Origin of the sequence: Clostridium sp. SGI.024, assembly GCF_050315195.1 — a bacterium.
Lineage (GTDB): Bacteria > Bacillota > Clostridia > Clostridiales > Clostridiaceae > Clostridium.
The window spans coordinates 1-49,738 of sequence record NZ_JBNPON010000019.1; the positions used below are offsets into that span (position 1 = coordinate 1).

The window sequence follows — 49,738 nt, forward strand, 5'->3', positions numbered from 1 at the left end:
TCATAGGTTAGAAAGTAATAGATTTAAATGGCCTACTACTCAAGAAGAAGCTTTAAAAGTAAACAAGGAAGAATTAAAATGGTTGCTTAAAGGATATGAAATAAGAAATAAATCTAAATTTAAGCCAGTTACTGAAAAAAATTATTACTAAAATAAAGATAAAAAACTTAAAATTCTATAGTATAAATTAGCCGTAACCCTTTAGAAATAAAGGGTTTTATGTTATAATATGCATATAGATAGAATATTAAGGAGTAGCTAAAATGGAGTTTGAATTTCTGGAAAATGAACTTGATGAAAAAACAAAATCTTTGATTCAAAAAATGGAAAATGAACTAAAATCTAAAGATAAAGAAATTGAATCTAAGGATAAAAAAATTGATGATTTAAAAAATGAATTAGACTATTTAAAAAGACAATTGCTTAATAAAAATAGAAAGATATTTGGGAAATCCAGTGAACAAGTAGATGTTAACCAAATGTCTCTTTTTGATGAAGCTGAAAAAAATAGTGATCCTAAAGCTCCAAGTACTGCTTTTTATAAAACAATGGCTTCAAATGAATTAATAGCTCATATGCTTATTATGAAATATCAGCATGCAATGCCTTTATATAGACAACAAAATTACTTTTTATTAAATAATATAGATATGGCACAAAGTAAATATTCATTTGTATTAGCTTAATTAAAAGCCTTTCAATATATGTGAATTCCTCTTTTAATATATATTGTTTGTTTTCAAATAAAATCTTTTTATCAAGATTGTGACATAAATTTTTATATCCTCCCATTAATCGTCCTGGATTTAAGTAATGAGTTTCATTTCTTATACTTCTTAAAAAATGGGCATACATATAAGTTATAAGTCTGTACATATATTTATCTTTACTTTCAAATAAAGTCTTAGCAATTTCTTGTTTTGCATAAAATACCTCTATCATATTATCCCAATAACCGTTCCAATACCTCGTCCCTTTACTCAATGTATTCCTATCAGTACGATCATAATGGTAGTATGGATTTGAAATTACATAAAGATAATTAGCCGAATGTAATCCTTGTAAAATAGCAATTTAATCTTCATGTAGATTTATTTTTTCATAAAATTTCATATCTTTTATAAGATTACTTCTAAACATACAGAAGCATGCATATCCAGTTGTAATATATTTATCTGTATGTAAGTCACCATAAAGAGGAAGTATATAATCATTATAAATCTCTTTTATTTCATACTTACCATCATCAACCGGAAAATTTCGGATAATTGCAGTTCCATCTTCTCTATGTCTATATGCAGAAAAAAATATCATATCTGATTTTGTTTGATTTGCAGTATTATACAGATCTTCGCACATATTCATTTCACACCAATCATCGCCATCAACAAAGCAAGTATATTCTCCTTGAGATTCTTTCACACCTTTTTTTCTTGCCAATGAAACACCACAATTTGACTGACTAAATATCTTTATCCTTGAATCATTTTTAGCATATTCTTCAAGCAATTCTAATGTTTTATCTGTTGAACCATCATTTACAACAATAATTTCGATCTCTTTTAAAGTTTGATTAAGTAAAGAATGCAGACATCTTTCTATATAGTCTTCCATATTGAATACTGGAACAATAATACTTATCAATACATTTGAATCTTTCATATTATATTTCTCCTTATTCTCCTCAAATAGACTATTTTTCTAGATGTATTGCTCCAACTTTTCTAATATTTAAATCATAAATATTATCTTTTTTTATTATTTTAGATATAAATTCAATATAATCATTCACATCTTCTTCATTCAATATACACATAATAACCCCTGCGAATCCTCCCCCATGTACTCTACAGCATCCTCTTCCTTTTAATTTTATAAATAACTCTGATAAAGCTAATGCTTTTATAATATTCTGTTTTTTATTCTCATAGTAACAATTCTGTAATAATTTCCATGATGAATTACCCGATTCTTCAATCATATTAAACATATTAATTAAGTTATCATCATCCATATAATTTAATACATTTTCTACTCGTATGTTTTCTTCATAAAAATGTAATGCTCGTAAAATAGCTCTATCATTTTCAACTGTACTGTTTAGTTTACCTAGATTATCTAGAAATTCTTTAAATGTTCTTTCTGACAATTTATTACACCCCATTGCATTAGAAACACTATACATTTCTTTTGGAATACTGCTATATAAATTGCTTAAATCCGCATGATCTCCTTCAGTATTGACAATTACTAACTTATATCCATGCCTTTGTAAATTAAAATCTATTTTCTTATATTTAACTTCATTAGAAAAATCTAAGTAGATTGCCCCACCTGCTGCACAAGCCATTTGATCCATTAAACCAGAGTCCTTTTTCCAATAGACATTTTCCGCATATTGCCCAATTTTTGCATAATCAACAATACTCATTGTATTTTCATTGAAAAAGTAATTTATAATTGAACAAAGCAACATTTCAAATGATGCAGATGAACTAACTCCTGCTGCAGAAATAACTTCTGTTGTAATATAACAATTAAATCCACTTATTTTAAAACCTTGATTAATTGTACCTTCTACAATACCTGCTATTAAAGAAACTGTTCCATTTCCCTTTTTAATAGAATCTAATCTTGTAATATCAACTACAATTTCTTCATAACCTTCACTAATAACTTTAATAAGATTTGAATTATTCAAAGCTGCCGCTCCTATAGTATCCATACTAATACTTGCTGCAATAACCTTTCCTCCATTATGATCAGTATGATTTCCTATAATTTCTGTTCTTCCTGGAGCTGAAAAAAAATCAAAATTATCTTCATTAAAATTCTCTTGAAATTTTTCAGAAAGATATTTATATCTTTCTTTAACTTTTACATCTTCTCCATATACTTCCAATAACTTTTCTTTTTTTGGTAATTTCATTTTTATTCCTCACTTTCATTTTTTAACATTTATATTATTATTTTTAGTTTTTTAAAGTAAAATTTCCATAAAAAAATTGAGAATTTATGGAACTATTTTGATTTTTTTCCTAATATATTGGAGTAAATTGATGTAAAATAGTATTATATTGATAAGGAGGGATGTATTGTGCAAATAGTAACTAACGATGAAAAAAAAGAATTAAAAAAACATGGCAATCACAAATTTCCATTTCTTGTAAGTTTCGAAAGGATATCTCAATATGAAGCAGGGGCATTTCTATGGCATTGGCATCCAGAAATAGAACTTACTATCATCACAAAGGGAGAAATGATATATAAGATAAATCACGAGGTTATACATCTAAAAACTGGCGATGCTTTATTTGGTAACAGTAATACACTTCATGCTGGTAATATGATTAATAAATTAGATTGTGAATATACTTCTATTACTTTTAATCCAAAACTCATCTATGGGTATGACAATAGTATTATATATACTAAATATGTTGTCCCTATAACTCAAAATACCTATATACATGCCTTTGTTTTCCAAAAAAAAATTAAATGGCAAAAAGAAATCATTGATATAATTATGGAACTAATCATTTTAGATAGTACCACTCCTCCTCTTTTTGAGATACAAATCACTATGTTATTACAAAAATTTTGGTATATTTTACTATCAAACATCTCCAGCTTGCCAATATCAAAAAACTATAGTAAGCGTGAATATGATAGAGTATTTAAAATAGTTTCTTATATTGAAGATAACTACTCAAAAAAGATAACTCTTAGCGAGTTATCTAAAATGGTATTTTTATGTGAAAATGAGTGCTGTAGACTTTTTAAAAAACAGATGAAAATGTCTATTTTTCAATTTGTATCACAGTACCGTATAGAAAAAAGTATCGACTACTTAATAAATACTAAAACTTCTATTTCAACTATATCAAATCTAGTAGGATTTTCTGACTCAAATTACTTTACAAAAATGTTTAAGAAATATACTGGTTACACTCCTACACAATATCGTAAAAGGCTTCATAATGATAATAAATCATCTTATACGCGTTGATTTTTACGATTAATAATATCTTATTATTTTTATGTATTAAAAATACACTTTTTGTATAGAAATGCACACCCATAGTAAAATCTTACTAAAAGGTATGCATAAATACTCAAAATGTATAAAAATGGCTAAAGCCTCTATGTAAAAGCACCTAAAAACTTCCTTATAAAAAGAAAAACACAATGGTCAAGCCTTGATTTTACAAGGTTTTACCATTGTATCCTAACTTCAGTTCTTATTTGGTGGAGGCGATACGTGACCTTTAAAATTCACGTAGTGAACTAGCACTAATTCAAACTTGTTGAATAATAAAATTCTCTATATTTAACTTTCTACTTCTATTTCATATATACTTGCACTAATTATTCTTCATATATTTTTATATTTCCTACTAACTTTAACTTCTCATCTAATACATAAACACCACTGCAATGTGGTTGTATATAATTATCATCCCTATGTCTATCTCCAATAATTCTTTTTTCTGCCAACACAGTCCATAATACACTTAAATTATTCTTTTCTAGATAATTCAACAATTTTCCTTTATTAATAAAAAAACCTATATCTTCGTTCATTAATTCTTTACTATCAAAGCAAATAACATTTTCTTCAGAATCATACAATATTGAATTTGCTTTACCATATTTCATACCTAGCTCTTTATATAATTCTTTACATGGTTTATACCAAGACGTAAAAGTATCTGAATCTAATCTATCACCTTTTCGTTCACTATTATATATACATGAAGGCAATAAAACCTTGAAATTATTATAATATTCTTCATAATCATCAAAAAAGTTTATTGTCTCTTCACCACAATAATATGAGTTCTTAAAAAAGTTATATGCACCTGACCAATAGTACTCTCTATTATATAAATAATAGTTCTCATTTGCTTCTGAAGCTCTTCTTCCCATAAAATCTCTATCTTTTAAAACCTCAATTATAGATTTTATTTCATTAGACTTAACTATATAGCTATTAATCTGAATCCACATATCTTTTTGTGGAATTTCATATTTTTTTCTTCCTATTTCATTCTGCTCAGTCCAAGTATACCATCCATTAAGTAAAGCAAATTCTTCTCCTTTATATTTAATATTCACCAATTTATTAATATCGGGTATATCATTAAAAGTACTTAGCCACTCTACATTCGATAACTTAGGTATATTATACAAATCAAGATGTAACTTCTTTTCTGTATCATCTTTGATTTCAAGTGCTATAGCTGTAGGATCTATATTTCTTATATAAGGAATAAATGAACCCTTACAATAATCTTGTACCTTATCTCCACAGCAGTCTGCATTAATTTCCATTTTATAATTATCAGCTACCTGCGCAGCAAGTTCATATAAGGCTATCCATTGATACTTTTTTCCTATTCTTTCACATGCATTATTTTCTTTATAATAACTTGAAAGATCTCTGTCAAATTCACCGTGTTTCTCTACATTATAACCCATGTCAAAAATCTTTTTAATTGCTATATTCTTCAAGTCATTATAATCTAAGCCTTTCCATTCTGAAAAATATCTTTGAAATACATACCTACCAAAATCCCCATATCCTCCTGGAGAGCCTTCTCTATCATATTCAACTTTCATTGAACTTAAAATTGTATTTTGACTCCAATAATAATCCTTAAACCCATTAGCTTTATAATCATATTCGTATTTTTCAATCTCCTCATCACTTGGCACTAAAGGCATATTAGATTTATAAGGAGGTTGTACATCTAATTCCTTTAATTGATTAGAAGGAACCACATGTTTAGCATATTCAACAATATTCATGGCATAATCACGCATTAATATATTAGGATAAACATATTCTTTACTAAATACTTTGTCATATACAAATTTAGCTAACCTATCAATATTATCTACGTTTTCTTCAAAAACAACACATCCGAATGCAACTGCATATACTCTCTCAATAATATATGGATCATCAGCCTCTTCAAATTTATTCATCACTTCCATTAATATATCTATTTTACCTTTTAGTAAGTTCACTAAAGCTTTAGTAGCCCTATCCCTTAATTCATTATTGGAAGAAATTAAAAAAGTAGATACCATTATTGCTGCTAGATATATTGTTTCATCTAGTACATTATCATATACTTTTTTATTAATACACCAATCTAATACTCTATTTAAGGGTGACCCCTCTTCGCTATAAAGATTATTATACATAGGTATAAAAATAGAATCCCTATCTGCCATTTCAAAACTCAAAATATAGTCAACTGTTTTCTTTGCATTAAAAACATGACCTATTTTAGTTGAAAGTAATATAACTGAATTAAAAAAACTATCAAACCCCCAATTACTCTTAATAACGAACTCATTTATATATTTAATAGTTTTCTCTTCAATAGAGTCTGAAGATCTCCACTTTAGAGCACTACAGAATGCATTAATTATTGATTTTTTATTTTTGTTCTCTTCAAATATTTCAAAAATCTCATATTTATTACTTTCTGATAATACAATTGCCAGTACTTCCAATATATCTTCTCTATATTTTAAAGAACTATACTTTCTATAAAATTCTTCAATACCAATTTCGTCTAATTCTTGTACCAAAAGTTTAGCATATAAGTAATCCTCTAATTTTTCATATGTTACATATACATATTCTATATTGTCATATGATATATTCTGAGTAATAATCCCTTCTGAAAATAATTCATCTATTATAGATGATGTTATATTATTTTTCTTTTCAAGCTCTATAACTATATCAGTGAAATCATCTACTGATATAAAATTACTTCCTTTACCTTTGCTATATTTGAATAGAACAATGTCATTAATAATCTTCTCTACCATATTAATACGCTTACTATATTGACACTTATTTGCAATTCTTACATTTATCTCTTTTAAGTAATTTTTATATACTTCTGAGAAAGTAATTCTATTTAAATCAACATCTTTATCTTTAAACCCCTCACATAAAAGTCTTAAAAAAAGTGGATTTCTAAACTCTTGACTTGCAAATGGTATATCAGAAAATTTTATATTATAAAAGTTAAAATACTTTTTAATTGCATTATACTCAACAGTTAAAAAACCTCTATGCTTTACATTTATTAAAGTTTCTCTTAAAATATCATTATCATGTAACAAATGTTCTACATATTCTGTTCTTATAGATAAAACAATCCCCAACCACGAATATGATTTTATCCTATCAACAACTCCCCCTAGGAAGTTACTCCAAATTTCTTTTCCTTTTCCTTCATTTAATGCATCAATAAAAATAATTATTCTTGATTTATCTCTTTTGCCAATTTCATTTAACTCCTTCAAAAAAGTATCAGTTGTCCAATCTAACTCTAACATCTTCACTATAGTACTAATAGGATCTTCTATTTCTTTAAAATGCTGCCCTAAAAAAAACAAAGACTTTTTACCTTCTTTTATTCTCCTATTTACAGTATCAGCTAACAGGTGAGATTTTCCAATGCCTCCTTCTCCACTTAATAATAAAAAAGGATTATTTGCTACTTTCATTTCAGAAGAATTTAAATAATATACATAATTATTGATCTTTTCTATGATATCTTTAATTTTGAAATTATACTCATTTATTTCTCTTTTCACTGATTGAAGCTTTTCCTTTTCTTCTAGTTCTCTGTCCTTCCCTCTTATATTGTCTTCTATTTCTACTATTTTATTTTTATTTTTTGAAATTGTCTTGTCTAAAAATTCCTTAATTTCGTCTAAACTTTCCATAATAGTATCTATATTAATTTCATAATTACTACTTGTATCAATACTATTAATAATGTTAGTTAATTCTTTAATACACCCTTCCAATTCAACCATTTTAATCCTTCTTATATTAACTATAAGATTATCTGTTTCGCGATGAAATTTCGCATAAAATTCTTTATTCCTATTTATGGCGTTAAATATTTCTTTTTCTGCCACGTCTATATTTAACTCCGGTAAATATCTGTTGCCCAAGTTCTTTATTTGAGTAGTATTTTGCTTTATAAACCATTCTTCAGTTAATTCTATCGTTTTACTATAGATATCCTGAACAGATTTTCTTGATGATATACGCCTTATAATCTCTTCAAATATCACCTTCACACATTCATGCTCTCCATAAGGATATAGAATAGATTGTGTTTTCAATTCCCTTTCTAAATTCAATCTTCTTGTTTTTTTCTCATCCTCATTACACTCAACAATAGCATAATTAATCATTCCTGGTTGCATCTTTTCGCACAATAATTGTAATGGCCTATCCTTCTCAAGACTACACCCTAAAAATAGAATACTTTTACTAATATATACTTGAGTTAATGACTCTATTAACTCATAATTACTATAAGCCTTATTATATTGTTCCTTAGTTAATATTACTGTATTAATAGGTTCTTTTATATCACCATGAATTTTAAATAATAACAATTCATCAGCTCTTAGAGCTCCATTTAGTGCTTCAAAGTGTCCTGGATGCGCTACATGTAAAGATTTTTTATGTATTAAAAACATTTTCTCAATAACCCAATCGTAATTTGTAGTAAGTATTAACCCTTTATCAAAAATAATTGGCAGATAATATATTGCTTTATCTATAAACTCATTCTCATCTTTATTTAAATGGCCGATTGCAAAAATTTCTTTTAAATACTCCGAAAAAGTTACATCACCGATTTCATTATATAAAAAATCCGCCTTATCTTCATATTCTAAATTATTAAATTCATCCTTTGAATATTCACTACAAAATTCATCAAAGGTTTTGTATAAAAATCCGCTCCACGATGGATAAATCTCTTTAAATAACATAGACATACCTGCACCAATATAAGGAACAATCTTATTATCAACTATATTTTGTAATAAACTATCAAAATTACGTTTATTATACGGCTTATTATACTCCATAATTTCATCAAAATTCATATTATCCTCCTTATATAACGGCATATCACCACTCTAATCATTTTTACTTAATTTATTCATATATTAATTAAGTTTCTTATTCCTAACTCTACCTATTGTTCATCATGCTTATTATTAAATAAACTTTAACCATTTTAATCCATTGCCTATAATTATTATATTATAAAAACCCATTTATCTGCTATATAATGTTTAATTGTATATAAAAATCTATCAAGTTATTCTAAATAACTAAAAAAACTATATCTATGCTCACTATTAAAAAAAATCAGGACCACCTGTAAACGGGTCTATGTATTCTTTTAAGCTCATTTGCTCATAAGCTAAATCTTCTTGAATTTGATTTTTGATATATTCTTCTATTACTTTTTTTATTTCTTCCCACTGTATCAACATAATATCCTTTACACCAAAACTGCCTATTTCCATATTTATATTTTAAATTTGCATGTCGGTAAAATATCATCAACGAGCTTTTTCCCTTTAATATTCCCATAAACTGCGAAACACTCAATTTTGGTGGTATACTAACAAGAATATGTATATGATCTTTGCATGCATTCGCTTCTATTATTTCTACACCTTTTTGATCACATAGCTTTCTCAATATCGCTCCTATATCAGCTTTTATTTTTCCATAAATTATTTGCCTTCTATACTTTGGTGCGAAAACTATATGATATTTACAATTCCATTTGCTATGTGCTAAACTACTATTATCCATATCGGATACCTCCTTGTATTATAGTTGTGGTCGGCAAACCTACTATAATTTTACAACGGAGGTTTTTTTATTTCTACTCACCGCTAGAAGCTTTCCGGAACCACAGGTCGAACCTGTGGTATTCTAAATACAACAAAAATCCACGACATTTCTGTCGTGGATTTGTTGGTGGAGGCGAGGCGTTACTGTTAGTACCCTCGACTTAACTATTTAAAAAACTTATTTTACTTCTTATATTGGGTGATACTGTTTCTTCAAACTTATACTTAGGCGCCTGATTTAAATACCTCTCAGGCTCATTAACAAGTCTATCACTTAATGTACTATTGCTTATATCATCAGAGAGAAACAATTTGGACTGCTGTTTTTTTTTTGAAAACATGCTCCTATTTGCTTTCTCAATAAGCTTATAAATTACTATAACATTATCTGTATTTAATGATACTACCTTATCGCAAAAATCACATTCAATTGGATTCTCATTATGATGTATAATAAAATCTAAAGCATCTTCAATCGTATCACTAAACCTTAAAACCTGTCCACATGAACACTTTATAGCATATCTTTCATTCAAAATATTCATTGTAGTCAATTCATTAAATAATGCAAAACTAACATCTAATGGTACTTCTTGATTTACTGAAAATAATTCTGGTACTAATCTATCTTTATATGTCCTAGGTATTAATGCCAACCATTGATCCAATGAATCTATAATCATATACAGTTCTTTAAATTTATCTTCTTTCTTTAAATTCTCTAATTTTTGAAAGTACATTTTCAATATCCTCCCTATATACATATTGTTCAAAACAAATTTGAATATATCCTATACTATGAGCATACATCTTCATTCTTATTCTATCAGTACTATTTCTCACAGAATTCCAAAACAAAACATCCTTCCTAATCTGCTCAAGTGCCCCTAAAATACTTCTTATATCCTGATATTCAGGTTTACTTTGCACTGGTTCTCTTGCCGGAGCATTAAATCTAAATTTTGTCATTGTGGCTCCAGCTCCATCTATTCCACTTGATATTGCATATTTACCTTCTTCAAAGATTTTGCTATCATCATACATACCTATTATATTTTTCAATATTACATTTTTTACACCACTAAACATTTCACCTTTATTAAGTTCATCATCTAACACCTCTATTTTTTTTGTTATCTCTTCTATAAATTCAGTAATTTCATCATTAATACTATCTGCAATATTAATAATTTCCTCTGGAAGTTCAGTAATTTCTTTATGAATTTCAAACAGTATACTCTGCAACTCTGATTTCTGAGTTTGACTTATACTATTACTTAATCCTAATTTAGTAATCACCTCTTCTAGAACTTCTTGAGCAACTTTAATATCTTCTATCTTATTTTCAGTATCTCTATATAAATCAGATTTACTTGCAACATTCACATATACCTCTTTTTTATCAATATCTAATACTACTATTACAGGTAATGCTATTTCTATAAACTCATCTTCTCTAATCTTTTTATTTAATTTCTCAATATATAAAAATCGTAATTTAACTATCTTATTGTTTTCTGTATCAAAATCAATCTTCCAAAGCTCTCTGTTACTATCTGGAATTTCAAGCTTATATAAATTCTTTTCTTCTGTTGATCCAAATATTTCTTTAACCCTTTCTTTCGCAACATTGATATCCTCTCCAAGATCTATTTTTTCTTCAAAATATCTATAAAGTATTTTTTTTCTTCCTTGTGCTATCCATTCATTAATAGCTTTTTCTACTTTTATTCTATTATCGCTACTACATTCAGCATATTCATTAATTATCTTAATCATATTTGCTGTATTATATTTGCAATCAGGTACCTTTATTTGATTTTCTCTGATAAACTTAATTAAAACATCATTATTTATATAATGTTCATGTTGCGAATTTATTACCATTTTTTAGCCTCCCTATTTTCCAAGCTAACATTAAGCTCCCCTAAAGTATCAATTAACAAATTTTCTATAACTTTATATTCTTCTCTTTCAAATTCTGAGTATAATGTTGAACATCTAATTTTAAATATCTTTTTAGATAAAGTTTCTTTCAGCTTAACTAAAAAATATATTTGATTTGAATCTAAAAATTGATTAAAATTTATTAATAAATTATCAATATCCTTCTCTAGCTCTTTTCCCACATAATATGTAAAGTCCATTTTGCTTATTTCTAATTCCATAACTTGTCCATCTTCTTCGATTAATGTGTGTTTTACCTTATCTTTAATAAGATCTTGCTTTTGAATTATTCCTTCAATTATTTCTTTGCTTACCTTTACATCGTCTAGCTGTTCTAAATTAATAAACTTAAGAATAATCTCTTTTATATTTTTAGTTATTCTATTAATTCTATCATCTATTAATAATTTAACTTTTTCTTTTTCTTTTTGCTTTTGTGCTAATTCTCTTTCTTTTAATAAAAAATCTATTAACAATATTGATAAAGCAGTAGAAATAATATTAGGTAAAATTTGTTCTCCATAATTAAACTTATCTAATATAAAGTAAGTAATTAATATTACAATAAACACTCCTGTTAATGAAACTGTATGTCTTAAAAATCTAATTGATTTATATTTTATAACATATATAAGACTACCTATTTTTTCTGCAGATAACTTTTTAACAAAAATAAATGTAATAAAACATCCTATTATAAATGATATTATAGCTACATAAATTGTATCTTTCATAATTTCAATCTCCACTTTTTCTCTAATAAGTAAATTTTACCACATTTATCTATTTTAATGTATATTAATTTTCTACATATATTTTCTTTCTAGTTGTTTTTATACTATATCTATTTTCCTTTATATAATTAAAACCCACGTTGAATACTACTTCAACGTGGGCCTTATATACTATAACCTCTTTAACAAAATCTTGTATGAAATTTTTACATTCTGGGATATTCTTAGATACTACATATTCCTTGAAACCAGCTAAAAGTCCTCTTATATCTTCTTCAGTAACTTTAGTAACTGATTGACTTGCTTCTATATCCACTAGCTTACCTTCTAAGTAAGCTTTTCGTTCTTTTAGCTCCTCCATCTTAACCTTAAACTCTTCTTGGATAAATCCATTCGTTATAGCCATTACTATATTACCTATTTGTTTTTCAATGTCTTTAAGTTCTTTTTCTATAATTCCTCTTTTATCTTCATCTCCTTCACTTTGTTTCTTTAGCTCCTCATTAATTCCTTCTACTAACAGTGGAATAGATTTATCATTGAATATTCTTGCTTCAAGTTCTGTTAGAACATATTCTTCAATGTACTCCTTTCTTATTTCCTTATTGCTACATACATTGCTACTTGTACGCTTTCTGCAGCCACATCTATAGGATACATATAGTGGCTTACTTTTAGCTTGTCTACGATTTCCGTACATAGCATAGCCACATTCTCCACATTTAATTATCCCAGATAGTAAATAGCTTTCCTTAGCCTTATTAACTGCTTTTGACTTCTTCCTACTTCTAAGAATTTCTTGAGCTTTTTCGTATAGCTCCTTATCTATAATTTGTGGCATACCTCCTTCAATTCTAATTATTTCACTTGGATCTTTCTGAAGGTGACTATTTCTTCTTCCATATGCATCCTTTTTAGCTGATTTATTAAATATATAAACTCCAGTATATTTTTCATTAGTAAGAACACTATTAATGCTGTTGTGCTTAAAAATGGCTCCTGCTTTAGTTTTAAATCCTCTTGAATTTAATTCGTCTACCATTTGACTTAAAGTATATCTAGCTGTGTACATTTCAAATATTAATCTTACACTTTCAGCTTCTCTTTCATTTATTACATATTTCTTTTCTTCATTTACATCATAGCCTAAAGGTGGAAGCCCTCCTGTATGTTTAGCTTGATATGCAGTTTCCTTCATTCCTTTCATTACTTCTCTAGCAAGATTTTTACTGTAATATTCAGCCATACCTTCAATAACACTTTCAAGTATAACTGACTCTGGACTATCATCTAGATTTTCAGTAACACTAACTAGCTTTACCCCATTTTGCTTTAATTTTCTTTTATATTGAGCACTATCATATTTATCTCTAGAAAACCTATCTAGCTTGTGCACTATTACTACATCAAATATATCATTGGCACTATCCTTAATCATTTGTTGAAAACCTGGTCTTCTATCAGTAGTTGCTGACTTAGCTTTATCCTGATAAACCTTTACTATCTCATATCCCTTAGCATTACCAAATTCCTTTATGGCTCTTATTTGAGCTTCTAAGCTTTCATCCCTCTGATTATCAGAACTATACCTTATATATGCACACGCCCTTTTTATTTCAAGATAATTAGGTTGTCCCATTAAATCAACTCCTTATATTTATACTTCTCCTTTAGGAGAGTCTAAATACATAGAGGCTAATACCTTAACCAAAGAATTGTATTTTATTCTACTATTTGCTTCTTGATCATATTTAATTTTTTCTACACTATCTCTTGTATAATTCCTTTCATATAACTTTTCTCTGCTTATAGTAGTTTTAACACATTCTTTCATTAAATTTTCCTCCTTAGTATTCATTATTATGATATATACTTATTAATCTTATTTATTACACCTAAATTTGAAGTGGTTAGGTGGCTAAGTGGTCAATAATTTTAATCTAAGAAAAACTAAATCAATTAATTATCATGGCTAGAAAAAAATCTTCTCCACCTTAGCCACTTATCCCCTAATTACTAAAGGTATATTTAACTTCTTGCTTCGGTAATTTAGAGTAATCTATTTTAAAGTCTCTTAAATATAAGGTACCTGCAATTTTCTTATAAGTTAACTCATAATTTAAATTAATTTTAGTAGAGTTATTTAAAGCTCTCCAAAATCTTTGTGGTGAATCAGTGCCTCTTGCTGAGATGCCTTCACCCTCTATCCAAGACTTATATGCATCTAGTATAGCTTTCTTGGTTTCACTGCTCCCTTCTTCATACACAAGAACTTCATTTAAGTAAGCTTCTACTGGATTTTGTTCTTCCTTGTAAGCCTTAGTTACTTTTTCTATAGCTTTACTTTCTGTAAAGTTATAATCATTATTGATAAGTCTCTCTGCTCCTTCAAGACACCAATTAAGTACACCGCTTAATTCAGTGCATACCTTTTCTTTTAATTTCTTATCAATATCCTCTGGTTTAAATACTCTATTAAATGGAACTATCAGAATTTTTCTATAATACCCATGAGTATTATCTAAAGTATCTGGTAATGTATTTAATAAAAATATCAACTTAATTGTAGACTTATAATTGATAGCTTGTTTAAATTTTCTTGAAATGTTTATTGTATCTCCACTTATTAATGCTTTAAGATTTTCAGTACTAATAGCTCCTCCAAGTTCATTTTCATTTGCAATATTAAGTGTTTTACTTACTATACCTTCTATTCCAAACCTTTCGGAGAATTTAGATAGTTGTATATTACTAACATTGTTGACTCCAACAATTTCAGTAAGCACCTCTGAACAGAAACTCTTCCCATTAGATCCTACTCCAGTAAAGAAGAATGCCCTTTCAGCCTTAGTATTATTAATTAAAGCATTTCCGAATATTTCTTGAAGACATGATAATAATTCATCATCATTGCATGTTATTTCTTTAATTGCCTTTTTAAATATTGGACAATCTGCATCTTTAAGATAATCTATTGGAGATTTGCTAGTAAACATATACTTTTTATCATGTGGCAATAATTGCTTAGTTACAACATTATAAACTCCATTATTAAAAGCAATTAATGTATCATCTATAATGTTAGTATCAACTCTAGGGACCTCTCTCATTAGCCCATCAATAATGTCCCTTTCATAGACTTTTTTCCAACTATCTGGTATAGCTGTATTCATAAGATACCTTAGTATAGTTCCCATTAATTCATCATTAAGCTCTTGATAAATACCTTCCTTTTGGTTATATATCATTAAAACTCCATGCTTAATAATAAATTCAGCAATCTTTCTTAGATACGAAATACACTTGTTAGTATTTAATCTAAGCTTATTTTTTTCGTCATAGTAAAATCCCAATGCTATTGCCTTACTATTAATAACTATAGTTTTTAACTCATCTACCAATGCATCATCAATTGATATCTCTACTGCTTCTTGAACTTGATCTTTTTTTATATCTATGCCCTTCAAAAATACTTTCATTATAGATGAGAATAAATTCTCATCTACAATATCACAGTGTTGTTTTAGCTTAACATATGCCAACCTATTTCCTGATTGTTTTATTTGCTCTATTAAAGCTAGTACCTTGTATAAGTTATCAGGGCATCCCTTAACTACAATTTCTTCTGTTATAAACTCTTTTACTAATTGTTCTGATGTTTTTATTAACATTTTAATTCCTCCTAAGTTAGTTAAATTTTCTTTCTACTATATTTGCATACACATTACCTTTTTCATCAGTATTATGCTTTATAGTTAATGTACATTTCTTACCTGCTAACTCATCAATGTTTATCTCATTTGGAATATTGCCATTATATACATCCATTAAGAAGTTGAAGCACTTCGACTTTTCTGCTTGAGATACCATTATCTTTTCTTTCTTTTCCTGTTCTGTAACTCCAACACTAATGTTATAAATTACTTCAAGAAAATCTCTAAACCCCCAATCTGTTTTGCAATCTCTTAAGTAAATTATTCTTTTTATTATTGCTTCATACTCACCTTCATTTAAAGTAGCCTTCACCCCAGATGTTCCTAATACTTCTTTGTTATTTCTAAAAATCATTTGTAATCCTCCTCTTATTTACACCAATTATTACTTACTGAACTATCAACAATAATTGGAATATCTTTGACTACAGTTTTCATTCCTTCAACCATACAACTTTCTAAAATATTTTTTGCTTCTTCAGCCTCATCATCTGGTACTTCTAATAGTATTTCATCATGTACCACCGCAACTAATCTCCAAGAATCTTTCATTTTTTCAACAAGTAATGCTAAAGCTTCTTTTAAACCTTCTGCAGCCGAACCTTGAATAGGTAAATTTAATCTTTGAGTCATTGATAAGTTACCACCTTGCCACCTTCTTCCCCCTAATGTCTTTATATAATCTGCTTTTAATAAAGCATCTTGAAGTTCTTTTACCTTTGGATAAACATTAAGAAATTCTATTCTATATTCCTCTGCCTCCTCTAATGATGTATCAACACCACTTTTTCTAAGATTTTTCTGAATACCATAAGCAGTAATTCCATATACTATTCCAAAATTTAAGCTTTTAGCAACTTGTCTTTCCTCTTTAGAAATTTCATCTATTGGTTTCTTAAAGACTAAACTTGCTGTTCCTAAATGAAGATCTATACCATTGTCAAAATAACTCTTCAAAGCCTCATCCTTAGAAATAGTCGCTAGAACTCTAAGTTCAATCTGTGAGTAATCTGATCCCACTAGCTTGTAGCCCTTATCTGCAACAAAAAACTCTCTACTATTTCCTGGCATAGCTTGAAGTGGTGGATTATTACAAGACATTCTTCCTGAACTTGCACCTATTAATCTCCAGTCTGCTCTTATCCTCCCATCATTATTAATGAATGTTTTTAGCTTTTCACCATAGGTTTTAATCTTTGTTTGAAGTCTTCTATACTTCCTAATAAGTTTGATTACTTCGTGTTCATCAGAATATTTTGCTAACTCATCATCTGATGTTGAATGTAGCTTAATCCCATACTCTGCAATAGCTTCAACTAACTGCTTTGGCGAATTAAGATTTAACTCTTTCCTATTAAGTAAGTCTTTAATCCTAATCTCTAATTCAATAGCCAACCTTCTATCATCATCTAATCTAGCATTCCATTTATCAAACTCCATATTAATACCATTACTTTCAAGCATTACTATAGCTGGTAGAGCTCTTCTTTCTCTTTCATAAACAGTTAAAAGATTATTCTCTACAAGCAAATCTAAAAGTTTATAGTATAAAGCCCTAGTGTACTCAACGTCCTTTACTGCATAATCAATATGCTCTTGAGTTATCTCAGTTTCTTGCCAGTTATCACTATGTTGCATGGACTTGTCCATATCAACATCAAGATATTTTTTAGCTAAAGCTTTTAAGCTTAACTTTTCTTCGCCTAATACTTGAGCCATAAGTAGTGTGCAATGATAATTGTTTACTCTATGGCACTTACTCTGAAAGAATCCAACATCAAACTTAGCGTTATGAAACACCTTAATAATATTCTTATCATTCAAAATACTTTTAAGTCTTTCACCTACACTTGTTGTTGTGACCACTTCATTAAGTCCCTTAGAAAAAGCTATTAATTTTATCTTTCCAGTTCTAAAGTCTAACGAATCAGTTTCTGTATCAAAAAAGAATACTTCATTATTCTTCATGTACCTTACCTCCTTAAATGCATGTTATTAACTTTTTAAAGATCATGTTTTATAGCTCGTTTGCTACAGTTAGAGTATATAATTTTTAGTAATTAATTTATCCACCTTAAAACTCTAGATCCAAAATTTAATTTACATTTTTGTAAATTAAAGTATTTTAACAAATAAAAAAAATAGATACTTCTAATTTAAATTAAAGTATCTATATTTGTTATGTATTATATTCTGTTTCTTAATGTGCTTCTTTCTAGTAATATTTCTTTATTATTCTCAATTAAGTATTTTAAATTCTTTAATATTCTTTGTTTCATTTTTTTATCATCATTAAAACCTAAATAATTTACTACATCAACTTTCTTAATTTGATTAGCTATTTCTTCTTTAGACTTTGAGGTTATAGCATTAAAAGCCTCATCCTTTAAATCTATGAAATCTAAAGCCCCTACTTCTAATAAATCATTAACAATTTTATTTTTTAATATTAATAATTCACTAATCTCATTACACAAGCTCTTGTATGTTTCATCTTCTTTACCAAAAGCATATATTAACTTATTAATTTCAAATCTCATTTTAGAAGGGCGATATATAACTAAATCCATCAATGCTAATTTTGAAATCTGCCTTGCCAACTCTTTTTTTGATAAACTAGCATCTTCATATAGATCTATTACTATATTTATATAAAATATCAAATTATATTTACTTTCTATATTGTAAAATTTTATTAGACCATCTATAGAATGTATATCCTTGTTAATTTCATAATACAAATCTACTAATTCATCATAACCTGTTGAAAAATCTGCAAGTGTCATTTCTGATACTTTAGCATAATCCATTTTATCAAAAATAGTTTCTTTTGTTCTATTTCTAGATTTCTTATTAATTGGCATAGTATTAAGCCTAGCATTGAAGTCTGTCTTTATTTCTAACAACATTTTTTCTGTGTAAATTTTAGCTGGCATCTCTGCATGATTTATTTTCTTATTATATACCTTTAAAAAACCTTCTAGAAATGTATCACTATCAAAATCATCTAATTGAGATTTGTCTTTCAGATTTTCTAGACATGTCATCGCTAAAGTAATGTCATCAAAATCTTCTTTATCAAATTCAAGTTTAACATTTTTATTTTTAGCCGATTCCATTATATTAGCAAATACTTTATCTATAATATCTATTGTATCTGTTACAACTTCTTTATTTTCTATAATTTCTTCAGGTATACCAGTTAATAAATTTTCTTTATTTTGACTTTTTACCTTATTACATATCTTATTAAACAAATTTCTATTTTCTTCATTACTTATATCTTCATCTAGTATTTGTGCCTTAGATCTCTTTACTCTTATTTTATTATATGATTCTCCTATCCAAGCCAAAATAATTTCATCTTTAAACTCCTCAAGAGTTATTAATTTATATTTTTCCTTAAACACTCTTTCTAGCTCTTTATACCCATCGCTATTATTCTTATATCCCCATCTATCTGCTACTGAAAAACTTGCTACCAGTGAAACTAATCTATAATTTATTGCATTTTCTAATCTCATAACATCTCCTACTTATATAGTTTTTATATAATTATACTCAAATATTATTACTAAAGAAAGTAGAGTGGTATAGGTGGCAAAGTAGCTATCTATAAACACTTTAGAAGTGCAAAAAAAAAATTATACAAATACTTAAATAATATTTGTATAATTTTTATTAAATTTATAGAAATTTTCTTATAAAGCTCTCCGAAACATTAAACACACTACTAGCTTTACTAACAGCTTCAGATTCACTTAATCCTTTAGCAATTAACTCTAATACCATAGCTACTATTTGTATAATTAATATTACATTCATTATTATATCTCCTCCACAACTAATTATTTACATATGCATAGTAATATGTTTGCCCATACTTTGATTCAAACATTATCTCTGGCTCTATATCTAATACTTCCTCATATTCATCATAATTATCTATCATTTCTCTAGCTATTTCTTCAATTGAAGTACCTTCTAAAAAGTAATCTATAATGGTATCCTTATCAAATAATCTGTCAATGTGATAAGATGAGCCAAGTATTTCACCTATCTCATCACTAACATACTCCCTTAGATCTTTTAGCTTAGAATACATAATAATATCATCAAGCTTTGAATATCCTCTGAAAGCAATTTCTTCATATATTGCTTTTGCTTCTATTAAATTAATTTCCTTTATATTATTTTTAATAAAGAAATATATTTTTATAACATCATCATCCACCTCTTCCCCTAGTTCATCTACTAAAGCTAAAGTTGCATCTAAATCGTTCATTAAAGTTTCTTTTATCTCATTATCATCCACCTTTGCCACTAAAGCCTCTAACTTTTCTACTATATCTTTGTCCATGTTATTATATTTTTCAATTAACTTAGTTAAATCCTTCATAAAGAATACATTTAAAATCTTTGATTTATTTTTCAGCATAACTCTTCCCCTTCCCCCCCTTAATATTCCTCTGATAGCAACATTGTGCTATAAACTCCTGAATCTATTACATATATCTTTATCTCTTCTTTAAACTCTAAGTCTTTTGCATTAACTTTGATGAATGACTTATACTCTGGAACTTCTTGTGTATGTTCTATATTTATAACATCACCAACTCTACTTAACTTAAAAACTTGCAAATAGTCCTTTTCTACCTTCAAATCATCAACTAAACTCCATAGTAATATCTGTAATTGTAAATCTATTTTTTCATTAATGCCTCTTGTTATATATCTATTCTCTTTATCAAACATAATAAATCCTCCAAAACAATAAAGGTGTAATTATCATTAATACAAATAATTACACCTTACTTTTCGTTAATTAATTTCTTTAATTGTGCTACAAACTTCTTACTAAACAAGTTATCTTCTAATGCTTTCTTTAACAGTTGTAAAAATAATTCTTCTTGAAGATCCAGTGGTCTTACTAGTAATTTCATACCATATCGTTGCTGATCTTTGTATACACTAAATCTTAATTCTTCCCTATTGCCTTGTGGTTTAACTATAATTTTCTCTAATGCATAAGTATATTCCTCATCTGCAATTATACTTTGCGAAATCAATGAGCAATACTTAGTTTCCTTAATAGCTTTCTTTGCCACCTCTCCACCTCCTACTCTTCTATAAGAATATCCATTAATTCTTTAGTGGCAACAACAACCACTGCATAATCTGAAGACAAAATAAAAAGAGATAAACAATATTGCTTACCTCCTTCACATTCAATATTATCAACATACTCTGTAACAGTATCTTTCAATATGTTTTCTTTTGCTTCAATAACATCGTCCTTACTTTCTAGTACTAATACATATCCTCCTAAATCCGAATCAATACTTCTTTCTGTCCCATAGCTCTCATCTAAAATATTTAATTGCTGTTCAATATTTTTTGCCACCTCACCCTCTAAACTTATTTCACTCAAATGGCTTAACTTACTAATCTTTCTCATTAATACTACCTCCATTACTTTTTATGAACCTATAGGAATTATCTATCTAGTATAGATATCCTTTCAATATAATAATATATATTTATAATTCACCTTTATTTCATTATAAAAGAGATAGATTACGTCTTATATAATCTATCTCTTTTATATTATTTATGCCATACTATACTTTTTAAAATTCTCAGCTTGTTCAAATATTTCTTTAAATACTTCATCACATGGAACCGGTGGATAATCATTAGCATCTAAAGTTAATATTATTGATACCTTTAACTCTGCCTTTATATCATCTCTAGTAGCCCAATCGGTGTATTTAGCTTTATCATCTACGATTTCTTTTATTTCTTTTGCTAAATTTATTAACTTATCATGTGGATATTCAAAATCGTGTTTTTCTGCAACAGCTTTTAAAATATCATAAAATGCCTTTTCCTCAAAACTTATTCCTAAATCATTTGATGAATTTTTTTCCTTAACAATATCTTTAAATAAATCTGCTAATTTTTCAGCCAAATCATCTAATACATCACTTTTCATGCTTTCGAAATCTTTTCTTTCATTATATAAATCAACTAAGGCTTTCATCCTCTTTGAAAAATCTATTCCTCTAATCTTATTTACTCTTTTAAATTCACTTATTGCTTTATTAAGTAACTTTTGAAGTAATTTTATTCTTGTATTTGGTAACTTTATTTTGTTTACTTTAGCTAAATATTCATCACTAAAAATATCATCATTTTCTTGAGAATCATTTTTATCTAATTTAAATACTTCCTCTACACCTTCACTAATAATAGCTTCATTTATCATCTCTCTTACTTTTTCATTCATCTGAGCTGCATCTGGAGCATCACCCTTAGTTAATTTATGAAGAATTGACTTTACTGCAAGATAAAAATGAACTTTATCTTTTTCTTCTGATGTTATTTCTTCACATGTACAACATAATCTATATGCAGAATTTAATTTTTTAGAAATAGCCATAAATCTTTTTTCAACTTCTTTTGTTCGCTGAACAAATTCAACAGCTTTATTTAAACACTGCAACTGCTCTAATGGAGTGCCATTAAAATATCCATTAGTATTAAATCCATAAAATAGTTTTGATAATAAATCTAGTTGATCTTTTACTATTACTATAGCTTCATCAGTACCTTCAAAATTATCATTACTTACTTGTCCATATTTCTTTAATGCTAAGTTCATGTTACTCTTTATACCAATATAATCTACAACTAGTCCTTTTTCTTTTCCTTCGTATACTCTATTTACACGAGAAATAGTTTGTATTAATGAATGTTGTTGTATAGGTTTATCAATATAAATAGTATCTAGTTCTGGTACATCAAATCCAGTAAGCCACATATCAACTACTATAGCAATTTTAAAATTTGATTTAGCCTTTTTATACTGTCTATCTAATTCTTTTCTGTATTCTTTAGTTCCTAGTAGGTCGTATAAATCCTTATCGTCATCCTTATTCCTAGTCATAACCATTTTTATTTTTTCAATTGGTTTAATTGATTTTTTTTCTTTTTCAGATAGAACTGCTCCATCTTCACATTCCTTAACTTCAGCCCATTCTGGCCTTAGTGTAATTATTTCCTTATATAAGTTATAAGCAATTTCTCTATTAGAAGCTACAAACATTGCCTTACCAATTATACTAGCACCTTCTGCTACTCTTTTTTCATAATGTTCAACGAAATCCTTTGCCACAAGTTTTAATCTATCTGGATTTCCAAGAATACTATCCATTTTAGCAACTGCTTTTTTACTTTCTTCTATTTGATTTTCATTTGCTCCTATTTCTGCACATTGTTTATAGTAATCTTCTATCTCTTTTAACTTACTATCATTAAGTGTAACTTTAGCAGCTCTGCCTTCATAAACTATCCTAACTGTTATTTCATCATAAACTGCCTCTATCATTGTATATGAATCTTCAATCTCACCGAATACTGCCATTGTTTCATCAATAGGTGTACCTGTAAATCCTACATATGTAGCATTAGGTAATGAATCATGAAGGTATTTTGCAAACCCATATTTCTTTTCTACACCATCTTTAGTTACTTTTACTTTTTGATCTAAATTAATTTGTGAACGGTGTGCTTCATCTGATATACAAATTACATTAGTTCTGTCTGTAAGTATCTCAATATCTTCACTAAACTTTTGAATGGTAGTTAAGAATACTCCTCCACTTTTTCTATTTTGTAATTTTTCTCTTAAATCTGCTCTGCTTTCAACACTAATTATATTATTATCTCCTATAAACTCTTTTGCTTTAACAAAGCTCTTAGATAATTGATCATCTAAATCTGTTCTATCTGTTATTAATATTATTGTTGGACTATGTAATTCCTCATCTCTCATTAATAACCTTGTTAAATACAACATTGTATAACTCTTACCACATCCAGTTGCTCCGAAATAAGTACCGCCTTTACCATTTCCATGTGGTTTCATATTTCGTTTTACGCTTTTTAATAGTTTATTAGCTGCATAGTATTGAGGATATCTTGGTACTATCTTTTCATCTTTTGTACTTGTATCAGGAAAATAAATAAAGTTATGAATTACATCTATAAACCTCTCTTTATTGAATAGTCCATTTACCATTGTATATAAAGAGTCAATTCCATCTTTCTCTAACTTTTCATCACCCTCAACTTTTCTCCAAGAATAAAAGAATTCATAAGGAGCAAAGAATGAACCCATCTTATTATTTGCTCCATCACTAATAACACATAAAGCATTATATTTAAATAATTCTGGAATATCTCTTTTATACCTTATAGTAAGCTGCTTATATGCATCATATATAGTTGCATTCTCCCTAATAGCGCTTTTAAATTCAAATACAACTAAAGGCAATCCATTAACATATACAATAGCATCAGGTATTCTATCATGATACTGCTTTATTTCCATTTGATTAACTATCTTAAATATATTATTTTCAACATTTTCAAAATCAATCAATTGAATAAACAAATCTTTTTTACTACTATCTTCTCTTCTAATAGTAAAACCTTCAGAAATCATATTAATTATTTTTTTATTACTATCATATATAGTTGATGAAGGCATATTCTCTAAAAGTTTGATTATACCATCCACCTCACTATATGTAATTTCTTCACTCTCATATCTATTAAATAAAAAGTTTCTTAAATCAGATTTTATTAATACCTCCTCTTTTTCTCTAGTTAACTCATCTCCTTTGATGTAACTATACTGATCTAATTCAAAAAGTTCTAGTATAGCCTCTTCTAATTTTTCTTCATCAAACTTTTTTTCCAATAACTATTCCCCCATCTCATAAACTTGAAAGTTTCTCTAATAATAATTTTTTTAATTTGTCCAACAACAAATTTTCATTAACATTACAATTAATATTTTGTATAATACTCTCTATTACTTCTTTAAATTTCATCAAAACATTATCTGCTGGAATTATAATAGGTAACTCCCTTAACAATCCAAGTGTTACATAACTTTGAGTACTTCCACTTAAACTTGCTTTTAAATAATCCTTAATATAATTACTTTTTAAATAAAACAAAATGTATTCTGCTATATCTCTTCTTTCTGATGTTTTGAATAGCCCTACGTTTTTTATTGCAAAATTTACTTCATCATATAAGATATAGCTTATTAAACCTACTGTTCCAATCATACTAAATAAAATATCATTTTTTTCTACTTTACTTCTTTTATTTATCTTATTAAAATCATCCTCTGAAATGTTATATGTTTTATCTAGCTCTAAATTATATAAATTCAAGTGAGTTGATGTTACTAGCGGGAACCCATCTTTAACTTCTTTTGGTGAATCATGAGTTCCATCTTTAACTGAAATAATATTAGCTATTTTTTCAACATTCCATCCCAAAGGAATATCACACTCTAATATTTCATTGAATACTAACTTTCTATCACTATCCGGGTATTTAAAATCAACAAACCATTGATTATATATAGTCTGCGCTAAACTTTCTAATTTTGCAATTTTATTTTCATTTAATTCAATTTTATTTAGTATTGTATTATACTCTTCCACTATTTCCCTTTGCTTTTCTATTGATGGTATTGGAAGTTTAACATTACACATTTCTTCCCATGAAAATACTTCTCTAGCACTTCCATAACTCATATATCTAGCATATCTATCAAATTCTTCTCTTCTAAACCACATCATTAAATACTCTGGTAATAATATATTTTCATCTATTACTTCAAAACTAATATATGCTTGTGATATTAATGCTTCATCACAATTTTGAAGTAATGCTATTGATATTTTATCACCATTTCTCGATGTTACAGTACCATATGCAAATTGATTTTTTTTAACTATTTTATACTTTGACATATCTGTGCCTATTGTATTTGCAATAGATGGAATAAATTCTTTTTGAATACTTATCCCAAGTAAATCTAAATCTTTTAATTCAGTATTTCTAACATTTACTTCTCGTATATAATCTCCTAACATTTTATAATTTGATTTCATAACCTAACTCCTTAAAAACATTTAATAATTCTTCCTTAGAAGTTTCCTCTTCTTTAAGCAACTTAGTAAATTCTTCTTTTAAGTTATTCATCTTTTCATCAAAATTTATATTTTCATCACGATTTACGAATTCAATATATTTGCTAGGAACTAATGAATAATCTTTTTTTCTAACTTCTTCTAATTTAGCACTATAACAATATTCTGGAATATCATTATAATTATTTTCTTGCCATCCATGATAAACATTACAAACTTTTTCTATATCTTCATCTGAGAATTGAACATATTTCTTTTCATATGGTATTCCTTCTTGTCTTAAATCTATAAATAATATTTCATTCTCACGATTACGATATTTTCTCTCTCTATTATTTAACTCTACTGTTCTTTCTTTTTTATTCTTATTTAATATCCATAAAGTTACACTAATATCAGTAGTATAGAATAAGTTTCTTGGTAATATTACTATTGCTTCTACTAAATCATTTTCTATAAGTTGTTTTCTTATTTTATATTCTTCTCCTCCACCACTTAACGCTCCATTGGCAAGTAAGAATCCTGCAACTCCATTTTCAGACATTTTAGATACTATATTTAGTATCCATCCATAGTTTGCATTTGATGTTGGTGGTACTTCGTATCCATCCCATCTTGGATCATCTAATAATTCATCAGCTTCTCTCCATGACTTTTGATTAAATGGTGGATTTGCCATTATATAATCAGCCTTTAAATCTTTATGCTGATCATCTAAAAATGTATTAGCTGCTTTTTCACCTAAATTTGCTGAAATCCCTCTAATAGCCAAATTCATCTTAGCTAGTTTATATGTTGTATTTGTATATTCCTGACCATATACTGAAACATCTTTTTTATTTCCGTTATGACTTTCAATAAACTTCATAGATTGAACAAACATACCTCCAGATCCACAAGCTGGATCATATATCTTTCCTTTATATGGTTCTATCATTTCAGCTATTAAATTAACTATTGACTTAGGTGTATAGAATTCTCCCTTACCTTTTCCTTCTGCTATTGCAAATTTGCTTAAGAAGTATTCATAAACTCTACCTATTACATCTTGTTCATTATCTTTAGTAATATCTATATTATTAATTTCATCAAGTAATGAAGATAATTTACTTACATCTATATTTAATCTTGAATAATAGTTATCTGGTAAAGCTCCTTTTAAAACAGGATTCTTTTTTTCTATTGTAGATAATGCCGTATCTATCTTTAAAGCTATATCATTTTGTTTTGAATTTTCTATTATATATGACCATCTTGATTCCTTAGGTAAATAAAATACATTTTTCATAGTATAGAACTCTGTCATATCAATATATCTTTCTTTACCTTCATTTATTAACTCTTGTTTTCTCTCTTCAAATTTATCACTAACATACTTTAAAAAAATAAGACTTAGTACAACATGTTTATATTCTGCTGATTCTACAGATCCCCTTAATTTATTAGCAGATTCCCATAATGCTTCTTCCATACTTTTTTCTTTTTTTGCTTTTGCCATGTATATTCCTCCATACTATTTTTTTACATATAATTATTCTTATTTTAACATTTATTGATGATATTTTATATGTTAATAAGGTTACTATCTTAATTTAACTTGATAATAACCTTATAGACAAGTTATTATATTTTATTTAAAAAATTGATTTATTTCTGTCTGTATTCCTTGTAATTTTACTGTTAAATATTCAATTTCTTTACCTATTTCTTTGATATCTAAAGCTTCTTTTTCATTTACATCTTCAATATACCTTTGAATATTTAAATTAAAGTTATTTAATTGAATTTCATCTATATCAACTTTTCTAGAAAATCCTCCAATATCTATACGCTCTTCGTACACTTTAACAATCCTTTTCACCATCTCCTCAGACAAAGTAGTTAATACCTTATTTACCATTACTTCTTTTGCAACATCTATAAATAGTATATCCTTCTCCTTCTTTGCTTTATTAAATATTATTAAATTTACTGGTATAGCTGTCCCAAACATCATGTTATTTGGTAATGCTATTACCGTATCAATAAGATTTTCCTCAACAAACTTTTGTCTTAAAATACCTTCTGCCCCCTCTCTAAATAAAACACCAGCTGGTTCAATCATAATAGCAATACCTTCACTATTTAAACTTTCAATAACATGTGTTATAAAAGCATAATCTCCTAATGATTTTGATGGCATTCCTCTATGAAACCTATTATATGGGTCATAGTTTAATATCTCTTCATATCCCCAATCTCTTAATCCATATGGTGGATCGCAGACTATACAATCGAATTTTCTTAATCCATTTTCATCAATATTGCCTGGATTAACAATTGTATTTCCTTGATTAATATTATCTAACTCTTCAATTCTTTTATCTAATATTAATTGCATCTTACATATTCTTATCATTTCATTATTAATATCTTGCCCATAAATACTAATACATTTATGCTTCGATGCAACTTGTAAAGAAAGACTACCATAACCTACACTTGGATTATATAAATTTCTTATTTCCCTATTTTTTAATAATTCACTAATTAACTCTCTAATACTTGGAGATGTAGTATTTATTGAAGACTTTAACTTAGGTGATATATCTAAGAAATTTCTAAATAAAATATCTAACTGCATATCTTTATTATCAAAATCCACATCATTTAATAGCGATATTACATTATCTAAAAATCTATAATCATTATTATTCCTAATACTATATATATCTTCAAATAACTCATTTAAAATTGTGTTCTTTTTAATAAATTCATTAAGTTGTGTAAATAACTCTTCAGTGTTACTAAATTGAATTCTTCCGTCTATTCTTTCTGCAAAATAGCTATCTCTATTTATCTCACTATTTAATAATCTTAAGAATAATAACTCTCTTAATACACCTTGTGCTATTCCTAAATCTAAATGTCCCCTTAAAACATTAAGCCCTTTCCATGTTGTTTCAGCTATATATTTTTCAATATTAATCATTATACTCATTCCCCCTAATCTAATACTTTTCTTAAATAAGCTTTAAATTGTTTTTCTCTATTGTCAATCAGCTTTTCCATAGTTAATTTTTCTTCTTTAATAAGGTTATACATATTAGCAACCTCTAATTGTTTATCCATATCAATCTCTTTTATATCAAGCTCTTCTAAAGTTTTAATTTTAACTATTGGCAATGCTGTTCCTTCTGCATTCTTCTTAAAATAGTCTTGTGCATATTCAGAATTTAAATACGCCACTAAATATTCTGGATTTAATACACTCTCATCTTTTACTGTGATAACTATAAAATGAGAAGCAGCTACTACATTATCAATATCCTCTTTTATTAATGCAGCTGTATTATCACCACTCTTTGCTTTTAAAATGATATCATTCTTTTTTAGTAGATACTTTTCATTTACCTTATTGGAATTAAAACTTTCTAATTCTTCATATTTTATAATTCCATCTTTAGTTATATCTTTAAGCTTTACTACCTTAAAATCTTTTCCTTCATCCATTTTTCCTTGGAAACCACTTTTCAAATTACAAACATTTAATACTTTCATAAACCTCTTCCTTTCATCAAGCAAGTCCTTGCTTTGTTATTCTTTATGCCTTAATTTTAATCTAGCTCTTGCTTAATGTCAATACTTTTTTTAATTTAGCTCTTGCTTAAAATAATGTCGTCAAAAAAAAGATAACAGTTAGCATGAAAACTAACTGTTATCTTTATTAATATAATAAAACCTCGACAACTAGTTGTCGAGGTTTCTGTGGTGGAGGCGAGGGGTCATGTGCATCCATAATTTCTTAATGGCACTGACTATATCTTTACCATTTATCTCTAAATGGTACTTGGCGTATTATAGAAGCTCAATTTAGTTTATGTCTTCTATCCTAGTATTCCATAGTTTTCACTTTAGGAACCTATAAGTCGATAGGAGGCTGTTGAATTTCTTCACATACCTCTCGGTATTGCCGTCAACATTACTTGTTACGGGTTCACCGATAAAGCCAAGTTATCACTTATGAATCACTTCATAAGGCGACTCATCTTACGAATCGAACCCCTGTCCGAAAGCAGACCAATCTGACTTTCTACGAGCGTAGTTTGTGACTAAAATTTCGGTCCTTAGTTCGCTCACAAACAAACTCCTAATTCCCTAGCTTCATGAATACCCCTTTAGCTCAAAGCTTTGCTAAACTTCGTTCCCCACTTTAATGACACCAGTGATCCAGAGCGTGGGCACCCTGGGCTGATGAGCGGCTATATTAAGCTGCTAATGCAAAATTGTCTTCTGCGTTTATCTTTAATGCATACTTTATTATCGAGGACACATGCTTCCCTCGGCTCGCTTATCAAACCCATCTTACCCCCGTCGAAGCCAAAACGCCCCCAGGTTAAAATTAGTTTAACGCGAATATTCAATTTTCATTACGTTTGTAATTATATATTATAAAAATTTTTCTGTCAACAATCTTAAATGATACATTTTATCTAATAATTTCCATTTTTTTTTGTTACTTAAATTTAGAATTAGCATAATTAAAATGAATACTTTCCCCAATTTATAACTATTACTTTATAAATGGTTGACATACTGGACAATAATAAATTGAACCACCTAAATATGTTTCTTTTACAATTTCACTACCACACTTTGGGCACCCTTCTGAAATAGAATTTTTAGACATCTTAACTTTATAACCGCCTTTATTCCCATAAATATCTTTTTCAGTATCTCTGCCACCACATTTAACCATTTTTTGAATAACTGAAATTACACAAGATAATAATTTATCCTTCTCATCATCATTTAATGTACTTATTTTTCTTTTTGGATGAATACCTGCTTCAAATAAAATATCCTGCAATACTCCATTTCCTATGCCAGGAAATCTCTGTTCTGTTGCTAGAAATCCTTTAACACTTAAATTCTGTTTACTTTCCTTAAGAATTTTATAATAGTATTTTTCAAAATCTGAAGAAAATAAATTTATTGATTCCTTGCTCTTTTTATAATATTCATTATCATAATTATTATCATGAAGAATTATGCCTCCATACATTGCTACAGTAAAAACAAGCTTTAATTTATCCTCAAATTCTATTAGTAATTGATATGCTTTTAATGTGTCTTCGCATTTCATAAGTCGTGCATTTACGCCATCATTAAAACAAAGTTTATACCCATTATCAAAATGTATTTCCACAAATATTCCAAAGCCCTCAACTGTTATAATCTCGCAACCTCTTATTAAATCCTCATACTTTTCAGGCTCTCCATTATACCAACAAAACTTATGAACCTTAGATGGTGGCAAAATATTTTTTACTTTCTTTCCAACAATGCTATTTCTAAGCTCCTCTGCTATAGTTAACACCTCTGGAAATTCCAACATAATTTTCACCTCTTTTAAGTAATATATAACCTTTTTCTATTAATATTTTTCTCAGTTTTAATATTATATTTTATTTAATTTTACCATATTTATAAATAATTTACTTATATTTAATAATTATAACTAAAATAATACAATAAATATCTTAATATAAAAAAGCCATGAAACTCTTCATGACTTAATCTGATTATTTCTTAGTTTAAAATATTAATTTAATATAACCATTTAAAACTTTATTATATTTTAATAAACTTATTAAACATTTAAAGTTTACAAATTTAGTTTCTTTGCCATTATGTAATTCTTATTCCCATCTTTTAGTATAGTATATCCTACTTTTAAATAAAGTTTAATTGCATTTAGGTTATGCTTAAACACTCCTAATCGTAATTCTTTTATTCCATATTCCTTTGCTTTACCTTCTAATAACTTTAAAGTATTATATCCATGTTTATTACCTCTATATTCCTTATAGATAAGAAAATCTCCAATGAATCCCCAGTTTTTTTCTTTTATAAACCATATAATCCCTATACTTTCTTTAAGAAGATTAATATTATATAGAAAAATATCTTTTGTTTTAAAGCCATCCTTAAATACATCATAATATTCAAGCTTTGAAAAATCTAAAGCTTCATTATAATTTTTAAATCTCCCACTTAAAAGTAATTCTTCAGTATAATTACTAATTGCTGCTTCAGTATAATCATTATAATCTTGTAAAGACATTTCCTTTAATATTATATTTCCCATATTATTTACCCTTTCAAATAGCATTAATTTATCCTTATAAAATACATATTTTATAAGGAAACTATCTCCTCAACTGCTTTTCCAATTTTCTCTTCAAAATATTTCTTAATTTCAATATTCTTATCCCATTTTTCTTGTGGATAATTTCCATATCTACTTTTAACATCATTCATTCTAATTTCAATATCTACAGGCCCATTTGGCATTGCAATACTATCACATAATTGAATTAATCTATCATAATCATCATATTCATAGGAATTTAGTAAATTAATAATTTTCTCTTTATCAGAATTAGATATATCTATTTCCCCAATATATTCATTAATGTCTTTTAATTGAAAAGAATGGGTAATACATATACGTGCTGCCTCATCATATCCAAATTTCATTAAAAAGTTATATCCATCAATTACATGAGCAATATATGTAACTCCAAATCTTCTACCAATATCATGTAGTAATCCTAAAATATAGGCTTTTTCTTCATCCATATCATTACATTTACTAGCAATTTTATATGCACATTCTGCTACAACTATGGAATGCTCCTTCCACGGTCCTGGATTTAAAGAATTAGATTCTTCAAGTAAATTAAGTGCTTTTTCCCTAGATGGTAACATACTCTCACCTTCCTTATTTATCTTACACTTATTTTAATTATATATTCAGCAGCTTCCTTTGGTGTAATTTTTGAAACATCAACTTTCTCTGTAGATAGTAAATTATAACATTTAAGTCTAGATAAGCTTCTATCAATAACATCCTCTGTTCGAATTTTTTCATTAACATCTTTTTTCAATCTACATATTAAAGAGTCCTTATCACAAATTATAATTTTTCTATTTCTTTTTCTAATAAATAAAAAACACGTGCAACTAAAAATCCATCTGCTGCTGCATGATTCATTCTTACTGTTACTGGCATCATTAATTCATTATTTTCTTTTTTATATTTTCCCCAATTTATAATTGGAATTAAATACAAATATCCATCTGGTAATTCTATATTTAATGACTCATATGAAAGCCAAGATATATATGAAGCATCAAAATAATTTTGTTTGTGTATCTTTAGAATACTCCACTAATTTTGTTACATTTATTTTACTTGTTATTGATGTAGAACACTTACAATCCTCTGAAAAATGCTTAAATACATCCTTTCTATAATAGTTATCCATATCTATAACTTTATATTTACTTTTTTCCATATAACCCACCTTTATTAAATTTCTGATTCTTATAATTCTTTAACAAAATAGTGCCTCTTTCCAGTAACAGGATATTCCTCTAATGAAAATACCTTTTCATAGCCTAACTTAAGATAAAATCCTTCTGCTTGAAAACTAAAAGTATTTAGAAAGGCATACTTTCATCTTCTGAAGGCAGACTAGTTATCTTATACTGCATTTTTCTTCTCCCATCCATGCCAATTTTACTTCAGCAAAGAGGCTTTTCATTTTTTAATTTCTATTTTCCAAAGCAAAAGATAATACTCCTTCTTTCATTTTTTTAATTACGATTTTATGAATGAAAAGAAAATCTTCATTCTTTAATTTTCCAAAACTCCAAAGGAGTTTTCTCCTTACCTCTTACCTATTCCTTGTCCGCAGGATAAACCACTCCTATTTGTTTTCTTGCTTCTTCAATAACTTCTATAACATCTCTTGATACCTTTAAGGAATTAATCTTAGATTCTTTTTCTCCAGATTTAATTAGATTTACAAATTCCTCAACTTCATAACACATATCAGCCTTCTTTTGCTCTAAGGATAAATCTTCTTCTCTACCATCTCTATATATTATTTTCACATTATTGAAGCCATTAATTCTATCTATAATAATATTCCCTTCTTCTCCTTGTATTTCTGATGGAATATATGAATTACTTATTTTTGAGTAAATTACTACCCCCTCCATGTCATCATATCCAAATACTACACTTCCTTCTCCATCTACCCCTGTATTTAGCATAACTCCATTAGCTTTTATAGTATTAGGTTTCCCAAAAAGATTAACCATAGGAGATATACAGTAAACCCCTATATCCATTATTGCTCCATTAGATAATTCCTTTTTAAAGGCATTTAAAACCTCACCAGCTTTATATTTATCGTATCTAGAAGAATACTGACAATAGCTTGCAAAATATTTTCTAACCTTTCCAATCTTATATAGATTTTCTTTAATGACTCTAAAGTTTGGAAGTAAAGTTGTTTTCATAGCTTCCATTAGTACAACATCATTTTCTTTTGCTGCCTTTATCATTGCATCAACTTCTCTAGTATTTGAAGCAAAAGCTTTTTCACATAAAACATGCTTTTTATTATTTAAAAATAATATTGTTTGTCTAGAATGTAATGCATTTGGAGAAGCAATATATACTGCATCTATTAAAGCACTTTTAGCCATTTCTTCTAAACTTGTATATATATTTTTAATTCCATGCTTGTCAGCAAATTCTTTAGCTCTTTCTTCAGTTCTTGAATAGACAGCAGCAATATTAACATCATTAACCTCTCTAGCTCCTTCAATTAATCTATCAGTAATAAAATTACTTCCAATAACACCTATATTTATCATACCAATACCTCTTTCTATATATAAATTTTACTAACTCAATTATACCATATATTAGTTAATTATTACCCAACAATTCCCAAAGAATTATACTTTTATAATTGAGCATACTAACAATAAACTAAATTTAACTATTACCCTTAAATTTATATAAATCTAATTAAGGAGATTTTTTTATGAATAAGAAATTATTAAAACAATTATCTGGATTCTTTGTTTATATTTTTCTAATAGCTAATTTTATTTACTTTATATCTAACACAAAGAAATATAAATTATCACCTATTGAAATTACTACAAATAATTATAAAGATGATATGACATCAAATGTTGGTACCTTTATAAGTGATTCAAAGGAAAATATCGAATCTTCTATTATTAACTTTATGCAAAATATTTTTGATATGAGAAATTCTGCTTTTTTAAATGGAAATGTAGAAAAGCTTTATAAATTTTATGATACTAGTGAGAACTTTGGTGAGTACTCATTAAAACATGAATTTAAAAGAATAGCTTTTCTAAGAAATTTATCAAGAGAAAAAAATTTAACCTTCAAAAGTATAGAATCTACTCCTACAATAAAAGATATAAAAATTAAAAATGGATTGTATAATTTAACTTTAAATGAAAAATATATTTTTACTTACTTTAATAATAATAATCCTAATAAAGTTAAGACTTTTAGTGTTGATTTAATTCATACTTTAGAATTAAAAGATTCTGGAAATAGCTTCATTATTTCCAAAGATTATTATGAAGATTATTTAAAAAATGGTTTAGATCAGTATGAATTTAACTTAACAGAAAAGAATATAAAATAGTAGTACTATGACGCAATTCAGAATTCATGTAAAAGGAGCTATGCAATAATTTTTACTGCTATAGCTCCTTTTTTAACTCCTATTATAAAACGTCACTTAATGTATATCTAGAAAATTCATGAAGAAATGCATCTAAGGAATCCTTCATTATTCCTTTTATTCTACAATTAGAACTTATGTATGGACAACAATTTTCTTTGTTAAAACATTGAGCAATGTTTAAGTTATCCTCTGTTATTCTAACTACATCTCCTAAATTTATGTCTTGTGGTTCTAAACCTAATTTTAAACCACCAGTTCTTCCTTTCATAGATATAATTAAATCTGTTTTAGCTAATTTATGTATTATCTTTTTTAAGTGGTGTTCTGATATTTCTAACTTTTTAGCTAACTCCTCTACTGTGCATAATTTATCTCTATTTTCTGCTAAATAGATTAAAGCCCTAAAAGAATAATCAGTAAACTTGGATAAATACATATATACCCCTCTCTTTCGTGTGTCTAATAATCAATTACGAATATTATATGCATAATTTAAAAATCTAATATAATTTATTATTATTTATATTTATATCCTTTTCTCATAAATATATGCAAAAATACCCCTTGCTAAATTATACTATAAAACCCCACAAAATATATCTACTTTATATACAATATTTACACATTATTTACATTGTTATCTGAATATACATATTATTTATATCTTATTAATCTTTCCCCTAAAAAAATAAGGAGCTATCTCAGCCCCCTATTTAAAACATAAACTGTAAAATTAATAATTCTACATTTATGAACAACTCCCTTATTAATAGTTACTTAGTTAGATATTCATCTATTGCTTCAGCAGCTTTTTTTCCTGCTCCCATTGCTAGTATTACTGTTGCAGCTCCTGTAACAGCATCTCCTCCAGCATATACGCCCTCTTTTGTTGTTTGTCCATTTTCATCTGCAATTATACACTTCCACTTATTAATTTCAAGTCCCTTTGTTGTTGATGAAATTAATGGATTTGGTGAGGTTCCAAGAGACATTATAACAGTATCTACATCCATAATATATTCTGATCCCTCTTTAACTACAGGTTTTCTTCTTCCTGATTCGTCTGGTTCGCCAAGTTCCATTTCTACACACTTCATACCCTTTACCCAACCATTTTCATCTACTAAAATTTCTGTTGGATTAGTTAGTACATCAAAAATAACTCCTTCTTCTTTTGCATGATGTACTTCCTCTATTCTTGCTGGAAGTTCAGCTTCACTTCTTCTATATACTATATGAGTTTCAGAACCTAATCTTAAAGCAGTTCTTGCTGCATCCATAGCAACATTTCCGCCTCCTACTACTGCAACTTTCTTTCCTATTTTAACAGGAGTATGGTATTCTTCTTTAAATGCCTTCATTAAGTTAACTCTTGTTAAGAATTCATTTGCTGATAATACTCCATTTGCATTTTCACCTTTTATTCCCATAAACTTTGGAAGACCAGCACCAGAACCTATAAATACTGCACTAAAATTTTCTACTTCCATAAGTTCATCAATAGTTATAGTTCTACCAACTATTACATTTGTTTCTATTTTAACTCCAAGTTTTTTAATATTATCTATTTCAGCTCTAACAACATCGTCCTTAGGTAATCTAAATTCAGGAATACCATAAACTAAAACTCCACCTGGTTCATGTAAAGCTTCAAATATAGTTACATCATATCCCTTTTTAGCTAATTCTCCTGCACAAGTTAGTCCTGCTGGTCCACTTCCTATAACTGCAACTTTTTTATTTTTAAGCTCATCTCTACAAGCTAAATCTATGTTATTTTTTCTTGACCAATCTGCTATAAATCTTTCTAATTTTCCTATTGAAACTGGCTCTCCTTTAATTCCTAATACACACTTACCTTCACATTGGCTTTCTTGTGGACAAACTCTTCCACAAACTGCTGGTAAAGCACTATATTTTGCAACTTCTTTTGCAGCTTCTTCAAATTCACCTTTTTTCATATATCCTATAAAACTTGGTATGTCTATAGATACGGGACAACCATCAACACATTTAGGATTCTTGCAACCTAAACATCTTTGAGCTTCTCTTATTGCTTCTTCATCTGTATATCCAAGACATACTTCTTCAAAGTTTTTTGCCCTTACTTCTGGTTCTTGTTCTGCTATAGGTACTCTCTTCATTCTATCTTGTACTTGATTACTCATAACTACTCCACCTTACAACCACAACCACCATGATTGTGAGTATCCCCTTCTTCTATTTTTAACTGTTCTCTTCCTTCCTCAGTTTTATACATTGTTTGTCTTCTCATAGATTCATCAAAATCTACTAGATGTCCATCAAATTCTGGTCCATCAACACAAGCAAATTTAACTTTTCCCCCAACAGTAACTCTACAAGCACCACACATTCCAGTTCCATCTACCATTATAGGATTTAAGCTTACTGTAGTTGGTATATTTAATTCTTTAGTCAAAATTGACATAAATTTCATCATTATCATAGGTCCAATAACTACAGCATGGTCATATTTTTTTCCCTTTTCTTCCACTAAATATTTTAAACAATCAGTTACTCTTCCGCTAAATCCATATGTGCCATCATCAGTTGATATATATAAATTTCCAGAGACTTCTTTTAATTCTTCTTCTAATATTAATAGGTCTTTAGTTCTACTTCCAACGATTACATCACAATTAATACCATGTTCTTTCATCCACTTAACCTGTGGGTATACTGGTGCTGCTCCTACACCACCTGCAATAAAAATAATATTTTTCTTTTTTAATTCCTCTATGTCTTCGTGAATAAATTCACTAGGTTGTCCAAGAGGCCCAACAAAGTCAGCTACATATTCCCCTACTTCAAAATTAGCAAGCTCTTTTGTACCTCTTCCTACAGCTTGAAAAACTATAGTTACAGTCCCCTTTTCTGAATTATAGTCAGCAATTGTAAGAGGTATTCTTTCCCCCTTTTCATCATTTTTAATAATAATAAATTGACCTGGCTCAGCTGATTTGGCAACTCTAGGAGCTTCTATATCCATTAGATATATGTTGTCTGTAAGCTCTCTTTTCTTAACTATTTTATACATGATTGTCCCCCCCTATATTATCTCTCTTTCATTAATATTTTACCATTTTTTGAATTTTCACACAATTATTTATTATTTTTTTATCATTATTAATTACAAAGGTTATCTCCATTAGAAGTAATATCCAATCAGAGATAACCTTTAGTCAAATATTTGTCTTACTTATTACTATTAGAAATCAACCCTTGTTCCATAATATGTGCATTCAAATAATTTTTCCATAGTTTCATCATCTATTTTTCTTGGATTAGAACCTGTACAAGCATCTAAAACTGCATTATGAGAAATAAACTCTAAATTAGCCTTAAAGTCATCTTCAGTAACTCCATACTCTTTTACAGTATGAGGTATATTTAATTCTGTATTTAGTTTATTTATCATTTCAATTAATGAATCAGTTAACTCTGCATTTGTTTCCCCTTTCAATTTTAATGCTCTCGCTATATCAGCATACCTATCTTCACATTCAACTCTATTATATTGAATTACATATGGTAAGAATATTGCATTGGCACATCCATGTGGAATATGGAATACAGCACCTGTTTTATGTGCCATAGAGTGAACTATTCCAAGTAAAGCATTAGAGAATGCCATTCCTGCTAAGCATTGTGCTTCATGCATTAAATTTCTTGCTTCTACATCGCCTTTATATGATTTCACTAAGTTTTCTTTTACCATTTCTATAGCTTTCATAGCTAATGGATCTGAAAAATTAGATCTAAGTGATGCTGTATAAGCTTCAATTGCATGTGTTAATGCATCCATACCAGTATGAGCTACAAGTTTAGCTGGCATAGTTTGAGCTAAATCTGGATCCACTATAGCTATATCTGGAGTTATATTAAAGTCTGCTAGTGGATATTTAATCTTAGCTTTATAATCAGTTATAACAGAAAATGCTGTAACTTCTGTAGCTGTACCACTTGTTGATGGAATTGCTACAAACTTAGCTTTTTGTCTTAATTCAGGTAATCCAAATGGAATAACTGCTTGCTCAAATGTAAAATCAGGATATTCATAAAAAATCCACATTGCTTTTGCAGCATCTATTGGTGAACCACCACCCATTGCAACAATCCAATCTGGTTCAAATTTTCTCATTGCTTCTGCACCCTTCATAACAGTTTCTACTGATGGATCTGGTTCTACCCCTTCAAATAATTCAACTTCCATTCCTGCTTCTTTTAAATATGTTTCAACTCTATCTAAGAATCCAAAACGCTTCATTGAGCCTCCACCAACTACAACAAAAGCTTTTTTTCCTTTTAAATTCTTTAATTCTTCTAATGATCCCTTTCCATGATATAAATCTCTTGGTAATGTAAAACGTGCCATAATAACCTCCCACACAAGTAAGTAATTTTTTTATTTCATAATTATTAATAAGCAAATCTCATGCCAAAATTTTTTATTTAACAATATTGTTAAATAATTAACTTTGTTTATTATTTTAAAATTATCTATATATAACACTGTCATAAAATTGAACAATTATCACTAATTGAATTGTTCAACTTTATGACAGTGTCCTATTATTGCACATTAGCTTTTTCTATACTTATATTGTACTTCTTAAGCTTAAGATATAATGTATTTCTACTTACACCTAAGTCTTTTGCAGTTCTGCTAATATTATATTTATTATAATTTATGGCATTTATTATTGCTTCTCTTTCTATAAAATCTAAATTCAGATTTCTATGTTTTTGATATTTTGCTACTATACTATTATTTTTATTTTTTATTTCTTTATCTATATCTTCAAATTCATCTAAGAAATCAGGAGATAACTCACCATTTAAATTAACTATGTTTTCTATGCAGTTTTCTAACTGTCTTATATTTCCCTGCCAATTACAATTTAAAAGTTTTTCTAAAAGCTCTTCTTCTAATTTAGGAATTTCTTTTTCTAGTTTAAGTGACTTAGCTCTTAAAAAATATTCAATTAATAAAGCAATATCTCCACTTCTTTCTCTTAGAGGAGGTAACTTTATAGGAATAACACATAGCCTATAAAATAGATCTTCTCTAAATCTTCCTTCTCTAACTTCCTTTTTTAAATTTTTATTAGTTGCAGCTATCACTCTCATATCTAATGGAATTTCCTTACTTCCACCTAATCTTGTTAATCTACCTTCTTGAAGCACTCTAAGAAGTTTAACTTGCATATCTAAAGGCATTTCACCTATTTCGTCTAAAAATAAGGTTCCTCCGTTAGATAGCTCAATCTTTCCTATTTTGCCACCTTTTTTCCCACCAGTAAAGGTTCCATCCTCATATCCAAATAATTCACTTTCAATAATATTTGATGGTATAGCTCCACAATTTATAGCTACAAACTTATTGTTTTTTCTTATACTATAATTATGAATTGCTTGTGCTAATACTTCTTTACCTGTTCCACTTTCTCCTTGAATTAATATTGTTGATGGACTATTAGCTATAATTTTGCAGTTTGTAATTACATTTTTTATAGCATCACTTTTACCTATAATATCATTAAATGTAAAGAAGGCTCCCGTAAAACTGCTTTCAACTTCTTTTTCTTTTATTTTTGCTAAGGTTACAACAACACCAATAACCTTATCATTATGCTTTATTCCCTTAAATATAACTTCAGTTTTATAGCTGCTATCATGACTTAATTTTATTTCTCTTCTTAATCTTTCATTATTATTTGAGATTCTATCTATTATACTTTTAAAATTAGGTATTATATAATTTATATCTTCATTTATTAAGTTATGATTTTTCTTATCTAATATTTTTAGTGCCAGCTCATTAATGTTAATTATTTTTCCACAGGTATCTACTATTATTATTCCTTTATCAACATTTTCTATAACTGTTTTCATATAATTATATGTTTGATTCAATATATTCTTGGCATTGATTCTTAATAATTCATTTTCAATTGCTTTAACTCCAAATATTACAAGGCCTAAAGTGTGTGGATGCTTCATATTACTTTTTCCAGTTAGATTTAATGTTCCAATTATTTCTCCCCTACTATTATGAATAGGTGCTGCAGAACAAGTTAAACTTTGAAATATTGATATATAATGCTCCTTTGCAGTAATTTGGATACATCTATCATCAGATATTGCTACTGACATTGCATTAGTTCCTATATTTTTTTCATCCATATAAGCCCCTGGCTTTAAATTTAGCTTTTCTAATTCATACCTTATTTCTTTAGCACCTCTAATATAAAGTATGCATCCATTCTTATCTGTTAAAATAATAATAAAATCTTTATCATTAACAGACTCAGCTACCATATCTATATATGGTTTAGATATTTCAATAAGCTCTTTATTTACTTCTAAAACTTTTTTAAGTTCATTTCCAGTTAGTATTGTTTTTGAATGATTAATATCTTTATTTACTCCGTAAACCTCACTTCTCTTATGAGATTCTTCTATTAATAAGTTTTTATTAAGCATATATCTTATACCTCATACCCTTTTTACATAAATTATCATCTATACTTATAGTTTAATATTATATTTACAAATTTTCTACAAATTTTAAATTAATTTCTTATGTTATTTTAGTATAAAAAGAGCTGAACACTAGATAATTAGTATTCAGCTCTTTTTATATTTAATTAATATCTATTAGATTCTTTTAATTGTCTTTCAATATCTCTCTTATGTGCTTTTTCTAGCATTGAATCTCTTTTATCATAATTCTTTTTACCTCTGCATAACCCAAGTGCTACCTTCACCTTACCATTTTTTAAATATAATGATAATGGAACTAGTGTATAACCTTGTTGAGCTACTAACCCATTAAATCTTGCAATTTGCTCTTTATGAAGTAAAAGCTTTCTTTCTCTTAATGGGTCAACATTGAATATATTTCCTTGCTCATAAGGACTTATATGCATATTTTTTATAATTATTTCACCGTTATCTACATCTGCATAGGAATCTTTTAAATTACACTTTCCAGCTCTTATAGACTTAACTTCTGTTCCAACTAAAGCTATTCCAGCTTCAATTGTTTCTTCCACAAAATAATCATGCCTAGCTTTTCTATTTTCAGCTAATGAATTACTATTTTTCTTCCTTACCATAATCTCACCACACATTTTATTTTTACTTATTAAGTATATCAAATTCTTAAGCAATATCCAAAGTTATAATTTTTATAAGAATTTAAGGCTATTCTATGTCTTCTTCTTCGTCTACTTCTAATAAATCATTTTTTATATTTACTTTGGCTTCATTTATTTTTTCTATTGTCTTTTCACTTGGAACTATTTCTTCTTTATCTTCCTCTTCAATTAAATCGAAATACACTTCTCTATTGTCTATATCAACTCTACTACATCTTACCTTTACTTCATCACCTAGTCTATAAACTTTCTTAGTTCTTTCTCCAATTAAACATAGATGTGCTTCATCATAAATATAGTAATCATCATCTAAAGCAGTAATATGAATTAATCCTTCTATTGTATTTGGAAGCTCTGCAAATAATCCAAAGGATGTAACTGAAGAAATAATTGCAGAAAACTCTTCTCCAATTCTTTCTTGCATATATTCTGCCTTCTTTAAATCATCTACTTCTCTTTCAGCTTCTTGAGCTAATCTTTCCATTTCAGAGGATTGTTTTGATGCGATTTCTACTATATTAGATAATTTAGCTATTCTCTTTTCATCAATTTTTCCATTTAATTGTTCTTTTATAATTCTATGAATTTGTAAATCTGGATATCTTCTTATTGGTGATGTAAAATGGCAGTAATACTTAGCTGCAAGACCAAAGTGCCCTACACATTCTGGAGAATATTTTGCTTGCATCATTGAACGTAATAATAATGTACTTACTACAGTTTCTTCTTTTTTCCCTTTAACTTTATCTAATATATCTTGAAGAGCTCTTGGATGTGCTTCTTGACCCCATCTAACTACATATCCTAAGTTATATACAAACTCCTTGAACTTCTCTAGTTTTTCTTCATCTGGATCTTCATGAATTCTATATACAAATGGTAAGTTGGTCCAATACATATGTTCTGCAATAGTTTCATTACAAACTAACATAAATTCTTCTATTATTCTATTTGCGATAGCTCTATCATAGGGCTTAATATCTACTGGCTTCCCTAAATCATTTAATATTATTTTTGATTCTTCAAAATTAAAATCAATGGCTCCTCTTCTCATTCTCTTTTCACGTAAAATATTACAAAGCTCTTCCATAGCCCTAAAGTCATCAACTAAATAATCATATCTCTTTATTAATTCTTCATCATTATTTTCAAGAATTTTAGTAACATCAGTATATGTCATTCTCTCACTAGTTTTTATAACTGTTTCTTCAATTTCATGTTGAATAACTTTTCCCTTACTATCTATAATCATAAAGCAACTTAAAGCTAATCTATCTACTTTAGGATTTAAAGAACATATTCCGTTAGACAGTTTCTTAGGAAGCATAGGTATAACTCTATCTATTAAATAAACAGATGTTCCTCTCTTTAATGCTTCTCTATCTAAAGGATTTTTTTCTTTTACATAATGAGATACGTCTGCAATATGAACTCCAAGTCTAAATTTTCCATTATCTAATCTTTCAATGGAAACAGCGTCATCTAAATCCTTAGCATCTTCTCCATCGATAGTTACCATTCTTAGGTTTCTAAGATCTGTTCTTCTTGCATATTCTTTTTCTGGAATTTCTTCTTCTATATTTTTCGCATAATTTAATACCTTATCTGGAAATTCTTCTGGCAGGCCATATTTCTTAATAATTGTAAGAATATCTAGACCCTTATCTCCTTTTTTACCTAAGACTTCTTTAATAACACCTTCTGGACTTCTCCTCTTATCTGCCCATTTTACAATTTCGCAAATTACTAAATCTCCTTCATTTGCTCCATTTCTATCTTTTTTTGATATAAAAATATCTTGATTTAATCTTGAGTCTTCTGGAACTACAAATCCAAAATTTCTACTATCTTCGTAAACACCAATAATCTTGTTATTTGCTCTACTTAATACTTCTCTTACTTCACCTTCACGCTTTTTGCCCTTAATATCTTCTCTTGTTATTTGAACTAGAACTTTATCACCATTCATAGCTCCATTCATAGAAGAACTTGGAATGAAGACATCTTTTTCTCCTTCATTTTCTGGTATTAAAAATCCATATCCTTTTGAATGAACTTCTAATTTTCCTGAAATTAACCCAAGTCTCTCTGGAACTCCAAACTTATCTTTTTTAGTTCTAATAATAAGACCTTCTTTTTCCATAGTCTTAAGGACTTTTTTAAAGGATTTATACTCGTCGGGATTTATATCAAATACAGATACTAATTCTTGAATATCCATGGGTCTGTATGCTTCTTCTCTCATAAAGCTTAATAAAGTTTCTTTAATTCCCATCTAATCACTTCCTTTATCCTATTTTTATATTTTTGTATTTTATTCAAATTAAATTATTCTCCTTCTATATTTTTCCCCATCTAACTTATAATAAACAAAAAGTTTATCTTAAACAGTAGGTTGCTAGTACTTGTTGTAATTCATAAATATTTAGACTACTATTGAATTGCTTTTCAATAGGCAAAGCATTTCCAGATATCCATATCTTAAGCTCTGCTTCTAAATCAAAATGTCCTGCAGTTTCTATACTAAAATGTGTAATAGATTTATATGGTATTGAATGATATTCAGTCTTCTTTCCTGTTACACCTTGCTTATCAACTAATATAAGTCTTTTATTTGTAAAAATAAATAAATCTCTAACTAATTTATATGCTTTTTCTATTCTTTCGTTTTCTGCTAATATTTTATTATATTCTTTTATTAGGGCATCTAAATTTATTTCTGAGGCATTTCCCATTAATCCATTAAAAATTCCCATATTAACCACTCCTTTATAGTATAAAAGAGCTACATTAAGCAGCTCTTTTTTAATATTATATTAAGTTTAAAGCTAATGTATTCACAGCAAATAGGGCCATAGAAATAATTGTTACTTTTAACAACATAGCTTCCTTAGTTCTTGCTTTATTCTTAGAAAAGAATGTTTCATTTTTACTTCCTTGAATAAGTCCGCTTAATGCATCTGTCTTACTTGGTTGTAATAATACTGATATTATAATTACTAATCCCAAAATTGCTTCCAATACTAACAATAAATTCTTCATTGCTATACCTCCCAACCTTAATAAAAATGGTCGTATTTACATAAGGTTATATTAACATATAAGATAATATAATACAAGTAATTATCTTGAAAATAATTACTTATTCATATTTATTAATTTATTTACATAATAAAAAGATAGAGATATTATATTCATTGCTACCTCCTAAACTTCAAGTCGCACTAATATAATGTCTATATCTTTTTTATCAAGTATATATTATTAAAAATTCATAAAAAGATATTATTTAATAATTATTAAATAATAAGAGGGATTGTAGGCTTTCGCTTACAATCCCTAAAAAATTATTTGCTAATTAAATTACTTCTTAATGTTGAAGAATGCTTTTCTTCCTCTGTATTCAGCTACATCGTCTAATTCTTCTTCAATTCTTATTAATTGGTTGTACTTAGCAACTCTTTCAGATCTTGCAGGAGCACCAGTCTTGATTTGACCAGCATTTACAGCTACAACTAAGTCAGCTATAGTTGTATCTTCTGTTTCACCTGATCTATGAGAAATAACTGCTGTATATCCAGCTCTATTTGCCATTTCTATAGCATTTAAAGTTTCAGTTAAAGTACCGATTTGGTTTAATTTAATTAGGATTGAGTTACCAACTCCTAAATCAATACCTCTTTCTAATCTTTCAGTATTTGTAACGAATAAATCATCACCAACTAATTGAACTTTCTTACCTAATCTTTCAGTTAATAGCTTCCAACCTTCCCAGTCTTCTTCAGCCATACCATCTTCGATTGAGATAATTGGGTATTTGTTAACCCAGTTTTCTAAGAAGTCAACCATTTCAGCTGCAGTTAAAGTCTTTCCTTCATGTTCTAATACATACTTACCATCTTTGTAGTATTCTGATGAAGCAGCATCTATAGCTATGAACATATCTTCTCCAGCTTTGTATCCAGCTGCAGTTATTGCTTCTATAATAACTTCAATAGCTTCTTCGTTTGACTTAAGGTTTGGAGCGAATCCACCTTCATCACCGATAGCTGTTGAATATCCTTTATCATGTAAAGTTTTCTTTAATGTATGGTAAACTTCAGCACACATTTGTAAAGCATCGCTGAAAGTCTTAGCTCCAACTGGCATAACCATGAATTCTTGTAAATCAACTGAGTTATCAGCATGTGATCCACCATTTATTATGTTCATCATAGGTACTGGTAAAACTTTTGCATTTACTCCACCTACATATTGGTATAATGGTAAGTCTAATGATTTAGCTGCTGCATTAGCTACTGCTAAAGAAACACCTAATATAGCATTTGCTCCAAGCTTAGCTTTGTTTGGAGTACCATCTAATTCTATAAGTAACTTATCTATATATGGTTGATCATATACATTACATCCAATTAATTCTTCAGCAATTGTATCATTTACGTTTTGAACTGCCTTTAAAACACTTTTTCCTAAGTATTGGCTCTTATCTCCATCTCTTAGTTCAACTGCTTCATACATACCTGTTGATGCACCTGATGGAACAGCAGCTCTTCCTACAGTACCATCTTCTAAATAAACTTCAACTTCTACAGTTGGAAAACATCTTGAGTCTAGAATTTGTCTAGCTACAACGTCAACTATTTCGCAATAATTTTTCATTACGTATCCTCCTTTATTATAATGTTATTTATTATATTCTCAATATATTACCTTTATTATTATATCATAAACTGACATAATTATTCATAAAGATACTACATTAATAGAAAATATTAAAGCAAATAACATCTTTTGGCAAACAATAATCGTTATCATATTTTCTATATCATTATACCACTTTGCCCATAATTTTCAATAATAAATTCCCTTTGTAATCATTTAACAAAATAATTATTTTTGTATTGAATGTGTTTTTAGTAATAACTTTTAGCTTTTACAGTATATCGAATATAAAAGAGTCTTTCTTAGTCCATTTTATTCCACATCTCTATTTTGTAGATATTGATTATATCTTTTCTCCCATTCCATAGCAGACTTTTTATTAATTACTCTCATATCTTCTAAAAAGCTTTCTAAGACTCCTATTTTTTCTAGTCCCTTCATTAAGTGCCTTGGATAATTAACTTTTTTACTATAGCATTGCTTAGGATCTATTACCATTATCTTATTATCGTTAGTTATATATATATCTCTACATCTAGCATCTATTTTAGTAAATTTAAGATTCTTAAACTCTGATATTAAGCTATATAAGCCTTCTGAAATTTCATAACTAAAGCCTTTTTTCTTAATATAACTATCTAATCTATATCCTTGTATTTTATCTCTTACAATATAAAACTTTCCCATATTGTATATCTTAGGAAAATACTTTGATTTACTTACCTTTTTTAAAATTTCTCCTTCTTCTTTACAACATTTTGCTTCTTGAAAAATCTTAATTGCTTTATTATTAGGAAGTTCATAAACTATCCCATTATGTCCCTCTCCAAGAAAAATAGCTTCTTTAAAAAGTTTTTCAGTTTCAGTATCAAAGTCTGCTGAATAAGAATAAGTCCTAGTCATATTACTCTCCCACAAAAATACTATTATTATATATTATTATTTATTAATAATTTTTATAACAACTTCAATACTTAATATATTTAATTTTATTCTTTAGTCTAAAATTATCTTTCACTTCCAATGAATACTAATCCTAATGTTCCTGGACCACCATGTGTTCCAATAACTGAACCTATAGAGTTTATAATAATTTCTTTAACTTTAAATTCTTCTAATATCATTTTTTTCACTTCTAATGCATCTTCAATACAATCGGCATGACAAATAAAAATATCTTGATTTTCTACATCTTCTCCCTTTAATTTCATTTGCTGAACTAAATTCTTTAAAGCTTTCTTTCTCCCCTTAACTTTTTCTCCTGCAACTACCTTTCCTTCATTATCAATTTTTAAAGTTGGTTTTATCGCAAGCAAACTACCTACTGCTGCAACAGTTCCAGAAACACGTCCACCTCTCTTTAGATGATTTAAATCATCTACTGTTATTGCATGAATAACCTTTCTTTTAATATCTTCTAAATAAGTTACTATTTCTTCTATTTCTATATTATTTTTTATCATTTCAACAGCTTTATATACTAATGCACCTTCCCCTACAGATACACTTAATGAATCAACAACATATATTTTTGCATCTGGTTGTTCTTCTAATACCATATTCCTAGCAGTTATTGCACTACTTACTGTTCCACTTAATGCAGATGATATGCCTATATATAAAATTGTTTCTCCTTTACTAGCATACCTATTAAATAAATCATAAAATGTTCCTACATTAACTTGAGTAGTTGAAGGCATTGCACCTTCTCTTACAGCTTTATAAAAATCTTTATGACTTAAAGTTTGTCCTAAATCATCAGATATAAATTCTCCATTTAAATTAACCATTAGTGATGCTACTTCAATATCATTTTTTCTAATATAATCTATAGATAAATCACAAGCTGAATCAGTTATTAATTTTATATTCATGTTATACAACTCCTATAAAGTACTATTTAAATTTATTGATATTATAGCTTCATTTAATTATATTGTCAAATGATTTGATAATCAAATCATTTGAAGTTTATATTATTCTTTCAAAAAGCAAAAATTAAGTTAGTAACTTTATAGGCATATAATTAATTCTAAATGGATTATAGACTTTTTAATATTTCATCTTATAAAACTTAATCTTTATACTTATTTCAAATTTACCACCAACCTTTATTTTACATAATTGTATATTGACAGCAATTTATTAAAAGATTATACTTCTATTACAATATAGCGATATTTCGCTAATCTT

The 49,738-nt window shown here is 27.8% G+C and carries 45 protein-coding genes, 1 other RNA gene and 2 pseudogenes; 4 read left to right on the top strand and 44 right to left on the bottom strand.

What is annotated here, in order from left to right; all coding sequences use genetic code 11:
• Both tnpB and ACQRD5_RS07435 read left to right on the top strand, forming a co-directional pair.
• Positions 1 to 151, top strand: a 151-nt coding sequence (gene tnpB / locus ACQRD5_RS07430) for an IS66 family insertion sequence element accessory protein TnpB (RefSeq protein WP_427746663.1), incomplete at its 5' end; no start/stop codon positions are given.
• A gap of 112 nt (positions 152 to 263) precedes the next feature.
• Entirely contained in the window at positions 264 to 686 is a 423-nt protein-coding gene (locus ACQRD5_RS07435) for an IS66 family transposase (RefSeq protein WP_427746656.1), read from the top strand.
• A gap of 388 nt (positions 687 to 1,074) precedes the next feature.
• Here the strand turns inward: ACQRD5_RS07435 and ACQRD5_RS07440 are convergent, their stop codons facing one another.
• Together ACQRD5_RS07440 and ACQRD5_RS07445 are read right to left on the bottom strand one after the other, a co-directional pair.
• The gene (locus tag ACQRD5_RS07440) at positions 1,075 to 1,662 is read right to left on the bottom strand and encodes a glycosyltransferase family 2 protein (protein ID WP_320901148.1); all 588 of its coding nucleotides are present in this window, start codon (positions 1,660 to 1,662) and stop codon (positions 1,075 to 1,077) included.
• Positions 1,663 to 1,693: 31 nt separating this feature from the next.
• Positions 1,694 to 2,929 carry a galactokinase gene (locus ACQRD5_RS07445; RefSeq protein ID WP_320901146.1) on the bottom strand — a complete coding sequence of 412 codons (1,236 nt, stop codon included), beginning with the start codon at positions 2,927 to 2,929 and terminating at the stop codon, positions 1,694 to 1,696.
• A gap of 168 nt (positions 2,930 to 3,097) precedes the next feature.
• On the opposite strand from ACQRD5_RS07445, the gene ACQRD5_RS07450 reads away from it, so the two are divergent.
• On the top strand, positions 3,098 to 4,009 hold the full coding sequence (locus tag ACQRD5_RS07450) for an AraC family transcriptional regulator (protein WP_427746657.1): 912 nt from the start codon (positions 3,098 to 3,100) through the stop codon (positions 4,007 to 4,009).
• A gap of 359 nt (positions 4,010 to 4,368) precedes the next feature.
• Here the strand turns inward: ACQRD5_RS07450 and ACQRD5_RS07455 are convergent, their stop codons facing one another.
• The 30 genes and pseudogenes from ACQRD5_RS07455 to ACQRD5_RS07600 all read right to left on the bottom strand — a co-directional run bounded on the left by ACQRD5_RS07455 (position 4,369) and on the right by ACQRD5_RS07600 (position 34,839).
• A complete protein-coding gene (locus tag ACQRD5_RS07455; protein WP_320901142.1) occupies positions 4,369 to 8,946 on the bottom strand; it encodes an SIR2 family protein in 4,578 nt (1,525 codons plus the stop codon).
• Between the two features lie 258 nt (positions 8,947 to 9,204).
• Positions 9,205 to 9,670 (bottom strand): annotated as a pseudogene (gene tnpA / locus ACQRD5_RS07460) (IS200/IS605 family transposase).
• A gap of 202 nt (positions 9,671 to 9,872) precedes the next feature.
• Entirely contained in the window at positions 9,873 to 10,451 is a 579-nt protein-coding gene (locus tag ACQRD5_RS07465) for a hypothetical protein (RefSeq protein WP_320901140.1), read from the bottom strand.
• A complete protein-coding gene (locus tag ACQRD5_RS07470) occupies positions 10,411 to 11,598 on the bottom strand; it encodes a hypothetical protein (RefSeq protein ID WP_320901138.1) in 1,188 nt (395 codons plus the stop codon). The genes ACQRD5_RS07465 and ACQRD5_RS07470 overlap by 41 nt, the downstream gene beginning before the upstream one ends.
• On the bottom strand, positions 11,592 to 12,392 hold the full coding sequence (locus ACQRD5_RS07475) for a hypothetical protein (protein ID WP_320901136.1): 801 nt from the start codon (positions 12,390 to 12,392) through the stop codon (positions 11,592 to 11,594). Before ACQRD5_RS07475 ends, ACQRD5_RS07470 begins: the two co-directional genes overlap by 7 nt.
• 64 nt (positions 12,393 to 12,456) lie before the next feature.
• A complete protein-coding gene (locus tag ACQRD5_RS07480; RefSeq protein ID WP_320901134.1) occupies positions 12,457 to 14,031 on the bottom strand; it encodes a recombinase family protein in 1,575 nt (524 codons plus the stop codon).
• Between the two features lie 18 nt (positions 14,032 to 14,049).
• Entirely contained in the window at positions 14,050 to 14,226 is a 177-nt protein-coding gene (locus tag ACQRD5_RS07485) for a hypothetical protein (protein ID WP_271825708.1), read from the bottom strand.
• Positions 14,227 to 14,401: 175 nt separating this feature from the next.
• On the bottom strand, positions 14,402 to 16,063 hold the full coding sequence (locus ACQRD5_RS07490; RefSeq protein WP_320901131.1) for a DNA primase family protein: 1,662 nt from the start codon (positions 16,061 to 16,063) through the stop codon (positions 14,402 to 14,404).
• 16 nt (positions 16,064 to 16,079) lie between these two features.
• Positions 16,080 to 16,460, bottom strand: coding sequence for a hypothetical protein (locus ACQRD5_RS07495; RefSeq protein WP_124228600.1), 381 nt, complete (start codon positions 16,458 to 16,460; stop codon positions 16,080 to 16,082).
• Between the two features lie 14 nt (positions 16,461 to 16,474).
• Complete coding sequence (locus tag ACQRD5_RS07500; protein ID WP_427746658.1) at positions 16,475 to 18,073, bottom strand: DNA polymerase; 1,599 nt, start codon at positions 18,071 to 18,073, stop codon at positions 16,475 to 16,477.
• 218 nt (positions 18,074 to 18,291) lie between these two features.
• A complete protein-coding gene (locus ACQRD5_RS07505) occupies positions 18,292 to 19,629 on the bottom strand; it encodes a hypothetical protein (RefSeq protein ID WP_271825704.1) in 1,338 nt (445 codons plus the stop codon).
• A gap of 163 nt (positions 19,630 to 19,792) precedes the next feature.
• On the bottom strand, positions 19,793 to 19,930 hold the full coding sequence (locus ACQRD5_RS07510; protein WP_167875039.1) for a hypothetical protein: 138 nt from the start codon (positions 19,928 to 19,930) through the stop codon (positions 19,793 to 19,795).
• A 19-nt stretch (positions 19,931 to 19,949) separates the two neighbouring features.
• The gene (locus ACQRD5_RS07515) at positions 19,950 to 20,543 is read right to left on the bottom strand and encodes a hypothetical protein (RefSeq protein ID WP_320901124.1); all 594 of its coding nucleotides are present in this window, start codon (positions 20,541 to 20,543) and stop codon (positions 19,950 to 19,952) included.
• A 20-nt stretch (positions 20,544 to 20,563) separates the two neighbouring features.
• Entirely contained in the window at positions 20,564 to 20,860 is a 297-nt protein-coding gene (locus ACQRD5_RS07520; RefSeq protein ID WP_320901122.1) for a DUF960 family protein, read from the bottom strand.
• 56 nt (positions 20,861 to 20,916) lie between these two features.
• Positions 20,917 to 21,213 (bottom strand): hypothetical protein, encoded by a 297-nt coding sequence (locus ACQRD5_RS07525; RefSeq protein ID WP_320901120.1) that lies wholly within the window; start codon positions 21,211 to 21,213, stop codon positions 20,917 to 20,919.
• Between the two features lie 11 nt (positions 21,214 to 21,224).
• A complete protein-coding gene (locus ACQRD5_RS07530; RefSeq protein ID WP_320901119.1) occupies positions 21,225 to 21,563 on the bottom strand; it encodes a hypothetical protein in 339 nt (112 codons plus the stop codon).
• Between the two features lie 153 nt (positions 21,564 to 21,716).
• Positions 21,717 to 24,872 carry a type I restriction endonuclease subunit R gene (locus tag ACQRD5_RS07535; RefSeq protein ID WP_320901117.1) on the bottom strand — a complete coding sequence of 1,052 codons (3,156 nt, stop codon included), beginning with the start codon at positions 24,870 to 24,872 and terminating at the stop codon, positions 21,717 to 21,719.
• A 16-nt stretch (positions 24,873 to 24,888) separates the two neighbouring features.
• On the bottom strand, positions 24,889 to 26,085 hold the full coding sequence (locus ACQRD5_RS07540; RefSeq protein ID WP_320901114.1) for a restriction endonuclease subunit S: 1,197 nt from the start codon (positions 26,083 to 26,085) through the stop codon (positions 24,889 to 24,891).
• Positions 26,069 to 27,622: a class I SAM-dependent DNA methyltransferase gene (locus ACQRD5_RS07545; protein WP_320901112.1), complete on the bottom strand. Its 1,554-nt coding sequence runs from the start codon at positions 27,620 to 27,622 to the stop codon at positions 26,069 to 26,071. Before ACQRD5_RS07545 ends, ACQRD5_RS07540 begins: the two co-directional genes overlap by 17 nt.
• 132 nt (positions 27,623 to 27,754) lie before the next feature.
• Positions 27,755 to 29,095, bottom strand: coding sequence for an N-6 DNA methylase (locus tag ACQRD5_RS07550; RefSeq protein WP_320901110.1), 1,341 nt, complete (start codon positions 29,093 to 29,095; stop codon positions 27,755 to 27,757).
• Between the two features lie 14 nt (positions 29,096 to 29,109).
• Positions 29,110 to 29,664 (bottom strand): TaqI-like C-terminal specificity domain-containing protein, encoded by a 555-nt coding sequence (locus ACQRD5_RS07555; RefSeq protein ID WP_320901108.1) that lies wholly within the window; start codon positions 29,662 to 29,664, stop codon positions 29,110 to 29,112.
• A gap of 492 nt (positions 29,665 to 30,156) precedes the next feature.
• Positions 30,157 to 30,488, bottom strand: a transfer-messenger RNA (tmRNA) gene (ssrA, locus tag ACQRD5_RS07560).
• A gap of 188 nt (positions 30,489 to 30,676) precedes the next feature.
• Positions 30,677 to 31,501, bottom strand: a complete 825-nt coding sequence (locus ACQRD5_RS07565) for an endonuclease VIII (RefSeq protein ID WP_294364024.1) — start codon at positions 31,499 to 31,501, stop codon at positions 30,677 to 30,679.
• Between the two features lie 270 nt (positions 31,502 to 31,771).
• Positions 31,772 to 32,254: a GNAT family N-acetyltransferase gene (locus ACQRD5_RS07570; RefSeq protein ID WP_294170532.1), complete on the bottom strand. Its 483-nt coding sequence runs from the start codon at positions 32,252 to 32,254 to the stop codon at positions 31,772 to 31,774.
• Between the two features lie 50 nt (positions 32,255 to 32,304).
• The gene (locus ACQRD5_RS07575; RefSeq protein ID WP_294170534.1) at positions 32,305 to 32,877 is read right to left on the bottom strand and encodes an HD domain-containing protein; all 573 of its coding nucleotides are present in this window, start codon (positions 32,875 to 32,877) and stop codon (positions 32,305 to 32,307) included.
• 17 nt (positions 32,878 to 32,894) lie between these two features.
• Entirely contained in the window at positions 32,895 to 33,056 is a 162-nt protein-coding gene (locus ACQRD5_RS07580) for a hypothetical protein (RefSeq protein WP_320627448.1), read from the bottom strand.
• Between the two features lie 29 nt (positions 33,057 to 33,085).
• The gene (locus ACQRD5_RS07585) at positions 33,086 to 33,334 is read right to left on the bottom strand and encodes a CatA-like O-acetyltransferase (RefSeq protein ID WP_427746664.1); all 249 of its coding nucleotides are present in this window, start codon (positions 33,332 to 33,334) and stop codon (positions 33,086 to 33,088) included.
• Complete coding sequence (locus ACQRD5_RS07590; RefSeq protein WP_336624141.1) at positions 33,303 to 33,467, bottom strand: CatA-like O-acetyltransferase; 165 nt, start codon at positions 33,465 to 33,467, stop codon at positions 33,303 to 33,305. Before ACQRD5_RS07590 ends, ACQRD5_RS07585 begins: the two co-directional genes overlap by 32 nt.
• Positions 33,468 to 33,496: 29 nt before the next feature.
• Positions 33,497 to 33,628 (bottom strand): annotated as a pseudogene (locus ACQRD5_RS07595) (GNAT family N-acetyltransferase); the annotation flags it as partial.
• 224 nt (positions 33,629 to 33,852) lie between these two features.
• Positions 33,853 to 34,839 carry a Gfo/Idh/MocA family protein gene (locus ACQRD5_RS07600; protein ID WP_427746659.1) on the bottom strand — a complete coding sequence of 329 codons (987 nt, stop codon included), beginning with the start codon at positions 34,837 to 34,839 and terminating at the stop codon, positions 33,853 to 33,855.
• Positions 34,840 to 35,012: 173 nt separating this feature from the next.
• On the opposite strand from ACQRD5_RS07600, the gene ACQRD5_RS07605 reads away from it, so the two are divergent.
• Positions 35,013 to 35,657: a hypothetical protein gene (locus tag ACQRD5_RS07605; protein WP_320901781.1), complete on the top strand. Its 645-nt coding sequence runs from the start codon at positions 35,013 to 35,015 to the stop codon at positions 35,655 to 35,657.
• A gap of 82 nt (positions 35,658 to 35,739) precedes the next feature.
• On the opposite strand, the gene ACQRD5_RS07610 is transcribed toward ACQRD5_RS07605, so the two are convergent.
• From ACQRD5_RS07610 to ACQRD5_RS07665, 12 genes are all read right to left on the bottom strand, one after another.
• On the bottom strand, positions 35,740 to 36,135 hold the full coding sequence (locus ACQRD5_RS07610) for an RrF2 family transcriptional regulator (protein WP_294170544.1): 396 nt from the start codon (positions 36,133 to 36,135) through the stop codon (positions 35,740 to 35,742).
• Positions 36,136 to 36,472: 337 nt separating this feature from the next.
• Positions 36,473 to 37,867 (bottom strand): NADPH-dependent glutamate synthase, encoded by a 1,395-nt coding sequence (gltA, locus tag ACQRD5_RS07615; RefSeq protein ID WP_294170546.1) that lies wholly within the window; start codon positions 37,865 to 37,867, stop codon positions 36,473 to 36,475.
• Positions 37,868 to 37,869: 2 nt separating this feature from the next.
• A complete protein-coding gene (locus ACQRD5_RS07620) occupies positions 37,870 to 38,757 on the bottom strand; it encodes a sulfide/dihydroorotate dehydrogenase-like FAD/NAD-binding protein (RefSeq protein ID WP_294170549.1) in 888 nt (295 codons plus the stop codon).
• A gap of 171 nt (positions 38,758 to 38,928) precedes the next feature.
• Complete coding sequence (locus tag ACQRD5_RS07625) at positions 38,929 to 40,095, bottom strand: iron-containing alcohol dehydrogenase (protein WP_294188598.1); 1,167 nt, start codon at positions 40,093 to 40,095, stop codon at positions 38,929 to 38,931.
• Between the two features lie 197 nt (positions 40,096 to 40,292).
• Positions 40,293 to 42,206 carry a sigma-54-dependent Fis family transcriptional regulator gene (locus ACQRD5_RS07630; protein WP_320627445.1) on the bottom strand — a complete coding sequence of 638 codons (1,914 nt, stop codon included), beginning with the start codon at positions 42,204 to 42,206 and terminating at the stop codon, positions 40,293 to 40,295.
• Between the two features lie 164 nt (positions 42,207 to 42,370).
• Positions 42,371 to 42,841 carry an SsrA-binding protein SmpB gene (smpB, locus tag ACQRD5_RS07635; RefSeq protein WP_294170556.1) on the bottom strand — a complete coding sequence of 157 codons (471 nt, stop codon included), beginning with the start codon at positions 42,839 to 42,841 and terminating at the stop codon, positions 42,371 to 42,373.
• A gap of 88 nt (positions 42,842 to 42,929) precedes the next feature.
• Positions 42,930 to 45,158, bottom strand: coding sequence for a ribonuclease R (rnr, locus tag ACQRD5_RS07640; RefSeq protein WP_294363624.1), 2,229 nt, complete (start codon positions 45,156 to 45,158; stop codon positions 42,930 to 42,932).
• A gap of 103 nt (positions 45,159 to 45,261) precedes the next feature.
• Complete coding sequence (locus ACQRD5_RS07645; protein WP_294170560.1) at positions 45,262 to 45,639, bottom strand: PH domain-containing protein; 378 nt, start codon at positions 45,637 to 45,639, stop codon at positions 45,262 to 45,264.
• Between the two features lie 55 nt (positions 45,640 to 45,694).
• Entirely contained in the window at positions 45,695 to 45,925 is a 231-nt protein-coding gene (secG, locus tag ACQRD5_RS07650) for a preprotein translocase subunit SecG (protein WP_294170562.1), read from the bottom strand.
• 321 nt (positions 45,926 to 46,246) lie between these two features.
• Entirely contained in the window at positions 46,247 to 47,542 is a 1,296-nt protein-coding gene (gene eno, locus ACQRD5_RS07655; protein ID WP_320901654.1) for a phosphopyruvate hydratase, read from the bottom strand.
• Between the two features lie 315 nt (positions 47,543 to 47,857).
• Positions 47,858 to 48,448, bottom strand: coding sequence for a protein kinase (locus tag ACQRD5_RS07660; protein WP_294363625.1), 591 nt, complete (start codon positions 48,446 to 48,448; stop codon positions 47,858 to 47,860).
• A gap of 104 nt (positions 48,449 to 48,552) precedes the next feature.
• Entirely contained in the window at positions 48,553 to 49,419 is an 867-nt protein-coding gene (locus tag ACQRD5_RS07665) for a DegV family protein (RefSeq protein ID WP_320901657.1), read from the bottom strand.
• Positions 49,420 to 49,738: the final 319 nt, after the last annotated feature.

What these genes read in the sequence shown, in the direction of transcription:
- ACQRD5_RS07435 (WP_427746656.1), top strand. Translation starts at nt 264, where the DNA reads ATGGAGTTTGAATTTCTGGAAAATGAACTTGATGAAAAAACAAAATCT.
- ACQRD5_RS07440 (WP_320901148.1), bottom strand. Translation starts at nt 1,662, where the DNA reads ATGAAAGATTCAAATGTATTGATAAGTATTATTGTTCCAGTATTCAAT.
- ACQRD5_RS07445 (WP_320901146.1), bottom strand. Translation starts at nt 2,929, where the DNA reads ATGAAATTACCAAAAAAAGAAAAGTTATTGGAAGTATATGGAGAAGAT.
- ACQRD5_RS07455 (WP_320901142.1), bottom strand. Translation starts at nt 8,946, where the DNA reads ATGAATTTTGATGAAATTATGGAGTATAATAAGCCGTATAATAAACGT.
- ACQRD5_RS07465 (WP_320901140.1), bottom strand. Translation starts at nt 10,451, where the DNA reads ATGTACTTTCAAAAATTAGAGAATTTAAAGAAAGAAGATAAATTTAAA.
- ACQRD5_RS07470 (WP_320901138.1), bottom strand. Translation starts at nt 11,598, where the DNA reads ATGGTAATAAATTCGCAACATGAACATTATATAAATAATGATGTTTTA.
- ACQRD5_RS07475 (WP_320901136.1), bottom strand. Translation starts at nt 12,392, where the DNA reads ATGAAAGATACAATTTATGTAGCTATAATATCATTTATAATAGGATGT.
- ACQRD5_RS07480 (WP_320901134.1), bottom strand. Translation starts at nt 14,031, where the DNA reads ATGGGACAACCTAATTATCTTGAAATAAAAAGGGCGTGTGCATATATA.
- ACQRD5_RS07485 (WP_271825708.1), bottom strand. Translation starts at nt 14,226, where the DNA reads ATGAAAGAATGTGTTAAAACTACTATAAGCAGAGAAAAGTTATATGAA.
- ACQRD5_RS07490 (WP_320901131.1), bottom strand. Translation starts at nt 16,063, where the DNA reads ATGTTAATAAAAACATCAGAACAATTAGTAAAAGAGTTTATAACAGAA.
- ACQRD5_RS07495 (WP_124228600.1), bottom strand. Translation starts at nt 16,460, where the DNA reads ATGATTTTTAGAAATAACAAAGAAGTATTAGGAACATCTGGGGTGAAG.
- ACQRD5_RS07500 (WP_427746658.1), bottom strand. Translation starts at nt 18,073, where the DNA reads ATGAAGAATAATGAAGTATTCTTTTTTGATACAGAAACTGATTCGTTA.
- ACQRD5_RS07505 (WP_271825704.1), bottom strand. Translation starts at nt 19,629, where the DNA reads ATGAGATTAGAAAATGCAATAAATTATAGATTAGTTTCACTGGTAGCA.
- ACQRD5_RS07510 (WP_167875039.1), bottom strand. Translation starts at nt 19,930, where the DNA reads ATGAATGTAATATTAATTATACAAATAGTAGCTATGGTATTAGAGTTA.
- ACQRD5_RS07515 (WP_320901124.1), bottom strand. Translation starts at nt 20,543, where the DNA reads ATGCTGAAAAATAAATCAAAGATTTTAAATGTATTCTTTATGAAGGAT.
- ACQRD5_RS07520 (WP_320901122.1), bottom strand. Translation starts at nt 20,860, where the DNA reads ATGTTTGATAAAGAGAATAGATATATAACAAGAGGCATTAATGAAAAA.
- ACQRD5_RS07530 (WP_320901119.1), bottom strand. Translation starts at nt 21,563, where the DNA reads ATGAGAAAGATTAGTAAGTTAAGCCATTTGAGTGAAATAAGTTTAGAG.
- ACQRD5_RS07540 (WP_320901114.1), bottom strand. Translation starts at nt 26,085, where the DNA reads ATGAAATCAAATTATAAAATGTTAGGAGATTATATACGAGAAGTAAAT.
- ACQRD5_RS07545 (WP_320901112.1), bottom strand. Translation starts at nt 27,622, where the DNA reads ATGGCAAAAGCAAAAAAAGAAAAAAGTATGGAAGAAGCATTATGGGAA.
- ACQRD5_RS07550 (WP_320901110.1), bottom strand. Translation starts at nt 29,095, where the DNA reads ATGATTAATATTGAAAAATATATAGCTGAAACAACATGGAAAGGGCTT.
- ACQRD5_RS07555 (WP_320901108.1), bottom strand. Translation starts at nt 29,664, where the DNA reads ATGAAAGTATTAAATGTTTGTAATTTGAAAAGTGGTTTCCAAGGAAAA.
- ACQRD5_RS07565 (WP_294364024.1), bottom strand. Translation starts at nt 31,501, where the DNA reads ATGTTGGAATTTCCAGAGGTGTTAACTATAGCAGAGGAGCTTAGAAAT.
- ACQRD5_RS07570 (WP_294170532.1), bottom strand. Translation starts at nt 32,254, where the DNA reads ATGGGAAATATAATATTAAAGGAAATGTCTTTACAAGATTATAATGAT.
- ACQRD5_RS07575 (WP_294170534.1), bottom strand. Translation starts at nt 32,877, where the DNA reads ATGTTACCATCTAGGGAAAAAGCACTTAATTTACTTGAAGAATCTAAT.
- ACQRD5_RS07590 (WP_336624141.1), bottom strand. Translation starts at nt 33,467, where the DNA reads ATGGAAAAAAGTAAATATAAAGTTATAGATATGGATAACTATTATAGA.
- ACQRD5_RS07600 (WP_427746659.1), bottom strand. Translation starts at nt 34,839, where the DNA reads ATGATAAATATAGGTGTTATTGGAAGTAATTTTATTACTGATAGATTA.
- ACQRD5_RS07605 (WP_320901781.1), top strand. Translation starts at nt 35,013, where the DNA reads ATGAATAAGAAATTATTAAAACAATTATCTGGATTCTTTGTTTATATT.
- ACQRD5_RS07610 (WP_294170544.1), bottom strand. Translation starts at nt 36,135, where the DNA reads ATGTATTTATCCAAGTTTACTGATTATTCTTTTAGGGCTTTAATCTAT.
- gltA (WP_294170546.1), bottom strand. Translation starts at nt 37,867, where the DNA reads ATGAGTAATCAAGTACAAGATAGAATGAAGAGAGTACCTATAGCAGAA.
- ACQRD5_RS07620 (WP_294170549.1), bottom strand. Translation starts at nt 38,757, where the DNA reads ATGTATAAAATAGTTAAGAAAAGAGAGCTTACAGACAACATATATCTA.
- ACQRD5_RS07625 (WP_294188598.1), bottom strand. Translation starts at nt 40,095, where the DNA reads ATGGCACGTTTTACATTACCAAGAGATTTATATCATGGAAAGGGATCA.
- ACQRD5_RS07630 (WP_320627445.1), bottom strand. Translation starts at nt 42,206, where the DNA reads ATGCTTAATAAAAACTTATTAATAGAAGAATCTCATAAGAGAAGTGAG.
- smpB (WP_294170556.1), bottom strand. Translation starts at nt 42,841, where the DNA reads ATGGTAAGGAAGAAAAATAGTAATTCATTAGCTGAAAATAGAAAAGCT.
- rnr (WP_294363624.1), bottom strand. Translation starts at nt 45,158, where the DNA reads ATGGGAATTAAAGAAACTTTATTAAGCTTTATGAGAGAAGAAGCATAC.
- ACQRD5_RS07645 (WP_294170560.1), bottom strand. Translation starts at nt 45,639, where the DNA reads ATGGGAATTTTTAATGGATTAATGGGAAATGCCTCAGAAATAAATTTA.
- secG (WP_294170562.1), bottom strand. Translation starts at nt 45,925, where the DNA reads ATGAAGAATTTATTGTTAGTATTGGAAGCAATTTTGGGATTAGTAATT.
- eno (WP_320901654.1), bottom strand. Translation starts at nt 47,542, where the DNA reads ATGAAAAATTATTGCGAAATAGTTGACGTTGTAGCTAGACAAATTCTA.
- ACQRD5_RS07660 (WP_294363625.1), bottom strand. Translation starts at nt 48,448, where the DNA reads ATGACTAGGACTTATTCTTATTCAGCAGACTTTGATACTGAAACTGAA.
- ACQRD5_RS07665 (WP_320901657.1), bottom strand. Translation starts at nt 49,419, where the DNA reads ATGAATATAAAATTAATAACTGATTCAGCTTGTGATTTATCTATAGAT.